The following is a 54,823-nucleotide window of genomic DNA, read 5'->3' on the forward strand; positions in this document are numbered from 1 at the left end:
TTGAGTGACGCCCGGTTGGGAACTTGGTTCCCAACGGGGCTTCTCTGCGTTTACGGGCACCCTTTACACCCCTTACGCCGACGTCCTCAGGTCGCGCTTCTCCACCCGTCCCAGCAGCGGGAGTCCCCGCACCCAGCGTTCGACCTCCTGCACCGCGTAGAGTCCCAGGCGCCGCACCTCGCTGCCCTGGGCGCCGGCGATGTGGGGGGTGACGAGGACGTTGGGGAGCGACAACAGGGGGTGTCCTCGGTGCAGCGGTTCGGGTTCCGTGACGTCCAGTACCGCGCTCAGCCGTCCCGACCGGCATTCCGCCGTCAGCGCCTCCGTGTCGACGAGGGCACCCCGCGCCGTGTTGATGATCGTGCCCCCGTCGGGGATCAGGGCCAGCCGGTGGGCGTCGAGCAGGTGGCGAGTGGCCGGGAGGTCGGGGGCGTGCAGGGTGATGACCGAGCTCCTGCCGCACAGCGTTTCCAGGTCGGTCTTCTCGGCCCCCATGCGACGCGCTTCGTCGGCGCTGACGTACGGGTCGTACAGCAGCAACCGGTAGCCGGCGTCGGCCGCCGACAGCCGGGCCAGGACGCGGTGCCCGATGCGCGAGGCGCCGATGACGCCGACGGTCCGGCCGTCGGCTCCCTGGCGTTCGGAGAAGCCCGGCCATCCGCCGTCACCCCCCCGGGCCGCATAGGCGGCCGCCGTGACGAGTGCCTGTTTCGACGCCAGGACGACGCACGCGTACGCGTAGTCGGCCACCGGTCCCGCATTCGCGTCGGCGGCAGAGGAGACGGCGATGCCACGGTCCCAGGCGTGTTCCGGCACCAGCCATTTCACCGATCCTCCGGCGTGCACGATGGCCCGGAGCCGTGGAGCCCTGGCGAGGGTCCGTTCCGTCAGCGCCGGGCACCCCCACCCCGTGATGAGAATGTCCGCCTCTCCCAGTGCGTCCCAACCGTCGGTCACCGTGACGCTTTCGTCGAGCCGGGTCCGCAACTCCTCGTCCAGTACGGCTCCGGCCTCCTCCTTCCCCATGACAATCACTGCCGTGGGGAAGGCCGTTGTGCCGCTTTCGTCCATGTGTAGTTCGCTCCCCGCCCCGCAGAGCGGAAAAACGCTTTGCCTGCGGTTTCGACGTGTCGAAACGATCGTCCTTGATCTCTTCCGTTCTCCTTCCTCCCTCCTTCCCCCTCCTTCCGCACCCTCCGGAAACTCCGTGACTCTGCCTCCCTCCTTGCCGCGGGACCCCCTGTTCCGCCGTTTCACCACGCGGCTCGCCAAAGCGCCGATGTCGCTCGCCCGGTCGGGTAATTCCTGGGCCGTCGACGCCGTCATCACGGCCGTCGTCCAGCTCGCAGTGACGATTCCGTTCGTCGTGCCGCGCTCGGCCGACGTACCGCCGGCCACCTGGACCTCGTACGGCATGACGACGCTCATCGTGCTGCCGTTGGTGCTGCGCAGCCGGGCGCCGTTGACCGCGCTCCTGCTCGTCACCGCTGCCGGATTCGCCTATCTGTCCCTGGACGGGCCCGGGCAGCCGCTGCCGTACAGTCCGCTGGTCGCCATTTTCACCGTTGCGGCTCTGGGCGGGGTGTGGCAGCGACGGGTGACGATCTGCATCGGGCCGCCGCTCGTGGTGATTTCCTCGGCCTTGCGGACGAATACGGCGCGCGAGTACCTGTTCGCGTTCTTCGTCTTCACCATGGCCTATATGCTCGGTGTGCTCGCCCGCACCCGGCAGGCGTACCTCGAGGCCGTGGAGGCCCGGGCGGCCGAGCTCGAGCGGTCGCGGCAGGTCGAGGCCGAACGGGCGGCCGAGCGTGAACGCGCCCGCATTGCACGGGAGATGCACGACGTGCTCTCCCATGCGGTCAGCCTGATGATTGTTCAGGCCGAAGCCGGGCCGCTCGTCGTACGGTCGGATCCGGCCCGCGCGGAAGCGGCGTTCGATGCGATAGCCGGCGCCGGGCGCGACGCCATGGTGCAGCTCCGTCGAATGCTCGGGCTGCTCAAGGAGGGCCGCGATGCCGACGGCGGGACGGGGTCGGCGCGCAGCCCGCAGCCGACGCTGGACGGGCTGCAGGACCTCGTCGCCGACGTGCGGCGTACGGGGCTGGACGTGACCCTCCTGTCGGAGGGCGAACCGCTGCCGCTGCCGCCGGACGTCCAGGTGACCGTCTACCGCGTCGTCCAGGAGGCGCTGACCAACGTCCTGCGTCATGCCCGCTCGGCCGCCTCGGCCCGCGTCCGCCTCGTGTGGGAGCCCGAGCGGCTCGTGGTCCGCGTCGACAACGACGGTCACGCACCGCGGGACGGCAGCACCCGGGGCAGCGGCCGCGGGCTCATCGGCATCCGCGAGCGGGCGGCGGCCCACGGCGGGGCGGCGTCCTTCGGGCCGGGGCCGGGCGGCACCGGCTATCGCGTTGCTGTCGAACTGCCGCTCGTGTTCTCCTCTGCCGGGGAGGTGGACGGGTGACGATCCGGGTAGTGGTGGCCGACGACCAGGAGTTGGTGCGGGCCGGTTTCGCGCTGATCCTGGGTGCCCAGCCGGACATCGAGGTGGTGGCCGAGGCCGGTGACGGCGTCGAGGCGGTCGAGGCCGTCCGCCGGCACGCGCCGGACGTGGTCCTGCTCGACATCCGCATGCCCCGCATGGACGGCATCGAGGCGGCCCGCACGGTGTGCGCGGAGACCGGCACGAAGGTCGTCATGCTGACCACCTTCGACCAGGACGACTACGTCTACGAGGCGCTGCACGCCGGCGCCAGCGGCTTCCTGCTGAAGGACGTGCGCCGTGACGACCTCGTCCATGCGGTCCGCGTGGTCGTCGCCGGCGACTCCCTGCTCGCTCCGTCGGTGGCCCGCCGGCTGGTGGCCGACTTCACCTCCCGTACGCCGGCCGGCGTACGGGAAGCGACGGGCAGCGGGGCGGTACCGGACGTGCTGGACGTACTGACCGCGCGGGAGCACGAGATCCTCGTCCTGCTCGGCCGGGGCCTGTCGAACGCCGAGATCGCGGCCGAGCTGGTGGTCAGCGAGCACACGGTGAAGACGCACGTGTCGAACGTGCTGGCCAAGCTGGGGCTGCGCGACCGCATCCAGGCGGTCATCTGCGCCTACGAGACGGGTCTCATCGCCCCGGGCGGGTGAGGGGCGGCCCCTGGCATCCCTCGCGCGAGGGATGCCGTCGGCCTTGAGGACCCCTCGCTCCGGCGATCCGCCGAACGCCTTCGCTCACAAGGATGGAGGGCACCAGGACCGCAGGTCTGTGGTCGAAGGACGAGGACCAGGGGGAGACCACCCATGCCGTACCGCCGCCGACGCACCGCCGTCGCGATTGCCACCGCTCTCAGCGCGACCGCCGTCGCCGTGGTGCTCGGTGCCACCACGGCCGTCGCCGTACCCACCGCCACCGCGTACGCCGCCCGGCCGGGGGCGTCGGCCACCCGGCTGCCGCCCGGGGCGGATGCCCTCCGGCAGGCGATAGCCGGCCTGCCCTCCGCCGACGCCACTGCCGCCCAGGTGCGGCTGGGCGGTGCCCAGGGGAGCTGGCAGGGCACGTCCGGGGAGTCCGACGTCCGTACGCACCGGGCGCCCAAGGGGGACGAGCGCTTCCGGGCCGGGAGCATCACCAAGGTGTTCACCGCCTCCCTCGCGCTGCAGCTCGTCCACGAGGGCAAGCTGGATCTGGACGGAACCGTGCAGCAGTACTTGCCGGAGCTTCTTCCTGCGAACTATCCGGACGTGAAGGTCAAGCAGCTGCTCAACTACACGAGCGGCCTGCCGAGCGCGGACGACCCCGGCGACTTCGCCTCGCAGTACGAGCGCCGCTTCACCACCTGGGACCACGTGCAGCTGGTGAAGCGCGGGTTCAACCAGCCGATGGAGTTCGCCCCGGGGACGCAGCAGCACTATTCCAACATTGGCTACAACGTGCTGGGGCTGCTCATCGAGAAGGTCACCGGTCACTCGTACGAGAGCGAACTGCGTGACCGCGTCCTGAAGCCCACCGGGCTGAAGGACACCTACAGCCCCGGCAACGACCCGCGCATCCACGGCCGTCACACCCACGGCTACCAGGCGGTGAAGGCCGCGGACGGCTCCACGCGGCTGATCGACGTCACCGACTGGAACCAGTCCATCACCTGGGCCTCCGGCGACCTCGTCACCACCACCGCCGACCTGGAGCGCTTCATGACCGCGCTGTTCCGCGGCCGGATCGTGCCGGAGCGCGAGCTGGCGCTGATGTTCACGGTGCCGGACGTGCCCGCGTACGGGGGCGGCAAGGCGTCGTACTCGAGCGGGCTGAGCCGCTACGTGTACGACGACGGCAAGAAGAAGACCGAGGTGTGGGGCAAGACCGGCAACCGCTTCGGCTACGTCAACGGTTTCGCCGCCACGAAGAACCTCTCCAGCACGGTCGTCTACGCGGTCAACGGGACGGACGCCAAGGGCAAGGAAATGAACGCCGTCGTGGGCCGCATCATCGGTGCCTTCGGCAAGGCCGCACAGGGCACGCCGGCCGCTTCCGCCGCTCGTACCGGTCGCTAGCCGGCCGGGAGCGGGTGGCGGGGCCAGCGGGCGCGGGCCTGCTCCTCGGAGCGCATCAGCGCGAGCGTGGGCAGGCCCTGGGCGTCGCCCTGCTCCAGCAGCTCGGGGAGCGCCGGCAGCGGGGCGACGGCCGCCACGTCGTCGAGGACGACGGTGAGTGGTGGGTCGAGCCGGCCGGAGGATGACCGTTCGGCCATGCGGCGGCCGTGCTCGACCACGCTCTGGGCGAGTGCGGTGAGCAGGGGCATCGCACCCGGGTCGGTGCGGGGATCCTCAATCGCCTCACCCACCACGTACAGCGTTCCCCCTTCGGCGACAAATGATTCCAGCGCGAGCGTATTTGCTCGATTCGGATTGCATGCGTCGCGAATGTGGACGGAACCGAGGGCGCTGAGCGCACGGGCGGCCAACTCCAGGGCCATGTCGCGGCGCTGGGGGTGGCCGGTGAGCGCCGATTCGAGCTCGCCGGCCGTCCCTCCCACCGCCTTGGGGCTCGTGCGCAGGATGCGGACGGGCTCGTGGGCGGCGGTGCCCTGCGTCCAGCGGTGGACCTGCCGGAACGGCCGGCCCCCCACGGCGGCGGCCTGCAGCCAGCAGCGCAGCAGCGTCTCGGCGGTGTCGGCCGTCGCCGAGTCGAGCGGGCTGTGCGGGCGCACGGGCGCCAGGAGCGCGGCTGCGCGGGCCGTGGCGGTCTCCCGGGACTCGCACCCGGTGGTCGGGTCCCAGCGCAGGCGGTCGGGCGTGTCGAGGCGGTGCACGGGGTCGAAGGCCAGGACCGGCCCGAGCTTGGCGCGGCTCGCCTTGGTCTCGGCCCACAGCAGGGCGTCGCTGGTGACGACGAGCACGGGCCCGGCCGCTTCGAGCACGGCGCGGGCGGCGGGGCCGCGGCGCTCGGTGGTGTAGAGCAACCGCCGGGCGCCCTCCGGCGCATGCGGTTCCGGCGCCAGCTCCGGCACGGGGGCCGCTACCGGGGCCGGTACGGGGATCACGGGCGGCGCGGGGAGCACGGGGGGTACGGGGGCCCGGGCGGGGACGTCCGCGCGTACCTCGGCCGCCGGAGCGGCTGTTGCCGTGGCCGGCGCATCGGCCTGCTGCGGGAGCGCTTCGGCCTTGCGCTCGCGGCCGCGGCGGGCCCGTACGCCGCGCCAGCGGGCGATGGTGCCGAGCGCGAAGGTGGTCAGGACGACGGCCACCAGCAGCTCGCTGACGAGGATCCCCCAGAACAGCCCGTAGCCCGAGAGGGTGTCGGCGGGGGTGGTCGGCCAGGCGGCGGGCAGATCGCGCGGCTGCGCCATCAGGTGGCGCATCGCCTGCGGCGTCCGGGCGATCGTGACGCCGTCGGGCCAGGCGCCGTGGCTGAACAGCGCGGCCAGGCCCGTCGCCGTCCACACCAACACCGTCAGGCCCAGCAGGAAGGCGATGACGCTGACCAGCAGGCCGTCCGGGATCCCGCGCTCCCCACCCGGCTCCCGGCCCGGTACGGACCCCATGTCAGGCCACCGTGGACTCGGAGGATCCGTACGTGCCGTCACCGAGGAACGGGGAGCCCACGGCGCGGGCGGCCGCGGCCGCTGCCGCCTCCTCGGCGGCGACATCGTGGACGCGGCCCTCCTCGGTCATGGCGCGGTCCGTGTAGACCAGCGGGCGCTCGGCGTCGGTGATGATGTGCTTGACCACCTGGACGTTGCCGTTGACGTCCCAGACGGCGATGCCCGGGGTGAGCGTGGGGATGATCTCCACGGCCCAGCGGGGCAGGCCGAGCACGCGGCCGGTGGCCCTCGCCTCGTCCGCCTTCTGGGCATAGATGGTGCGGGTGGAGGCCATCTTGAGGATCGCCGCCGCCTCCTTGGCGGCCGCCCCGTCGACGACGTCCGACAGGTGGTGGACGACCGCGACGAACGACAGGCCGAGCCGCCGGCCGAACTTCAGCAGCCGCTGGAAGAGCTGGGCGACGAACGGCGAGTTGATGATGTGCCAGGCCTCTTCCACCAGGAAGATGCGCTTCTTGCGGTCGGGCCGGATCCAGGTGTGCTCCAGCCACACGCCCACGATCGCCATGAGGATCGGCATGGCGATGGAATTGCGGTCGATGTGCGACAGGTCGAAGACGATGAGCGGGGCGTCCAGGTCGATGCCCACGGTGGTCGGCCCGTCGAACATGCCGCGCAGGTCGCCGTCGACCAGCCGGTCCAGCACCAGGGCCACGTCCAGGCCCCAGGCCCGTACGTCGTCTATGTCGACGTTCATCGACTCCGCGGACTCCGCCTCCGGGTGGCGCAGCTGCTCGACGATGTCGGTGAGGACGGGCTGCCGGTCGAGGATCGTCTCGTTGACGTGGGCGTGGGCGACCTTGAGGGCGAAGCCCGCCCGCTCGTCCAGGCCCCGCCCGGTGGCGACCTCGATGATCGTGCGCAGCAGCGCGAGCTGGCCGGTGGTGGTGATGGCCGGGTCGAGCGGGTTCAGGCGGATGCCGCCGTCGAGGGCGGCCATGGGGTCCAGCCGGATGGGGGTTATGCCCAGCTGCTGCGCGATGAGGTTCCACTCGCCGACGCCGTCCTCGCCCTGGGCGTCGAGGACGACGACCTGGCGGTCGCGGAAGCGCAGCTGCCGCAGGACGTACGTCTTCTCCAGCGCCGACTTGCCGTTGCCGGACTCGCCCAGGACCAGCCAGTGCGGGGCCGGCAGCTGCTGGCCGTACAGCTGGAACGGGTCGTAGATGTAGCCCTTGCCGGAGTAGACCTCGCGGCCGATGATCACGCCGGAGTCGCCGAGCCCCGGGGCCGCCGTCGGCAGGTAGACGGCCTGCGCCTGCCCGGTGGAGGTGCGCACGGGCAGCCGGGTGGTCTCGACCTTCCCGAAGAGGAAACTGGTGAAGGCGTCGGTGGCGTTGGCGAGCAGGTCGAGCACGGCATTGCCCCTATCGTCGGATGCCGGTCGCGAACGGCAGCGTGTTGACGAACGCCCGGTGATGCTCGCGGTCGCACCATTCGAGCTTGAGGTAGCTCTTGCCGGCCGAGGCTCTTATGGTCCGCTTGTCGCGCGCCAGCGCCTCCGGCGAGCGCGAGGAGACGGTGATGTAGCCGACGAGGTTGACGCCGGCCGCGCCGCTGGCCAGGTCCTCGCCGCGCTGGTCGACGCGCGAGTGGTGGGCGACGTCGCGCGGGTCGACGACCCGGTTCATCTTGGCGGCGCGCGAGGCGTCGGCGTCGTCGTTCGTCTTCTCGGTCAGCATGCGCTCGATGGCCACGTCGGTGGGTTCGAGATCCATGCAGACCGCGACCGTACGGATCACATCGGGGGTGTGCACGAGGAGCGGGGCCAGGAAGTTCACCCCGACGGGGGTCATCGGCCATTCCTTGACCCACGCGGTGGAGTGACACCAGGGGGCGCGGGTGGACGACTCACGGGTCTTCGCCTGCAGGAACGTCGCCTCGGTCGCATCCAGTTCGGCCGGCCAGGCGTTGCGCTTCGTCATCGCCTGGATGTGGTCGATGGGGTGGTCCGGGTCGTACATGGAGTGCACGAGCGACGCCAGCCGCGCCTGTCCCAGCGGCTGGCGCACCCGGATGTCGGCCTCGGCCAGGCGGGCGCAGATGTCGGTCAGCTCGCGGGCCATCACCACGGCGAGCCCGCCGTCCCGGTCCAGCCGCCGCCGGCCGCCGTCGTGCCGGGAGGCACGGGAGATGGCCTGGGCCTCGGCGGCCAGCTCGCGGGAGTAGTGCATGCACGCGACCAGGTACGCCCGGTGCTGCTCGGAGGACGTGGAGACCATCGACTGCAGCTGGTCGTAGGAGTCCTTGAGCCACTCCGGGGCGCGCTCGTCACCGCGCCGCTCGACGTCCTTGGCGTGCGCGTCGGGATCGGCCGGCAGCGTACGGGCCAGCATCTGGATGCGGGTGACGTAGCCGTCGCCGTTGGCCACGTGCTTCAGCAGCGTCCCGAAGCGCTCGACCAGCGCCTCCTGGTCCTCCGAGTCGCGCAGCCCCACGCCCGGGCCCTCGATCTCGATGGCCGCGGTGACGGTACGGCGGTCGGCGTGCAGCAGCACCGCGATCTCGTCCGGGCCGAAGGGCGCCGACAGCCAGGTGATCCGCCCGATGCCCGGCGGCGGCCCGACCTCGACCTCCTGCCCGTCCAGCCGCGTACCGGCCTCCATCGCGACGGAACGGTACGTCGCGTCCTTGCGCAGGATCCGCTTGTACGAGCGGTTGATCTCGAACCACTTGTAGAAGGTGCGGCCCTTGTACGGCACGTAGACCGCGGCGAGGGAGAGCGCCGGCAGTCCGCTGAGGGTGATGATCCGCAGGGGGAGGATCGGCACCAGCAGTCCGCACATCATGCCCAGGAACGCGCCCAGGATGATCAGACCGATCTCCCCGCTCTCCCGGTTCTTGCCGATGACGGCATTGGGACGGGCGCGGCCGATCAGGTACGTACGGCGGGCTGCGATCGGCTGGGACTGGGCCGGCACCGTCAACTCCGCTCACCTCCGGATGTATTGCTCTTGCCGTTGTTCTGCGCACGCGGCGCGGGTGCGGGGGACGCCGGCGCGGGCGCCGGGGCCGGCGCCGCGGAGGCGGCGCCGCCGCCGTTGCCACCGGCCGGGCGCGCGCCGTGGGCCGCCACGGCCCCGCCCATGGCCCCCGCGGGCCGGGCCGCGGCGCCGTTCGACGGCGCGGCGCCGTTGCCGCGGGCGCTGTGGGTGGTGATGCCCTGCTTGACCAGGGCGGCGGGCGAGGAGATCACGGCGGCGGCCTGCCGGGAGGCGGCGTCGTTGCTGGCGTTGCGGCTGCTGACGATCTCGTCACCGAAACCGGGGACGAATCGATAGATCATCGCACTGGCGAAGATGGCAAGAATGATGATGGCCAGGCCCGACACGACGGCGGAGAAGGAGTTCGGCCCCTTGCCGGCCGACAGCGCCCCGGCCAGACCGAGCACGATCATGATGATCGGCTTGACCAGGATCACCGCAATCATGATCCCGGCCCACCGGCGCACATGCCGCCACATGTTCTTGTCCACCAGCCCCGCGTACACCGCGGTGCCCAGCAGCGCCCCCACGTACAGCAGCGCCGCCCGGATCACCAGCTCCAGCCACAGCACACCGGCGGCCAGTACGGAGACCAGCGAGACGACGATCAGCATGATCGGCCCGCCGCCGATGCCGTCGCCCTTCTTCAACGCCTCGGAGAACCCGCCGAAGAACTGGTCGTTGTTCGTCGACGAACCGGTGGCGATGACATCGGTGACCCCATCCGTGGCGTTCACCACGGTGTACAGAATCAGCGGCGTGAACGCCGACGCCAGCACGGTCAACCACAGGAACCCCACCGCCTCGGTCACCGCCTCCGTGAACGGCACCCCGCGCACGGCCCGCTTCGCCACGGCCAGCAGCCACAGCACGAGCGTGAGGATGGTGGAGGCGGCGAAGACGACGGCGTACTGGCGCAGGAAGGCCGGATTGGTGAAGTCCACATTCCCGGTGGCCTTCACCGCGGCCGACAACTTCTGCACGATCCACGCCGCCGCGTCCCCACACCCCTTCGCGAGCGAAGCGAGCGGGTCGAGGGCGGTCTGCGGATCGTTGGGGGACGTGCTGGAGCCGGAGCTGCCGCTTCCCTTGCCTTGGCAGTAGTCCTTGGCGGGGCCGACGATCAGGTCGCAGTTGTCCTTGGCCGAGGCACTGGGCGACGGCGTTGCCGTTGGCGATGGCGTGCCTGTCGGCGTGGGCGATCCCGTCGGTGTCGGTGTACCAGGAACGCCCGGTGTCGCGGTCGGTCCGGGCGCGGCAAGGACGCGCCCTGCCAGAACGAAGAGGCTCGTCTGTACGCCTACCAGCGCGGCAGTCAGCGTGAACGTACGGCGGCGCAGCTCAGCGGGCATAAGTGAAGCCTCCGTATTGCTCGACCGCCTTCGCGATCTCGTCAGCAGTGGACGCTCGGCGGTCACTGTTGACCGGCGCGGGACCGTCCTTCTGGGAGAAGCCCTCGGCCTTCCAGTCGTTGTCCACCCAGCGGAGCGTGATGGTCATGGTGAACCAGTCGTTCGCCACCGGGTTGGTGGAGCTGGTACCGGCAGTACCGAAGACGCCGGTGCACCAGACCTCGACGGTGGCAGCGCTGTCGCTGTACTGGGTGGTCTTCGTGCCGATGGGGGCGGTGCGCGATACGTAGGTCAGTCCCTTGGCGGCGTCACCGTTCTCGTTCAGCCCGAGCTTGGCGAGGAAGTCCTTCGAGTAGGCGTTGTCGAGCTTGCTCTGCAGCTCGCCGACCTTGTCGTTGACGAAGATCTGGGGGACGATCTCGTGCCGTTTTGCGGGCTTGAGGATGTCCGCCGAGACGAGCGCCACCGCGAAGTTCGCCGCCGCCGACTGCGCGCCCTGCTCCGAGTGTGCGAAGCCGGACGCGATGCCCCCCGTCCCGCCCTCCACCGGCTTCACGCCGGTCGGGTGGGTCGGTTCGCTGCGGGCTCCCTTGTGGCTCGCACCGTCGCCGCCGTCCGAGTCGCCCCCGCCTCTGTTGGCGAACGCGATGGCCGCGATGAGGAGCACGATCACGCCGACGACGGTCACGAGGCTGCGCCCGGCGGGGCGGCCGCCGCGCGCGCCGCGGCCGGTGCCGCGGCGTGCGGGGGCGTAGGGGTCGACCTCGCCGTCCGGCAGCCGCGTGCGGGTCATGTGCCGGTCGTCGCCGTACCCGTCGTCGCCGAGACTCATCGCTCGCCTGCTCCCTCATGCGTAGTGGCCGGCTTGCCGCCCGTATATGACGGTAGCGGTGTGAACGGAATCCCGGGGGTGGGCGCCGGGGAGTGAGGGGGCATCAGGTGGCTGCCTCGGTGCGGGGGGACGAGGGGACGAGCGGTCTGTGCGGCGAGGACGCGCGGTGGCGCCCGGCGGGTCGGGTGGGGGAAACGGAAGCAAGCGGGGGTCGAAGGGGGCGCGGAAGGGGGCTCAGACCGCCATTCCGTAGACGATGGTGAAGAGCGTGCCGAGCGAGCCGATGATGAACACGCCGGTGAGCCCGGCGACGATCAGGCCCTTGCCCTGTTCCGCGCTGAACGTGTCGCGCAGTGCCGTCGCGCCGATGCGTTGCTTGGCCGCACCCCAGATCGCGATGGCGAGGCACAGCAGGATCGCCACGGCCATGATGACCTCGATCATGACCCGTGCCTCCCGGCCGAGTTGACCGAACGGTCCCCAGTTGGGGGCGATTCCGCCGATAATGGTGTTGATGTCGCCCTTGCCGGCCGCCAAAAACATCTCTGATTCACCGCCCCATGCGGGTAGTTGCCTACCTCTGCCTGTCCGGCAGAGGTCGCTGCCTATCTTCGCTGACATGCCGCCGATCGCATGTCGATTCGGCGACAAATTTTTGTCGGGGAACACGCAACCCGCCGGTGCCGTCGAGATGACCGGGTCCGATCCGGCCCGGCCCGTGGCGGGGCCCCTGTCGGCGGCGTGCCCTTTGGTGACTGTGTGTATCACGAGGGTCGACGCCGGGCAATGTCGATCGTCACCGGGTGGGGGCTGCGACGTTCAAACGCCTGTGCGTGCGATGGGTACTCTTTCCTGCTCGGTCTGTCGATCAATTTCAAAGGTGGTACGGGTGCTGATTGCCGGTCGGTACCGGTTGGGGGAGCCGCTCGGCCGCGGCGGGATGGGCGAAGTCTGGAGCGGCCAGGACGAGGTGCTGGACCGTCAGGTCGCGGTCAAGCTGCTGCTGACGGACGACGGTGACGAGTCCGCGGCGCAGCGGTTCCGCATGGAGGCCCAGACGGCCGCCCGCCTGAACCACCCTCATGTCGTGGCCGTGTACGACTTCGGGGAGTGGGACGGCCGCTTCTACCTGGTCATGGAGCTCGTCCAGGGCCCGAGCCTCGCCGGGGAGCTCTCCGTGCGCAGGACGCTCTCCCCGGAGCGCGTCGCCGGCCTGGCCGCCCAGGCGGCCTCCGGGCTGGCGGCCGCGCACCGGCAGGGAGTGGTCCACCGGGACGTCAAGCCGGGCAACCTGATGGTCGACGCCTCGGCCGGCACCCTGAAGATCGGTGACTTCGGCATCGCCCGCTTCGTCGACGAGACCTCCGCGGGACTGACCCGTGCCGGTCAGATCGTCGGTACGAGTACCTATCTGGCCCCCGAGCGTGCTCTGGGGCGGACGGCCGGACCGGAGTCGGACGTCTACGCGCTCGGGTGCGTGCTGTATCACCTCCTCATGGGCGGGCCGCCCTTCTGGGACGACAACCCGACAACGTTGCTGTACATGCATGTCGACAGCCCGCCCGAGCCGCCGCGCAACCACCGCCCCGAAATACCGCAGGCGTTCGAGGCGTATCTGCTGCGGATGCTGGCCAAGGCTCCGGAGGACCGGCCGACGGCGCAGGAGGTCGCGGACTTCTTCGCCGGTCCCGCCTGGCGCGACCGTCCCCGGACCTTCGCGCCCGCGATGCCGCCGGTGCCGGCGATGCCGCCGCCTTCTGCGTCGCCCGCAGCCGCCCCCGCCCCCGCCGTGGGGGTGCCGGGCATGCCGCCGTCCGTGCCGCCTGCCGTGCGGCGCGAGACGACGACCACGTACGCCCTGCCGTCCGCGCGCCGGCCCGTGGCGGCACCTCCGCGGGCGGGGGTGCTGCTCGGCGCCGTCGCCGGGGTGGTCGTGTTCCTGGTGGCGGCACTGATCGGTGCGGCGTTGTTCTAGGGCCTGTCGGCACCGCGTCTGCGGGTGCGTGGGGCTTGTCGCGCAGTTCCCCGCGCCCTTACGGGGCGCCCCGTAAGGGCGCGGGGCGGTGTCGATCTGCGGCTGCCGCCGCGTGGGCGCGATCGGCCACCGACGGCCCGCAGCCGACGTGCCACCCCGAGGGTTCTGGCCCCGCCGCTCCGGCCGTCCGGTCGCTCGGCAGGGGCCGGCCGGGCCTCAGGCCGTCCCCAGCGTCCCCTCCGGCGCCTGCGGCGGGCCCCCCGCGTCCAGCCCCTCGACGAAGTGGTCGAACTCGCCGGCGCGCACGCCCAGGACGAAGGCGTCCCACTTGGCCTCCGTGGTGACCACCACCGTCTCCGGGTTGATGTTCTCGCGGATGTAGACGTTGCCGTCGCCCCCGAAGGCGATCTCCAGGTACTCGGTCATCGTCTCGTCGTCGGTGGCCGGGATCCAGTTGAGCTCGGGCACGGTATCGCCCCCTCGTGGGATGGGATGGTCCGATGAACGTCGGCGCTCACGATAGAGGAGCCGGTTTCGTGGGCGTCCTCTTCGCGCAGCGCGGTCAGGGCCGCCTCGACGGTGCGGAGCATCAGGCGTGGCCGGAAGAAGACGTCGGCGCTGCTGAAGCGCAGCACCCGCCGGACGCCGCGGCAGGCGGTGAGCTCGTTGAAGCGCTGGATGTCGTTCTGGTGGGCGGCGCGGCTGCCGTGCCAGGTGTGGCCCTCGACCTCCAATGCCAGTCCTTCCTTGCGGAACAGGAAATCGACGCGCAACAGCCGGCCGTTCTCCGTCGGCACCGGCGCCTGCGATTCCGGATACAGCCCCGCGCCGTGCAGGTGCAGCCGCGCCATGCTCTCCGCCGGCGATCCCGCCGCGGGATCGGTCAGCGCCAGCGCCACGCGTGCCGCACGGCAGTTGCGCCGCCCGGCGCCGGCGCCCTCCGGGCCCAGGAACGCGGCAATCTGCTGCCCGGTGGCCAGTCCGCGGGCGAGCACATGATCGGCCGCCACGACCGCCGCGTGGGTGGGCAGCGCCATGAGCAGGTCGCACACGGTGCGCAGGCCCGTGGTGACCCGGACGCCGTCGACCACCGTCACCTCGTGCTCCGCCAAGCGCAACCCGTGGACCACGACGCCCGGTGTTCGCGCCTGCCCCTTGCCCCACGGATCGATCAGCTCGACGACTCCTTCCACCGCTTCCTCCCCCTCCGCTCGTTCCCCTGCCTTCGCTCCGACGGCCGGACCCGGCAGCACCGGGATGCCGTGCGCCGCCGCGGCCGTCCGATGGCTGCCCACCCAGCCCGGGTGCCGCAACTGCACCGCCAGCAGCCGCAGGCGCACGCTGCTCCCCAGCCCCGGCTGGGCCCACGCCCCGCAGCGCAGCCGTGTCCACCCCGCTCTTCGCAACGCCCCCGCGACCCCGGTCGGCCTGAGCCCGCACCCGACGGCCTGGGACGTCAGCAACACTCCACCTTGTGCCGCGGCCAGCGCGTGCAGCCCCGGCTGATCCCCCCGCTTCATGGCCCCAGCACACCCGAAGCCACAGCATTGCGCGAGCCCTGTGGATAACTCTCGGGCCGCCGCCCCGCCACCCGCCCCCACGGCACCGTCCCGTACCGCGTCGTCGCACGTCAGAGCGGGTGACGCGTGCCTGCCCGTAACCCCGCGGCAGTCAGGTGATCCGATTGGCTGAGAAATGGCCCGCGTTGGGCGTAGGCTCCGGGTCCCCGGCTGCCGCACCGTGTGCGCGCCGCGCGGCGTGCGGTGGCGGTCGCCTGCCCGTTCGCCTGCTGGCCCGCGCCGAGACGAGTCGCCATGAGCACGAACACCCACTCCAGCCATCCCTTAGCCCACCGCACCGTGCTGACCGTTCCGCAGTCCGCCACGGTCCTGCAGGACGTCCGGCGGATCAGCGCCGCGTGGCTGATCGAGAAGTACGGCAGCGCACCCCTGGCCTCCGGGCAGCACGACCTCGCCGACAACTGCGTCCTGGCCAGCCAGAGCATCTACCAGGCCGACGGCGCCGAGCACGCGCTGCGCCTGCAACTGCGCGAGGACAAGCCGGAGGCCACCTGGCGCACGACGATCACCGCCGCGCTGTGCGCGGGCGAGTGCGCCGTCGTCTCCGTGGCGCTGGAGGCATTCCCCAACGGCGACCAGCCCCTCTCGCCCGGCCGGCCCCGCCTCGTCCGCGAGCTCGTGCGCGACCTGGCGCCGGTCGACGGCCTGTCCCCGCTGACCCTGGACGCCCGGCCCGTCCACGCCGACCAGGTGGACGCCCTGGTCGACGTCCTGTGCGAGCCACGCCGGCTACCGGTGGTGGTGGCCGCCAGACCCGTACGCCCCGACACCGTCTGGAGCGACCGGATGCGGCAGGTGCTGCCGCAGTGCGCCGGCGCGGCCGCGCTGTACCTGCTGGAGGACCTCGACGCCGTCGACGCCTTCCGCAAGGCGATCGGGGACGACCACAGGGTCGCCCCCGGCGCGGTGCGCACCTTCCTGACCGACGTCGACCCCGCCTGGCCGCAGGACGCGCCCCGCCACCGTTTCCTGACGATGGCCAGACTGAGCGATCAGAGCGACCGGGCCTGGTACGGGATCGCCGGTACGGTGCAACGCCTGTCCACCGAGGCGCCGCTGCCCGACGCACTGCGCGGCCTGTCCTTCCCCGACCTCGGTCAGCTCCACCGGGAGGAACGGCAGGCCGCCCTCGCCGAACCCCGCCACACCGAGGAGCTCGGGGCCATGGCCGCCCAGATCGCCAGGCTCACAGCATCACTGAAGAAGGCCGACCAGGACCTGAAGGAGGCCACCCGCGAAGCCGATCTCTCCGCCCGCACCAAAGCCTCCCTGGAAGAGCAACTCCAGGCCGCCGTGGCCCGCGCGGACGGCGACCTGGAGGAGGCGGTCCGGGCCCTGGACGATCTGGAACGCGCCCGCGCCGAGGTCCGCGTACTGCGCCGCCGGCTGTACGCGGCGGGCCGGCACCGCGAAGCCGTCCTGATCGAGCAACCCCTCGGCGTCCCGGCGTCCTTCGAGGACCTGTGGGAGCGCCTCGATGCGTTCGAGGGCCTGACCGTCTCCGCCGACAAGGGCAAGGCCCTCGAACTCGACGAGGCGGCCCGGGCCCGCGTCTGGGCCGCCAAGGCCTGGAACGCCCTACGCGCCCTGGACGCCTACACCCGCAGCGCCCACGACGGCTTCAACGGCGGCTTCTACGAGTACTGCACCTCGGAGCAACCCGGGGACGTGTGGCCGCGCAAACAGGTGGCCATGGCGGAAACGGGCGCGACGATGAACGCGTGGGGAGACGAACGCGTCTTCCCCGTCCCCCCGGACGTGGCCCCCACCGGCCGCCTCGAAATGCAGGCCCACCTCAAACTCCACTCCAAGGGCAGCACGTCACCGCGGATCTACTTCCACGACGACACCAAGGGCTGCACCGGGCGCGTCATCGTCGGATACATCGGTCATCATCTGAAGAACAAACATACGAACTGACGCCCCAGGGGCAACGCCCGGAGCGGCGGGCAGCCGGGGCATCGCCGCCTACACGGAACAGGAGTTCCTGGGGCAGGCGGCTGGGAGGAGATACGCGACCGGGCCGGTGGCCACTGGTGGTCCACCATGCGCCTCGCCGGCCGCACAGCGCTGCACCGAAGCGCGGTCAACCTGACCCGCGGAACGGACCCGACGATGCGGCAACTGCTGCTCACTCTGCCGATTCCCCGCACCTACCTCCTGCCGGCCGCCGACGGCCCCCTCGCCGGCGCGGACGTGCTGGAGGCGGCAGGGGGCCGCGTGGTGCCGGTGCCGGACTGCGGGCACAACACCATGCTGGACAACCCCGAAGCCTTCGCCCACGCAACGACCAAGGCACTGGCGACGTACTGACGGCTGATCAGGGACATGGCGGGATGTGGCACAGTCTCGTCTCGTGGAAGCGCTACGACCCCAGGACCCCACCAGCATTGGCACGCACACCGTTCTCGCCCGCCTCGGGGCCGGCGGGATGGGGCAGGTGTATGTGGGGCGGTCGCCCGGAGGGCGGCAGGTGGCTCTCAAGGTCATCCGGGAGGACTTCGCGGAGTCGCCGGAGGCCCTGGCGCGCTTCCGGCGCGAGGTCGAGACGGTGCGGGCCGTGCGCAGTGCGTACACCGCCAACATCATCGACGCGTCGCTGGCCGCGCCGCCGTACTGGCTCGCCACCGAGTACGTGCCGGGGCCCACGCTGGCCGATGCCGTGCGGCAGCACGGTGCGCTGCCTGCGGATACCTGCTTCCGGTTGTTCGCCGCGCTCGCCGAGGCCCTGGCCGGTGTGCACGAGTACGGGGTGCTGCACCGCGACCTCAAGCCGCACAACGTCATCCTCTCGGCCGTCGGGCCCAAGCTCATCGACTTCGGGATCGCCCGCGCCGCCGAGCAGACCGCGCTCACCCGCACCGGTACGGCACCCGGCACGCCCGGGTACACGGCGCCCGAGGTCATCACGCGCAACGCGGTCGCCACGGCCTCCGACGTCTTCGCGCTCGGGGCGACGATGGCGGCCGTGGCGACGGGACGACCGCCGTACGGAGCAGGCTCGCTGGAGTCGGTGGCCTACCGCGTCGTGCACGGCGAGGTCGACGTACAGGGCGTCGAACCGAGGCTGGCCGGGCTGATCCGGGACTGCGTGGCCGGGGATCCGGCACGGCGGCCCACGCCGACTCAGGTCATCGAACGCTGCGCGGTGACGTCGGCCCTGGTCGAGGACCCCTTCTACCGGGTTCTGGTGGGCGGCGGCCCCGGGGCGGCCGGAGGGGCGGGGTACGTGCCGACGGTCGTGCCCGAACCGGCGACACCGCAAGCCCGGCAGCCCCGCACGAGGCTGTGGCTCGCCGTGGGGGCGGCATCCGTGGCCGCCGGTGCGGCCGCCGGTCTGCTGATCCAGAGGGCGGGGGATACGAAAGGTGACGGCAGCGAGGGCAAACCCGCTGCCATCGGTGCGACGGCGACCCCCGCTCCCGCTACTTCCGGTGCGGCCAGGCCCGGCGCCGTATCTCCTTCCGGTGATGCCAACGGTGCGGAGCCCGGATACATCGAGGCGACGAACCCCAACCGTGACTACTGGGCACCCAAGGAGGGATCCCCGGGGTCGGGGCAGTGCGGTCTGCCGGCCGAGGAGCGCCCCGGGCAGGCGCAGCTGCAGGCGGCGATCGTCAGCGCCGAGGACCCGTCGGCCCGGGAGATGTCGGGGAAGGTGAAGATCTCGGTGCGCTTCAAGTACGCCGACCCCGCCCTTCCCAGGCCGTACTACGTGTCCGTGTCCGTGAAGCCCCCGCACGAGATCGATTCCGAGACGGGCAGACCGTTCGCGGGGCTGTCCCAGGACAACCTGGCCCTGGGTTACTCCAGCAAGCCCGTGGCCCTCCTGAAGCAGGACAGCAAGGGGTTCGGCGCGCCGTGGGTGGAGCTGACCTACCCGGACGACTTTCGGATGTTCTCCAACGGCAAGCCGTACGCTCCCGCCATTCCGGTGGGCAACGACCCGGGGAACTGGACCGTGCTCTTTCACCACGTCAAGTCGCCGAAGGAGTACGCAAGCATCGACTGCCGGGGCTTCATCGGGAAGCAGTGATGCGGGCAGACTCGCACGGGATTACGGAAACGGCGGCGTAAGTCGCCTGCCTTGGGGGAAGGTTGACGCGTGCGGAAGCTCTGGATGGGCGTGGGTCTGGGCATCGCGATGTGCCTGAGCTTCATCGGGCTGCTCGTGATCGGTGTGTACGTGACCGCCGGAAACATCCTCGGCGGCGGGAGAGGCACGGTCGGGCTCGCGAAGGGTGCCGTTCCCGACCAGTATCAGGCGCTGGTGGCGCAGTGGGGCAACCTGTGCCCGGCGCTGAATCCTGCGGTGCTCGCCGCGCAGCTGTACACGGAGAGCAACTGGGATCCGACGGCCAGGAGCCCCGCCGCGGCCATGGGCATAGCGCAGTTCATCCCGGAGACCTGGGCCACCCAGGGGCTCGACGCCAATCACGACGGCAAGCGCGACGTGTGGGATCCGGCCGATGCGATCCCGTCGGCCGCCGCGTACGACTGCGAGCTGGCGAAGGACGTCAAGGGCGTGGCCGGTGATGTCACGGACAACATGCTCGCGGCCTACAACGCCGGCCCGTATCGCGTCATCAAGGCCGGCGGCGTGCCCGCGATCAGTGAGACCCAGGGGTACGTGAAGTCCATCCGCAGTCTGGAGAAGAGCTTCGCGCGTCCCGTCGGCAGGGTGGCGCCCTCGCAGCAGGCGGCCGGGGCGATCTATTACGCGCAGGAGAAGCTGGGCACGCCGTATCTGTGGGGTGGGGACGGGACGAAGGAGGACGGGGGGCGGTTCGACTGTTCGGGGTTGACCAAGGCCGCCTACGCCTCCGTCGGTATCGAGCTGCCGCGGGTGGCGAACGATCAGTGGAACGCCGGGCCGCATCCGAAGCGGGACGAGCTGCTGCCGGGCGATCTCGTCTTCTTCGCGCACGACCTGAAGGATCCGCGCAGCATCCATCACGTGGGGCTGTACGTGGGAGGCGGGTACATGATTCACGCGCCGCGTACGGGGGCCGTGATCCGGTTCGAGAAGATCGATGCGCAGCCGGACTACATCGGGGCGACGCGGGTCACGGCGGACGGTGCCAAGGCGCTGCCCGTGGGTACGGGGTCGAGGCGGCCCGCATGAGGTGACGGGGTGTGAAGCCCGGGCCTGAGCTGGGGTGATGGGTCACCCTTCGATAACAGCCAGGTGATCATTGGGTGGAGACTGGAACGGTCCGACGGAGCCGGGCGTTCCATGGGAGTGGGTAAGCAGCGCCGCGAGCTGCGGCGCACGGACCACGGGGGTCGGCAGCTGGGCGTAGTGACAGGCGACAGATAGGGGCCGGGGCGATGGCTGGACTCGCGGCGGGAGACTCCATGCCGGTGGCCGGGGGAGAGACCAATCCCGACGTCGGCCTGCTCTACGACGTCAACGGCATGGCGAAGAGTGCCCCGCACTGGGTGGATCGCGTCATGGAGTTCGTCGGCGAGTACGGCATCGTCCTGGGGTTCGCCGTGCTGATGTTGTTCGCCTGGTGGAACGTCCGCCGGAAGGAGGACGCGCCCTGCGGGACGGCGGCCCTGCTGTGGTCCCCGCTGGCGGCCGGTATCGCGCTGCTGATCAACATCCCCATCCGCGGTTTCGTGCGCCGGCCCAGACCCTTCCTGGAGCACCAGGGCCTGGACGTTCTCGTCCAAGGCAAGACGGACTACTCCTTCGTCAGCGATCACGCCACGCTCACCATGGCGCTGGGCGTGGGCCTGTTCGTGGCCAACCGCAAGTACGGGGCCATCGGGATCGGTCTCGCGCTGCTCGAAGGCTTCAGCCGTGTCTACCTGGGCGTGCACTACCCCACTGATGTCATCGGCGGCTTCGCCCTGGGCACCGCGGTCGCCCTGCTGCTCGCCCCGCTGGCCATGATGCTGCTCACCCCCTTGACGCGGAAGATCTCGGGGACGCGCGCCGCCTGGCTCGTACGGTCGTCCGATGCGCCGGAGCCGTCGAAGGCGTCGGGGCCCGTGGCGCCCGCACCGGCGGGGCCGGCGGACGCGGCGCTGTCCGGCCGGCAGCCGCTGCGGCACGACCGGGATCTGGCGGCCTGAGGGCTTTCACCCGGTCGACGAGGTCAGGTGCTTCTCGGCGTCCTCGCGGGCGAGTGAGCGGGCCCTGCGGGCCGGGCCGTACCAGCCGCACGAGCAGCGGGCCGTGCAGAAGGAGCCGCGCTCGGTGGTCGTCGTCTGGTGTGCGCAGGACTGCGTGGCAACGGGATCTGACACGCCACCACGCTACCGGGCCGTGACGGCGGGCCGGGACGCGTCGTTGAGAGTGCGGGTTCCACCAGCGTGCGGCAGGGGGCTTACGGCCATGGCGGTGCAGTGGCACAGACGCAGAGGCGCGACCCTCGCCACCACGGTGGCGGGCGGTCTCGTCCTCGGCATGCTGGCCGTGTCCGGCTGCGGGGAGCAGGAGTCCGAGGCCGAGGGGCAGGACGGCAGGCCCGCCCGGGGCGGTGCGGCCGGCGAGGTGCGCCAGGCCCAGCTGGCCGGTCCCGCGGTGGTCGATCCCGCCCGTGCGCTGGCGGTGGTGCGGCACGTGCCGTGGACGCTGGCCGGTGCGGGCGGGGCGAAGGTGCGGACGTCCATGGAGACGGTCAGTGGCGGCACGCGGCTGACGATCCGGGGCCGGGGTGTCTACGACTTCATCCGGCCGGTGGGCCGGCTGGCGGTGGTGCTGCCCGAGGGGGCGGCCGGGTCGGCCGGGCACCGGCCGATCACGGAGGTCTTCACGCCGGGCGCGCTGTACATGAAGAACCGCGGCGCCGGGGTGCCGGACGGCAAGTGGGTGCGTCTGGAGACGGGCTCCCTGGCCGACGGCGATCTGCTGACGAGCGGGGCGACCGACCCCCTGGCGGCGGCGGAGCTGCTGGGAGGGGCGCGCGAGGTGGCGTACGCGGGGCAGGAGCGGCTCCACGGGGCGCGCGTGGCGCACTACTGGGGCACGGTGGACCTCTCCCGGGCGGCGCGCTCCGCGCCGGCGCGGGACCGGGCGGCGCTGGCGGCCGCGGCGAAAGGGTTCTCCACAGGGACGGTGGCGTTCGACGCCTATCTGGACGACCGGGGGCGGCCGCGGCTGCTGCGCTACCGGTTCGGCGAGCGCTCGGCGGCGGGGCCGGCCGGCGGCGGGGAGCCCATGACGGTGGTGTCCTCGGTGGAGCTGTTCGCCTTCGGCCTCCGGCCGGACATCGACCTTCCCGCGGCCGGGGAAATCTATGCGGGCACCGTCGCTTCGCCGCAGAAATAGCGCACGCGGGCGTAGTTGGCCATGGAAATGGTCCTTCTGTGCCATGCGCGGAGTCTGTACCGATCACTACGCTGGAGCAGTGACCTGAAGGCCGTCGCGAGGAGGTGAATCACGTGGTTCCGCGGCGCGGTTCGTCCGGTGGGCCGGATCCCGTGGCCCTCGTCGAGATCGATCTCTACGGGGATTTGATGATCGCCGCGTCCAGCGCGGCGGAGGAGCGCCTCAGCACCGATCGCATCGACGAGGTGCTGAGGGTGGTGCCGCAGCGTGCGCGGGAGTCGGCGCCCGATGCGGACGGAGGCGAGTGAGGCCCGGCCGGTGACATCCGCCCCGGGTGCCCGGCGCGTGCCCCGCGCTCAGGTCCGCAGCAGGCGGGCGATGGCGGCGGTGGCCTCGGCGACCTTGGCGTCGGCCTCCGCCCCGCCCTCGCGGGCGGCCTGGGCGACGCAGTGACGCAGGTGCTCCTCCAGGAGCTGCAGGGCGAAGGACTGCAGCGCCTTCGTGCCCGCCGACACCTGGGTGAGTATGTCGATGCAGTAGACGTCCTCCTCGACCATGCGCTGCAGGCCGCGGATCTGTCCCTCGATCCTGCGCAGTCGCTTGAGGTGCTGGTCCTTCTGCTTGCTGTAACCGTGCGGCCCGGGCACGGCCGTGCCGGCCTGCGGAAGGTCCTCACCGTGGCAGGAGGCGGCCCCAGTGGCGCTGGTCACTGCGGGGTCCGTGGTCGTCATGGCGTCCTCCGTCGTCCTGCCGGTGCGTCCGTGCTGGTCATCAGCGGCTTTCCGGGGCCGGCCGGACCTGCCGGGGACCCCTCGGCCGCAGCCGTACGGCATACCCCGGCCGGGTATATCTTACCGAAAAAAGCCCTCCGGAGCCCGCACCGCTTTGCCGAGCACTCTGCCCGATGGGCGACACTGAGGGAATGCCAGTTAGCTGTGGCTGGATGATGCGCCTAGCATCAACGAGACCGAATCCGCTGCACCCCGAGGATCCCACGTGCGTTTTCGTCTGACCCCCAGGGAGACGAGCTTCTACGACATGTTCGCCGCCTCTGCGGACAACATCGTCACGGGCTCCAAGCTCCTGATGGAACTGCTCGGAGCGGACAGCTCCGCCCGGGCCGAGATCGCCGAGCGGATGCGGGCAGCGGAGCACGCGGGGGACGACGCGACGCACGCGATCTTCCACCAGCTGAACTCCTCCTTCATCACGCCGTTCGACCGTGAGGACATCTACGCCCTCGCCGGCTCGCTCGACGACATCATGGACTTCATGGAGGAGGCCGTCGACCTGGTCGTCCTCTACCAGATCGAGGAACTGCCCAAGGGCGTCGAGCAGCAGATCGAGGTCCTCGCCCGGGCGGCGGAGCTGACCGCCGAGGCGATGCCGAATCTGCGGACCATGACGAACCTGACCGAGTACTGGATCGAGGTCAACCGCCTCGAGAACCAGGCCGACCAGATTCACCGCAAGCTGCTCGCGCACCTCTTCAACGGCAAGTACGACGCCATCGAGGTGCTCAAGCTCAAGCAGATCGTCGACGTGCTGGAGGAGGCCGCCGACGCGTTCGAGCACGTGGCGAACACGGTCGAGACCATCGCGGTCAAGGAGTCCTGACCCCCGGTGGACACGTTCGCACTCGTCGTGACCATCGGGGTCGCGCTCGGATTCACGTACACGAATGGCTTCCACGACTCCGCGAACGCCATCGCGACCTCGGTCTCGACGCGGGCGCTGACCCCGCGCGCGGCCCTGGCGATGGCGGCGGTGATGAACCTCGCCGGTGCCTTCCTCGGCAGCGGCGTCGCCAAGACCGTCAGTGAAGGGCTGATCGAGACGCCGACGGGCGACAAGGGGATGGGCATCCTCTTCGCCGCACTGGTCGGCGCGATCGCCTGGAACCTGATCACCTGGTACTTCGGCCTGCCCTCGTCCTCCTCGCACGCCCTGTTCGGCGGCATGGTGGGCGCGGCGCTGGCGGGCGGCACGGCCGTCATCTGGTCGGGCGTGATCGAGAAGATCGTCATCCCGATGTTCCTCTCGCCCCTGGTCGGCCTGCTCCTCGGCTATCTGGTGATGGTCGTGATCCTCTGGATGTTCCGGAAGGCCAACCCGCACAAGGCGAAGCGCGGCTTCCGGATCGCCCAGACGGTCTCCGCCGCCGGCATGGCGCTCGGCCACGGTCTGCAGGACGCCCAGAAGACCATGGGCATCGTGGTGATGGCCCTGGTCATCGGCGACGTGCAGAACAAGGGCGACGCCATCCCGATCTGGGTGAAGATCGCCTGCGCGCTCATGCTGTCGCTGGGCACCTACGCCGGTGGCTGGCGCATCATGCGCACCCTCGGCCGCAAGATCATCGAGCTGGACCCGCCGCAGGGCTTCGCGGCGGAGACGACCGGCGCGTCGGTCATGTTCACCACGGCGTTCCTGTTCAAGGCGCCGATCTCCACGACGCACGTGATCACCTCGGCGATCATGGGCGTGGGCGCGACCAAGCGGGTCAACGCCGTGCGCTGGGGCGTCGCCAAGAACATCATCCTCGGCTGGTTCATCACCATGCCGGCGGCGGCCGCCGTGGCCGCGCTGTGCTACTGGCTGGTGCGCCTGGCCTTCGGCTGAGCGGACAGCCGCCCGCTCGGTGACGACAACGGGCCCGGCCCCCTGGTACGAGCAGGGGGCCGGGCCCTTTGCCTTGCGGCGGCACCGCCGAGCAGCGCCGCAAGGCGGTCGGTGTCAGCCGAAGCGGCCGGAGATGTAGTCCTCGGTGGCCTGGACGGAGGGGTTGGAGAAGATCCGGGCCGTGTCGTCGATCTCGACGAGCTTGCCCGGCTGGCCCACGCCCGCCAGGTTGAAGAAGGCGGTGCGGTCGGAGACGCGGGCCGCCTGCTGCATGTTGTGGGTCACGATGACGATCGTGAAGCGCTCCTTCAGCTCCCCGATCAGGTCCTCGATGGCGAGGGTGGAGATCGGGTCGAGGGCCGAGCAGGGCTCGTCCATCAGGAGCACCTGCGGCTCGACGGCGATGGCCCGGGCGATGCACAGCCGCTGCTGCTGGCCGCCGGACAGGCCCGCGCCGGGCTTGTTCAGGCGGTCCTTGACCTCCTTCCAGAGGTTGGCGCCCTGCAGCGACTTCTCGACGACGTCGTCGAGGTCGGCCTTGCGCAGGCGCCCGCCGTTCAGGCGCACGCCGGCGACGACGTTCTCGTAGATGGACATGGTCGGGAACGGGTTGGGCCGCTGGAAGACCATGCCGACCGTGCGGCGGACGGAGACGGGGTCCACGCCGGTGCCGTAGAGGTTCTCGTCGTCCAGCATCACCTTGCCCTCGACGCGGCCGCCCGGGGTGACCTCGTGCATGCGGTTGAGGGTGCGCAGGAAGGTGGACTTGCCGCAGCCGGAGGGGCCGATGAAGGCCGTCACCGAGCGGGGCTCGACGGTCATCGAGATGTCCTCGATGGCCTTGTGGGTGCCGTAGTAGGCGGTCAGGCCGCTGACGTCGATTCGCTTGGCCATGGGGATCACTACTTCTTTCGGGGAATCAACCGCGTCAGCGGCTCTTGGGGGCCTTCCAGCGGGCGATGCCGCGGGCCACCAGGTTGAGGATCATGACGAAGGCGATGAGGACGAGGGCCGCCGCCCACGCGCGGTCGTAGCTGGCCGCGTTGCCCGCCGCCCACTGCTCGTAGATGTAGTACGGCAGGGAGGACTGGGCGCCTTCGAAGGGGTTGTTGTTGATCAGCTGGGAGCCGAAGACCAGCAGGACGATCGGGGCGGACTCGCCGGCGATGCGGGCGACCGCGAGCATCAGGCCGGTGGCGATGCCGCCGATGGCGGTGGGCAGGACGACCTTGAGGATCGTGCGCCACTTCGGCACGCCGAGGGCGAGCGAGGCCTCGCGCAGCTCGTTCGGGACGAGCTTGAGCATCTCCTCGGTGGACCGGACGACCACCGGCATCATCAGGATCGCCAGGGCCATCGCCCCGGCGAAGCCGGAGTAGCCGTTGTCCAGCATCAGGATCCAGAAGCTGAGGACGAACAGGCCGGCGACGATCGAGGGGATGCCGGTCATGACGTCGACGAAGAACGTCACCGCCTTGGCGAGCCGGCCGCGCCCGTACTCCACCAGGTAGACGGCCGTCAGCAGGCCGATGGGGGCCGCGATGGCGGTGGCGATGCCGACCTGCTCCAGGGTGCCGATGATGGCGTGGTAGACGCCGCCGCCGGGCTGGATGGTCAGGACGCCGGCCATGGAGTGGGAGAGGAAGGTGCCGTCGAGGACCTTGGTGCCGCGGCCGACGGTCTCCCAGATCAGCGAGACCAGCGGGACGACGGCGACGACGAAGCAGACCCACACCAGGCTGGTGAAGAGGCGGTCCTTCGCCTGGCGCACGCCCTCGACGGCGGTCGCGAGGACGAACGTGGCGGCTATGTAGAGCAGCGCGGCGATCAGACCCCACTGGATGTGGCTGCCGAGCCCGGCCGCGGCGCCGATGCCGCAGGCGACGGCCAGGGAGGCGGCCGCGAGCCCCGCGGGGGCCCAGCGCGGCAGGCGGGGCTGCTGCAGGCGGTAGGAGGGCAGGACGGGGGAGGCGCTGCCGGGGAGGGCGGGCTGGTCCACGATTACCTCGCTCATGCCGTGTACTCCTTGCGCCGCGCGATGATCATCCGGGCCGCACCGTTGACCAGGAGGGTCAGCACGAACAGGACGAGGCCGGAGGCGATCAGGGCGTCCTTGCCCAGCTCACCGGACTCCTTGAAGCTGCTGGCGATGTTCTGCGCGAACGTTCCGCCGCCCGGGTCCAGCAGGCTCTTGCCGATCTCGAAGCTGGGGGAGAGGACGGTGGCGACGGCCATGGTCTCGCCGAGCGCCCGGCCGAGGCCGAGCATCGAGGCGCTGATGACGCCCGAGCGGCCGAAGGGCAGGACGGACATCCGCACGACCTCCCAGCGCGTCGCGCCGAGGGCGAGTGCGGCCTCCTCGTTCATCCGCGGCGTCTGCCGGAAGACCTCGCGGCTGACGCTGGTGACGATCGGCAGGATCATGATCGCCAGCAGGATGCCGATGGTGAACAGCGAGCGGGCGGCGCCGTCGTGGTAGGCGAAGATGCCGGTCCAGCCCAGGTACGTGTCGAGCCAGCCGTACAGCCCGCTCAGGTGCGGCACCAGGAACAGGGCGCCCCACAGGCCGTAGACGATCGACGGCACGGCGGCGAGCAGGTCGACGACGTACGACAGCGGGGCGGCGAGCCGGCGCGGCGCGTAGTGCGAGATGAACAGCGCGATGCCGATGGCCACGGGCACCGCGATGAGCATCGCGATCAGGGAGCTGACCACCGTGCCGAAGGCGAGGACGGCGATGCCGAAGACCGGCGGGGTGGAGTTGGCGCTCCACTCGAAGGTGGTGAAGAAGTTGCCCTTGTTGTGGGAGAGGGCGTTGGTGGCTCGGACGGTGAGGAAGACCGCGATGGCGGCCATGATCACCAGGAGCAGGATCCCGGAGCCCCGGGAGAGGGCCAGGAAGATCCGGTCACCCGGACGGGTGGCGGCCTTGGCCGCCCGGGCGGGGGCGGGTGGGCTGGTGGCGGTGGCTGGGGATATGTCCATGGGGTTCTCCGGTCTGCGAGCCGGCCGCCGCGGTCCGTCCGGGTGAATGCGGACGGACGAGCGGGCGGCGGCGCGGCTCCTGGCGCGGCGGTGCACCGGATGGCGCGGGCGCCCGGTCCCCGGCCTGCTCCGGGCGGGCCCGGGGCGGCTCGGGGCGCGGACGGCCCGCACCGGGGTCAGGAGAGGGTCGCGATGGTGTCGCGGACCTTCTTGGCGATCTCGGCGGGCAGCGGCGCGTAGCCGAGGCCCTTGAGGACCGACTGGCCGTCCTCGCTGGCGATGTAGGTCAGGAAGGACTTGGTGGCCGGCAGCGTCTCGGCCTTGTTGCCCTTGTCGCCCACGATCTCGTAGGTCACCAGGGTGATCGGGTAGGCGCCCTCGGCCTTGGTGGTGTAGTTCAGCTTCAGGGAGAGGTCGGTGCCCGTGCCGACGATCTTCGCCTCGGCGATGGCCTTGGAGGCGTTGTCGGAGGTGGCCTCGACCGGGGCGGCGGCGCCCGTGTTCAGCTTCACCGTCTTGATGTTGTTGGCGGTGGCGTACGACAGCTCGAAGTACGAGATGGCGCCCTTGGTCTGGGCGACCTGCGAGGAGACGCCGGCGGAGCCGTCCGCGGACTGGCCGCCCTTGGCCTTCCACGCCTTGGCGGGGTCGTACGGCCAGGACTTCTCGGCGGCGGCCTTGAGGTACTTGGTGAAGTTGTCGGTGGTGCCCGACTCGTCCGAGCGGTGGAACGCCTGGATCTTCAGGTCCGGGAGCTTGGCGTCCTTGTTGAGCTTGGCGATCGCCGGGTCGTTCCACTTCTCGATCTTCGAGTCGAAGATCTGGGCGAGGGTGTCGGCGTCCAGGACGAGGTTGTCCACGCCCGGGACGTTGTAGCCGATCGCGATGGGGCCGCCGACCATGGGGAGGTTGACGCCCTGGCCGCCCTTGACGACCTCCTTGGACTTGGCCACCTCCTCCGGCTTCAGGGGCGAGTCGGAGCCGGCGAAGGCGGTCTTGCCCTGCAGGAACTCCTGGACGCCCGCGCCCGAGCCGGTGGGCTTGTAGTTGATCTGCGTGTCCTTGCAGGCCGCCATGTAGTTCTTGACCCACAGGTCCATGGCGTTCTTCTGCGCGGACGAGCCCGAGGCCAGCAGCTGCCCCTTGCCCTCGCACTTGATGGAGCCGGCGGCCTGGGTGGAGCCGGCGCCGCCGCCGTTGCCGCCGCCGCTGTTGTCGTCCGAGCCGCACGCCGTGAGCACCAGGGCGCCGGAGACGGCGATGGCGCCGAGGGCGACGGTGCGAAGCCGGTTCTTGCTCTGAAGCTTCACTTTCGGATGTTCCTTCCGGGAGCCGCCGCTTCACGGCGGCGTGCGAGAGGTGGCAGGCGCGACGGTCTGGGCCGCACCCTCTAATCGGCGAAATTAGGCAGATGAGGTGAAGCGGTCGATGGAGCAGAGTGAACGGAGGGTGAACCTCACCCGTCAGGGTGGTGGATCGGCGGAGGGGCCGCTTCCGGTGGTGTGACGGGAGTGGGCTCCCGTGCAGTGTGACGCAGCCCTCTGTTGATTTCTGGCAGCTCATGACACCATCCGAACCTTGCGTGACGGCATGTCGGGTGCGGGGGCGGAGTCGCGGAGGTGTCGGTGGGGTCTCCTGGCGGGCGCAATGGTGGCGAGGGCCGAGGCGCGGATGATGCGAACGGCGCGCACGGCGCGCGCCGGGGCGCAAGAAGCGCGGGGCAAGGGCGTACGAGGCCGGCCGGCGGGCGTGCCACCGGCCGTACGGATGGGCGTACCGCGGGACGCGTGGGCCGGGTGGCCGTGGCCACCGCGCTCGTCTGCGCCGCGGGGCTGGCGGTACTGGCGGTGCCCGGCGTGACCTACGCGGCACCCGTGCCGACCCCCGGGCCCACGACCACGGCAAGCGCCCCCTCCCGGAGCCTCGAAGAGGTGCACAAGGAGGTCGAGGCCCTCTACCGCAAGGCCGAGACCGCCACCGACGCCTACAACGCGGCGGGCGAGCAGCTGCGGCTGCAGGAGAAGTCGGTCGCCGACCTCACCCGGCGGGTCACCGACGCACAACAGAGGCTGGACCGGCTGCGGGCGCAGACCGGCGCCCTGGCCCGCGCCCAGTACCGCAGCGGCGGGCTCGGCCCCGGCACCCGGCTGATGCTCAGCGGCGAGCCGCACACCTTCCTGAGCGGCGCGGCCCTCGCCCGCAGGGGCGAGCAGGCCACCAAGGGGCTGATCGAGCGGCTGACGGCCACGCGGGCCGAGCTCGACCGCTACGCCAAGGCGGCGGAGGAGCGCCGCAAGGCGCTCGACGGCGAGCGGAAGAAGAAGGAAGCCGCCAAGAAGGAGATCGAGGAGCAGCTGGACGCGGCCAAGAAGCTGGAGTCGCAGCTGCAGGAGAAGGAGCGGGACCGGCTGCGGCAGCTGGAGGAGGAGCGGGCGCGCCAGGCGCAGGCCCAGTGGCTGGCTTCCACCGGTAAAGGTCTGATGAACCTACCGGGAGGCAACGCCGCGACCGGGGACGCCAAACGCGCGCTGGATTTCGCCACGGCGCAGATCGGCAAGAACTACGTCTGGGGCGCCGAGGGGCCCGACACCTACGACTGCTCGGGCCTGACCCTCAAGGCGTGGGCGGCCGGTGGCCGGGCGATCCCGCGCACCTCGCAGGAGCAGTGGCGGCAGCTGCCCAAGGTCGACCTGAAGGACATGCGCCCGGGTGACCTGATCATCTACTTCGGCGACGCCAGCCACGTGGGGATGTACGTGGGCGACGGCACGATCGTCCACGCGCCGCGGCCGGGCCGCCAGGTGACGCTGGCCGGGGCGGGCACCATGCCGATCCTCGGGGTCGTCCGGCCGGGCTGAGGGCGCGGCCGGGAGGCCGACGAGCACGGGAGGGGCGTGACGCCTTCGGGCGTGCGCTCCTCCGTTCGAGTGGAGAAGGGCGCCAACTTCCCCATGGACCAAGGCATATGACAGAGGCGGGTGGCTGCGTACCATTCCGTTCGACCGGGCTCTGGCGCTAGGGTCACGTTCGGTACTCGTCCGTGAGGCCGGCAAGGCGGCGAGGCGCCGCGCTTCGGGGGTGGGGTGCCTCCAGCGACTGCTGGGGGAGGAAGGACCTAGTGATGCCCGTGCCCGAGCCGAGGCCGGCAGGACGGCCACCCGCCGCGCCGACCGGTGAGGCCACCGGTGCCGCCGAGGCTGCCGCCGACGCCCCCGAGGCCGCCGACGCCGACGGCGGGCTCACGCTGCTCGTGATCGAGGGCGAGCCCGGCGGATCCCTCGCCGGGCGGCACATGACGGCCGTGAACGGTGCGTCCGAGGGGCCCGTACGCATCCGTACCGCCCGCAACCTCACCGAGGCGGAACGGTTGCTCACCGATGACGTGCAGTGCATCCTCCTCGACCTCGCGCTGCCGCCCGCCGGCCGCACCCCCGGCCGGCCACCGGACGAACTCGCCACCCTGCGACAGGTCCTGAGGCTCGCCCCCGACCACGCCGTCCTCGCCCTCACCGCCGAGGCCGACGCCGAACGGGCGGCGGAAGCCGTACGCGTCGGCGCCCAGGACTACCTCTTCCGCGACGAACTCGACGGACGGGTGCTCAACCGCGCCATCCGCTACGCCGTCGAACGCAAGCGTGCCGACTTCGCCCAGCGGCAGCTCACCGAGAGCCGGTTGCGCGCCCAGGAGAACGCCCGCCTGGAGCGCGGCCTGCTGCCGCACCCCCTGCTGGCCGGATCCGGACTGCGCTTCGCGGCCCGCTACCGCCCCGGACGCAGCCGCGCCCTGCTCGGCGGCGACTTCTACGACAGCGTCCGCACGCCCGACGGCACCGTCCACGCGATGATCGGCGACGTGTGCGGGCACGGCCCGGACGAGGCGGCGCTGGGCGTGGAACTGCGCATAGCGTGGCGGGCCCTGACCCTCGCCGGAGTGTGCGGCGACGAACTGCTCGCCACGCTGCAACAAGTACTTGAGCACGAGCGGGCGCACGACGAGGTCTTCGCGACGCTGTGCACGGTGGACATGGCCCCCGACGGACGCACCGCCTCCCTGTGCCTGGCCGGACACCCCGCGCCCTTGCTCGTCCGCCCCCGGCGGGCGCCGGTCCTGCTGCCGCAGGACTGCGGCGGCCCGGCGCTGGGCCTGCCGGCATCCGCCCGCTGGCCGCACCGGGAGATCCAACTGGGCCCCGCCTGGAGCCTGATGATGTACACCGACGGCCTGATCGAGGGCCGGGTGGGTACCGGGGCGCGGCGCCTGGGGCAGGAGGGGCTGATCGAGCTGGTGAGGCGTCGGGTGAGAGAGGGGCTGCGGGGAGAGGAGCTTCTGGAAGCGACTCTGGCGGAGGTCCGGGCCCTCAACGGCGGCGACTTGACCGACGACGTGGCCGTGATCCTGCTCGACCGGGGGTGAGGGCCGGCGGCCGGGCGGCTCCCGGCGCCCCGCGCGGCTCCCGGATCAGCGGCCGCCGTTGAACGGCCCGTACGGACCGTCCGAGCTCGAACCGCGCCGCCGCGGGCCGCCGCGGCCGGAGACCTGCCGCAGGGCGGGACGCACGTCGACCATGTAGACGATCGTGGCGATCAGGCCGAGGATCGGCAGGAAGCTCATCACGCCGAAGAAGAAGTTCACGGCGCCGGCCAGGCCGAGGATGATCAGCCAGAAGCCCTTGGACTGCTTGTCGGCCGCGCGGTAGGCGTCCTCGCGGTGCACGGCGGCGTCGATGAAGGCGACGATCGTGAAGGCGAGCAGGCCGATCGAGATCCAGGACAGGACCTCGCCGAAGGCTTCCACCAGCATTTCCGCTCACCTCTTGTCCGTGCCTGCGCAGCGTCCTCTGCCACCGTACCGGCTGAACGATCCGGGCACGGCGTGCGTGCCCGGATCATTCGCGCCGTTGTTACGCCGTGTCTCCTGCGCCTCGCTTCTTACGCCTCGTCGCCGTTCTTGGCGTCGGCCTTCTTGGCCGCGGGCTTGCGGGTCGCGGTGGTGGAGCGGCGGGCGGCCGGCTTGGCCTCGGCCCCGGCCTCCTTGGACTCGGCCCCGGCCTCCTTGGACTCGGCGGTGTCCGCGTCCGCGGCCGGAGCCGGAGCGGCCTCCGCCTGCGCGGTCTTGTCGCCCGTGCCCTGCTCGCTGTCGGGCTCGACGGCGACCGCGATCTCGGCGATCTCCTCGGCGGCCTCGCCGCGCCAGGCCTTCACGGCCGTGCGGCCGCGCTCGGCCATCTTCTCGAACGTCTCCCCGGCCTGCGCGGCCGCGGAGACGGCCTGGCCGACGCCCCGCAGAGCGAGGTCCTGGGCGGTCTGCTTGAGCTTCTTGGCGTCGGTGTCGATCGTCCCGACGAACCCGGCGACCTTGGTGGTCACCTGGGTGCCGACCTGCTTGGCCTGCTGGGTCACGCGCTCGCCCAGCGCCTTCGGGTCGGTGCTGCGCAGCTGCTCGATGCGGGCCGGGGCGTCGGCGACCAGCTGTCCCAGCTTCTCCGCGGCGAGGTCCGCGGTGCCGGCGGCGGCGTACACGGTGTCGGTGGCCGCCTTGCGGATGTCCTGTGTGATGGCCATGGCGTGGGATCTCCCGGATCAGCTCGAAGGTTTGCCGTGGTCGGGTGTGCTGTTGTCGTCCGCCCCGGCCGCCTTGTCGGCGGCGAGCGCGTTCTCCTTGCGGAACGCCTCGTAGATCTGGAGCAGCGCCTGCTTCTGCTGCTCGTTGATCGAGGGATCGGCGAGGATCACGCTGCGGACCTCCGCTTCCTCCCGTTCCCGCTCGTCGAGGATCCCGGCCTGCACGTACAGCGTCTCGGCGGAGATCCGCAGCGCCTTGGCCAGCTGCTGCAGGATCTCCGCACTCGGCCGGCGCAGGCCGCGCTCGATCTGGCTGAGGTACGGGTTGGACACTCCGGCGGCATCCGCGAGCTGTCGCAGGGTGAGCTGCGCGTTGCGCCGCTGCTCACGCAGGAACTCGCCGAGGTTGCCGACGTTGAGTGATGCCATGCGGACGATGCTGTCGCACATTGCTAACTTTTGCAAGCAAGCCGCTTGCAAAAGTGTGCTGATCGAGCCACGGCCCGTCGGTTCCGGTGGCGGTCCGATGGCGGCCCGGTGGGCGTCCGGTGGCGGGCCCCGGCGTGCGGGTCAGTGGCGGACGTCGTCGACGTCCGTCGACCAGGCGATCTCCCGCTGGCTCTCCAGGTCCGCCAGGCGGCGGGCGAGAGCGGTGCGGGTCGTCTCGTAGGCGTCGCTGCCGAGGACCAGGCGGAGAGGGGCCGGATCGAGGTCGGCGCAGTCGAGGACGGCGCGGGCCGACTTGGCCGGATCGCTCAGGGGGCGTACGGCGCCGGAGGTCAGGGTGCGGCGCAGCCCGGCCAGGGGAGTCCGCTCGTACGCGGCCAGGGGCGCGGCCCAGTCGGCGGCCGGGGCGTCGGCCTGTTCGATCAGCGTGATCCGGATGCCGAAGGGCGAGACTTCCCCGGCGAGCGAGGCGAAGAAGCCTTCGACGCCGCGCGCGGCGGCCAGGCGCAGGCTCATCAGCGGCAGCGCGTCGTGGCCGCCCGCGCCGGTCGCCTGCAGGATCCGGCCGCCGCCCTGTTCGCGCAGGTGGGGCAGCGCGGCGCGGGCGATCCGGATCGCGCCGAAGAGGTCGGTGTCGAGCTGGTGGCGCAGCTGCGCGTCCGTGACCTCCTCCACCGCTCCGAGCAGGCCGGGTCCGGAGGTGTTCACGACGACGTCGACGCGGCCGAGCGCGGCGAACGCCGCGTCGACCGTGCGGCGCACGGCGTCGGCGTCGGTGACGTCCAGGGCCTGCACCCACAGGCGGTCGCGGGCGTGGGCGGCCACGAGGTCGTCCAGCCCGGACGCGCGGCGGGCGGTGGCCGCCACCCGGTCGCCGCGGGCGAGCAGCAGCTCGGCGACGTGGCGGCCGAGACCGGAGGAGGCGCCGGTGACGAGCCAGGACCTGGCTGTGGCGGTCACGGTCATCACGGCCTTTCCTGCGATCTTCTCGCGGCCTTCCGCGGGCCTGCCTGCTGGGGGCCCGGGGCCGGCCGCGGGGCCCCTTTTCCCAGGGTGTCGGGGCGGTGGCGGGCGCCGCATCCGCCGTGGGCCGGCGGGGTGACGAAGTCCGGCGCGGGAGCCGGTCACATTCGCCGGCCGCGATCCGTCAATCCAGTGACGGGCGGAAAACAGGAGCGCGAGCGAGGGCGAGGGCGGTGGCGATGACGACGCTGCAGGCACGGATGCAGAACCCGGCGGTGGTCATTCCGGAGGCGATGGCGCCGATTCTCGGGGTGCTGAAGGCGGCGAAGAAAGGGGGTGTCGAGGAGCGGACGCTGGAGCTGGTCCACCTGCGCGTGAGCCAGATCAACGGGTGCGGGTACTGCGTCGACGCCGGAGCCGCGAGCGCGAGGAAGGCGGGCGCGGGCGACGAGCAGCTGTTCGCGGTGGCCGCCTGGCGGGACGCGCCGTACTTCAGCGACGCCGAGCGTGCCGCGCTGGCACTTGCGGAGGCGGCCACGCGGCTGGCGGACCGGCCGGATCCGGTGCCGGACGCGGTGTGGCAGGAGGCCGCCGAGTACTACGACGAGCGGCAGCTCGCCTCCATAACGCTGTGGATAGCCCTCAGCAATTTTTTCAACCGTCTCAACGTCACGACCCGGCAGGTCGCCGGAAGGGCCTGGTAGAAACCGATCATGGACGAACGTGATCTTCTCGCGGAACGGTTCGAGGCGAGCCGGGACCACCTGCGCGCGGTGGCCTACCGGATGCTCGGCTCCCTCAGCGAGGCCGAGGACGCCGTGCAGGAGGCGTGGCTGCGGCTGAGCCGTTCCGACTCGGGTGCGATCGAGAACCTGGGCGGATGGCTGACCACGGTCGTCAGCAGAGTGTGCCTGGACATATTGCGCTCCCGCACGGCCCGGGGCGAGGAGCCCATGGGCGTGCACGTGCCCGACCCGGTCGTCAGCCACGTCGGGCACGAGGGCGGGGACGGCACCGACCCGGAGCAGCAGGCGCTGCTGGCCGACTCCGTCGGCCTGGCGCTGCTCGTCGTCCTCGACACGCTGGCACCGGCCGAGCGGCTCGCGTTCGTCCTGCACGACATGTTCGGCGTCCCCTTCGAGGAGATCGCGCCCGTGGTGGAGCGGACGCCGGCCGCGGCCAGACAGCTCGCCAGCCGGGCCCGGCGGCGGGTGCGGGGCGCCGCACCGACGCCGGACGCCGACCTGGCGCTGCAGCGGGAGGTCGTCGACGCCTTCCTCGCCGCGTCGCGCGACGGCGACTTCGACGCGCTCCTCACGGTGCTCGACCCCGACGTGGTGCTGCGCGCGGACGCCGGTGCCGTGGCGGTGGGCGCCGGGGCGTCCAAGCTGGTGCGGGGCGCGGCCGCGGTGGCGGGGCAGGCGCTCACCTTCCGGAAGTTCTCGCACGCCGCACGGCCCGCGCTGGTCAATGGCGCGGTCGGCGTGGTCACGGAGGTGGAGGGTCGCCTGATGGCGGTCATGGGCTTCACGATCGCGGACGGCCGGATCGTCGAAATCGACATCCTCGCCGACCAGGACCGCCTCTTCGCGTATGCGCCCGGTCACGGCAGGTGAGAAAAGGGGGCGCCGGATGTGAGCCCGGGCATAGGGCCTGCGTCACATACGGCCCGGGGCCGTGCTGGGAAAGGCAGAGAATCCGCGGAAAAATGGGAATCGCTTCACTGAATGGGCCGGGGAGGTACGGCGTCATGTAGTACGTCACATCATTGCGCGGGGTTTTCTCCGCCGCTAACAATTGCGGGGTCGCCACGGCGCCGTCGACCGACAAACGGCGCTTCTCTTATGCGCCGTGCAAGGCCGCAGCGACTTTCGCGATTGGAAGAGGTTCAGCTCAGATATGCGCTCCACCCACTCCGGCTATACCCGTCTCACCAAGGTCCACAAGTTCTCCGCCGCCGGCGTCGCCGTGGCCGGTGCCGCCACCCTCGGGTTCGGCCTCGCCTCGCACGCCGTGGCCGCCGACACCGCCTCGGTCAAGCCGGTCGCCTGGAGCGCCCAGTCCTTCGGCGAGACCCAGCAGGAGGAGCTGACCAAGGCCGCCGACGGTGCGGCCGCCCAGGCGAAGACCGACGCCCGGGCCCGCGTCAAGGCCGAGGCCGACGCCGCCGCCAAGGCCAAGGCCGACCGCGAGCGCGCCGCCAAGGAGGCCGCCAGCCGGGCCGAGGCCCGCAAGGCCCTCAAGGCCGCCCCGGCCAAGCCCGCCGAGAAGCCCGCCGCCAAGCCGGCCGCCCCGGCGCCGAAGGTCTACGCGGACAACCTGGACGGCTGGATCCGCCAGTCCCTGGACATCATGAAGGCCAAGGGCATCCCGGGCTCGTACGAGGGCATCAAGCGCAATGTGATGCGTGAGTCCACGGGTAACCCGCATGCGATCAACGACTGGGACGTCAACGCCGTCAACGGTGTCCCGTCGAAGGGTCTGCTGCAGATCATCGACCCGACGTTCAAGGCGTACCACGTCGACGGCACCTCCTGGAACATCTGGGACCCGGTGGCCAACATCGTCGCGTCCTGCAATTACGCGGCCGACAAGTACGGCTCGATGGACAACGTCAATTCCGCTTACTGATCGGCGGTAGGACAAAAGGCGGCGGCACCCCGTGCGGGGTGCCGCCGCCTTTACGTTGTTTCCGAATGCGGTGTTTCCGGTTATCGGCGTTCGGTCGTGCTGCGGCGGCGCCGGGCCACGACGACCATGCCGGCACCCGCCGCCAGGGCGACCGCGGCGCCGGCGGCGGCCCAGGGAACGCCGGAGCCGGTGCCCGTCTCGGCCATCTGCGTGCCACCGGCCGGCGCCGGGGAGGCGGACGCCGGCGCCGGAGCGGGCTTGTCGGTCGCACCCGCCCCGCCGGCCTTCGTCGCGGACGACGGCGACTGCGACGACTGTGACGGCGGTGACGACTGCGTCGGCGGTGCGGTGGGCTCGGCCGACGTACCGGCCTTGGCTCGCTCGGCGCGCTCCTTGGCCGCCTTCTCGGCGGCCTCGTCCTTGGCCCGGGCCTCGTACTGGCCGGTCTCCAGGAAGCGCCGTGCGTCCTGCGGGGTACCGCGCAGCGCCTTCCGGGCGGCTTCCCTCACGGCCGGGCCGCCGCCGCTCATGATCTGGCTGATCCGCAAGCGGTCGTCGATCACGCGGATCTCGTCGCGCCCGGTCGCCAGGAAGCGGGCGCGGTCCTCGGGGCTGCCGTCGAGTGCCTTGTTCGCGGCCTCGCGCACCGCCGGGCCGGTGTCCTTGTCCGACAGGAGCTTGAGGACGGCGAAGCGGTTGTCCTCGTCGCGGGCCTTGTACTGGCCGGTCTCCAGGAAGGCGCGGACGTCCGCCGGGGAGCCGCTGAGCGCCTTGTTCGCGGCCTCGCGCAGCCCACGGCCGATGTTCCTGTCGTTCAGCATCCTCAGGATCGCGGCGCGGTCGTCGTCCAGCGAGCTGCCGGCCACGGAGGATGCCGACGTGCCGCTGCCGGCGGCCACGGCCGGAGCTGCGAGCAGCACGGCCGGTATCAGTGCACCGGCCGTCACCACGGCGGAGAGTCGGGCCAGCTTCACCTGCGTTGCACCTGCTTTTCCTTACAAGGCGTCAAAAAGGGCGTTCGACAGCGTATGCCATTCTTACCTGCGTGAATCGTGCGGTGGAGGACGCCAATCGCCGGATGCTGCGGGCCCGGGACGCCATGGACCGTGCCTACGCGCAGCCCTTGGACGTGCCCGCCCTGGCCCGTATCGCCCATGTCTCCGAGGCGCACTTCAGCCGCACCTTCCGTGCCACGTTCGGCGAGACGCCGCACCGTTATCTGCAACGGCGGCGTGTGGAGCGGGCGATGTGCCTGCTGCGCGAGACGGAGCGCAGCGTCACGGACATCTGCATGGAGGTCGGGTTCTCCAGCCTCGGCACGTTCAGCCGCACCTTCCGCGACATCGTGGGGCAGTCGCCTCGGGAGTACCGCAAGCGGGCGGTGGCCGTGCAGGAGGTCCCCAGCTGCTTCGCCATGGCCTGGCTGCGACCTGCGGAAGTGCGCCCCGTGGCGAGCAGTGCGTCGAGCAGTGCATCGAGCAGTTCCGGATAAGTTTTCGGCCTGCGCGCCGCATACTGTTGGGCACATGTTCAACGCCATTACGCACTCGCAGATGTACGTCCTCGACCAGGACGAGGCCCTCGACTTCTACGTCGGCAAGCTCGGGCTGGAGGTCGTCGCGGACATCGACCTGGGCTTCATGCGCTGGCTGACCGTCGGCGTGCCCGGCGAGCCGGGCCGGGAGGTCCTGCTGGAGATGCCGGGCGGCCCCCGCATGTCCGAGGAGACCGCGGCGCAGGTCCGCGACCTGATCACCAAGGGTGCGATGGCCGGCTGGCTCATCCTCACGACCGACGACTGCCACAAGACCTACGAGGAACTGCTCGCCAAGGGCGTGGAGTTCACGCAGGAGCCGACCGAGCGGCCGTACGGCATCGACTGCGGGCTGCGCGACCCCTTCGGCAACAACATTCGCTTCACCCAGCCGACGGCCTAGCCGTACTGACCCGCGACGCTGCCCCCCCCCGTTAATCCTTTGCCGCCGTGCGTTGCCGGTGCTGCAGTGGCTCCATGGACATCAGTGAAGCCGCTCTGCTTGCGCTCTTCGACCGCGAGATGCGCCGGGACGCCCGGCCCGAGGCGCCCGGGGACCGGGTGGAGCGGGACGGGCCCGTCGTACGGTACGTCGGCGCCGGCGCGCAGGACTGGAACGGCATCGTCTGGTCGGGCCTGGAGGGGGCCGACGAGGACACCGTCGATGCCGTCATCGCGGCGCAGGTGCGGTATTTCACCGCGCTGGAGCGCGGGTTCGAGTGGAAGCTGTACGGCCACGACGGCCCGCCCGGCCTGGCCGGGCGGCTCCGGGCGGCGGGCTTCGTGCCCGAGGAGGAGGAGACGCTGATGGTCGCCGAGACCCCCGTCCACGGCGATCTGCCGGCGCCTCCCTCCCTGCCGCCCGGCGTCCGGCTGGAGCCGGTGACCGACGCCGCGGGCGTACGGCGCGTGGCGGCCGTGCACGAGCTGGCGTTCGGCCACAGCCGCTCGTCCGTCGTGCAGCAGCTGCTGGACGAGCTGGCGGCCGACCCGGCGGCGGTCCCCGCTCTGGTCGCCATGGCCGGCGACGAACCGGTCGGTGCGGCCCGTCTGCAGTTCCACCCGGGCACGAGCTTCGCGAGCCTGTGGTCCGGCGGTACCGTGCCGGCGTGGCGCGGCCGGGGCGTCTACCGGGCGCTGGTCGCCGCCCGGGCCCGTATGGCGGCCGAGCGCGGCTTCCGCTTCCTGCAGGTGGATGCGTTGCCGACGAGCCGGCCGATCCTGCAGCGGCTCGGTTTCGTACCGCTCACGACGACGACGCCGTACGTGTACGGTCCGGCCGTCGCCTAGTGCCCTGGGCGGCGGATGCCGCCGCGTGGGCGCGCCACGGCACCCCGTCTGCGGGCGCGTCGTGGCTTGTCGCGCAGTTCCCCGCGCCCCTGACGGGGCGCCCCGGACCGTCCCGGGCCGCCCTACTTGCCGTAGGGGCGGGCCGCGCGGGCCTCGCGGAGGGAGACGGCCCACCAGGCGAGCTGGTCGAGCATCACCTTCGCCGCGCCGGCGGCCGCCGTGCCGGCCTCCTCGTCGAGGTGGAGGCCCGTCGTGTCCAGGCGGCCCCAGGGGCTGTGGAAGCTGACGGTCTCGCGGATGGTGACGGCGTGGAGCTCGGCGAAGACCGGGCGCAGGTGCTCGACCGCGCGCAGGCCGCCGGACAGGCCGCCGTAGGAGACGAAGGCGACGGGCTTGGCCTGCCACTGGGTGTAGTGCCAGTCGATGAGGTTCTTCAGCGGGGCCGGGTAGCTGTGGTTGTACTCGGGGGTGACGACGATGAAGGCGTCGGCCGCCGCGAGCCGCGGGGTGACGGCCGCGAGGGCGGCGGCGTCGGTCGCGTCCGGTTCCTTCGACAGGTGGCCGGGCAGCGGGTGGTCGGCCAGGTCGATGACGTCGACCTGGACGTCGTCGCGCCCGGCGAGCTGCCGGCCGAGCCAGGCGGCGACGACGGGCCCGAAGCGGCCCTCGCGTGTCGAGGCGACGACGACGGCGAGCCGGTACGGGGCGTCCGGGCGGGGGGCGGCGGGGGTCTCGGCGGCGGTCTCGGCGACGGTGGCGGACATGGCTGCGGGCCTCTTCTCCAGGGCGGGTTGGGGCAGTGGTCTGCCGCGGCCGGCGTCGTGCCGTCCGCTGGAAGAAGCCTCCGACCTCAACCATGCTTGAGGTCAAGTGATCGCCGGGAAAAGGCCCGTTGCCCCGGAGTCGTGCCAGGACGGATCAGAACGAATCGGGGCACCACGGGCGGCGTGCCGTCCGCAGCATGAGCTCCGCCCGCGCCACCGCGCCCGGTCGCTCCTCGTCGAGCCGGCCCAGCGCCGCCAGCCGCACCGCCGACTCGTCGCCCAGGTACAGCGCGCTCAGGGCGCCGAGGTCCAGCGCGATGTCGGCCGGACGGGTGGTGGGCGCGCAGTGCGCCCCGTCCTCGTCCGCCTCCAGCAGGAACCGCCCCACGGCGAGCCCCGAGGGGTCGCTCACCTCCAGGACGAGCGCTCCCGGCACGGCGTACGCGCGCTCCCGCAGCAGGCCCGGTACGTCGAGCGGGCGCAGCCACAGGTAGTCGGCGTGGGTGGTGACGCGGGCCGCGCGGACGTCGGGCAGCAGTAGCGGCAGCAGGTCGTCCGGGGCGCGGTGGCCGGAGTCGACCGTCCAGGCCCAGTCGATGGACAACAGGAAGTGCCACAGGGCCCGTTCGGCGCGCGAGGAGACGGTGACGAGGTCGAGGACGGTGAGGGTGTTGCGGGGGCGCTTGGCGTCCCAGTCGTCGTCGGACGTGTAGGCCACGAGCCCCTCCGGGGTGCCGTCGGGGGCGCGGTACAGGGCGGTGAACGGCTCCGTCCACGTCGTGCCCGGCCGTGTCAGCACACCGGTGTTCATCTGCCACCAGCGATCCGTGCGGTCGACCACCCCGTGCCGCACGGTGCTCATGCGCGCGTGCAGGGCCGGCCCCAGGGCGCGCACGGTGTCGAGGTCGACCAGGTCGACGCGGCCGCCGTCCGCGGGGCCCGCGTAGCGCCGGTCGAGACCGGCGCGGGCGATCTCGACCTCCCAGCGCGTGGTCCAGGTGCCCGGGCCGAAGCCGTAGCGGCCGTAGATGGGCCACTCGGCGGCGATCAGCGTCGCGACGAGGTCCCCGCGCTCCTTGGCGGCGCGCAGATCGCGCTCGATCATGCGGCCGAGCAGCCCGCGCCGGCGGTGGGTGGGGGAGACGGTGACGCCGGAGACCGCGTCGGCCGCGACGCTGCGGCCGCCGGGGACGCTCAGGCGCTGCGGAAAGCTGCGGTACGTGGCGACGCAGCGGTCGCCGTCGAAGGCGCCCTGGGCGCGGTCGAGGTCCGTGCCCGCGGTGCGCAGCGCGACCTCCTCCTTGCCGCCTCCGGGCGGGCGCAGGAACCCGGTGTTCATCGCCCGGATCCAGCCGGGCAGGTCCGACTCGTCGATGGTGCGCACCTCAACGCTCATGCGGGAACGCTAGGCGGCAACGCGGCGTGCGCGCACCTGAATTCACCCCCGGACGGGCGCCCGTAGGCGGCGCCGGCGGTCACGGGAGCAGGTCGTCCACCTGGGCTTCCCCTTCGCGGTACCGGCGGGCGATCTCGGCGCCGCAGTCGTCGGCCGTGCGCTGCAGCCGCCGGCGCCGCACGGAGACCTGCCGCTCGTACGCCACCAGGCGGCGCATGCCGTCGCGCAGTTCCTGGTCGGTGCGGGCGCCGAGGTCGGACAGTCCGACCTCGGAGAGCATGTCGTCGGCCAGTCGGCGGTACTCCTCGCCATGCGGCGTGCCGAGCGTCAGGTGACGGGCGGAGGAACGGTGGTCGGAGGGGCCGTCGGCGAGGATCTCCGGCAGGCGGTCGACCAGGAGCCGCTCGACGGGCGGCGAGCCCGGGGCGGCCCGCCGGCCCAGCTCGGCCCGCAGGATGTCGATGCGGCCCTGCAGCAGGCGGCGCACGTAGCTGAGGTCGGCCTCCTCCCGCTGGGACTCCCGGCGCAGGGCGCGCAGCTCGGACAGGCGCAGCTCGGACGGCCGACGGCCGGCGACGTCCGCCAGCCGGCCGGAGCGCTGGCTCGGGGGCCTGGCCTGCAAGCTGTCCACTGCCTTGAGGTCCTTGAAGCTTTTGTGGTCCCTGAGGTCTCTGGTATCGAGGTGGCTCCTGTTGTCGTGGGAGTCCTTGAGGTCCCGCAACTCGGCTGCCTCCAGCAGGGGGCCGTCCTCGGTGGGTGTGGTCATGCGGTTCCGTCCCCTCGGGCAGGCGGTGTGCGGCCGGATCGCCTTGCCGTTGCCCGCAAAAGGCACCGCCTGCACGCATCGTGCCATTCCGCGCGCCCCGGGCGCAGGGTCTCTCCGCCCGAACAGCCCTGAATGGGCGCAGGGCATCATGGTCCGTATGCGTGCAGTGGTGCAGAGGGTGAACGGTGCGAGCGTCACCGTGGACGGACAGGTGGTCGGCGAGATCCTCGGCGAGGGCCTGTGCGTGCTGGTCGGCGTGACACACGAGGACACGCGGGAGCAGTGCGCCCGCCTGGCCCGCAAGCTGTGGAGCCTGCGGGTGCTGGCGGACGAGAAGTCGTGCTCCGACGTGGGGGCACCTTTGCTGGTGATCTCCCAGTTCACTCTCTACGGTGACGCCCGGAAGGGGCGGCGGCCGACGTGGAACGCGGCCGCGCCCGGAGACGTCGCCGAGCCGCTCGTCGACGAGGTCGTCGCCCAGCTGCGGGCGCTCGGGGCGCGGGTGGAGACGGGGGTGTTCGGGGCGGACATGAAGGTCTCGCTGACGAACGACGGCCCCTTCACGGTGCTGCTGGAGGTCTAGGGCCGGCCACCGACGGCCGGTAGTCGACGTGCCACCCCGAGGCGGGGGCGAAGCACGGCATCCTGCCTGCGGGTGCGTCGTGGCTTGTCGCGCAGTTCCCCGCGCCCCTGACGGGGCACTGCACCAGCCCCCCGAGCCCCGTCCGTCTACGGCTCGACCACGACCTCCTGGGATGCCGCCGTGCCCTCGCCCACCAGGAGGGGGGCGTCCACGGGGACGTTGCGCTTGACCAGGGCCAGGGCGATCGGGCCCAGCTCGTGGTGGCGGGCCGACGTCGTGACGAAGCCCAGCTGACGGCCCTCGGGGCCGTCGGCGGCGAGGCGGACGGGCGCGCCGTGACCCGGCAGGGTGACCTCGCTGCCGTCCAGGTGCAGGAAGACCAGCCTGCGCGGCGGCTTGCCCAGGTTGTGCACGCGCGCCACGGTCTCCTGGCCGCGGTAGCAGCCCTTCTGCAGGTGCACGGCCACCCCGATCAGCCCCAGCTCGTGGGGGATCGTGCGGTGGTCGGTCTCCCGCCCGACCCGCGGCCGGTGGGCCTCCACGCGCAGCGCCTCGTACGCCAGCACGCCGGCGGCCGGGCCGTGGGCGGCGGCGAAGTCCGCGAGGCGCTCGCGGGGCAGGAACAGGTCGCGACCGTACGACGTCTCGCGCACGACGACGTCCTGAGGGACCTCGGCGATCGAGCCGGCCGGCAGGTGGACCACCGCGACGTCGGCCGTGCGGTCGGCCACCTCGACCTTGTAGAAGAACTTCATGCTCTCCAGGTAGGCGATCAGCGCCTCCTGCGTGCCGGGCTCGACGTGCATCCAGGTCGTCGCGCCGTCGTCCACGAGGTACAGCGCATGCTCGATGTGGCCGTGCGGGGAGAGGATCAGCGCCTGCGTCGCCTGCCCGGGCGGCAGCTCGCTGACGTGCTGGGTGACGAGGAGGTGCAGCCAGCTCAGCCGGTCGGGCCCGGTGACCGCGACGACGCCCCGGTGCGAGAGGTCGACGAATCCCGTTCCGTCCGCGAGCGCGCGCTGTTCGCGGAACGGGTCGCCGTAGTGCGCGGCGACGCCTTCGTCCGGGCTCTCGGCGGCGACGGCGCCGGGCGACGACAGCAGCGGGCTGGGCGTGTGAGACAGCATGCCCCCAGCCTACGGGGCCCCGCCCTGCTCCTTCGAGGCGCAGCCGGAGCACCGGCCGAAGATCGCGAAGTGCTTCATGTCCGTCTCGAAACCGAACTCCTCGCGCAGCTTCGCGGTGAAGCCGGCGGCCACCGACAGGTCGGCCTCGATGACGTCGGTGCAGTCGCGGCAGACGAGGTGTATGTGGTCGTGCCGGTCGGCGAGGTGGTATGTCGGCGCGCCGTGCCCGAGATGGGCGTGGCTGACCAGGCCCAGCTCCTCCAGCAGCTCCAGCGTCCGGTAGACGGTCGAGATGTTCACCCCGCCCGCGGTCCGGCGGACCTCGGTCAGGATGTCGTCCGGCGTCGCGTGTTCGAGCCGGTCGACCGCCTCCAGGACGAGCTGGCGCTGCGGGGTCAGCCGGTAGCCGCGCTTTCGGAGGTCGCTCTGCCAGTCGGTTTCCACCACGCCCCCAGTCTAGGCAGGCTCAGTGCCCGCGTACCCCCTTCAGGTAGCCGGCGAGCGCGGCGACGGCCGCCGGGTTGCGGGGGCTCTCGACGAGGTCGACGTAGTCCAGGACGAAGACGCGGTCGTTCCTGATGGCCGAGACGCCCGCCAGGGGCGGGTAGGACATGAGGAACTTCTTCTTCTGCTCCGCGCCGACGTCGCCGTAGTTGTTGATGACGATGACCTCGGGGTCGCGTTCGACCACGGTCTCCCAGCCGACGGTGACCCAGGTGTCCTTCAGGTCCTTCATCACATGGTCGCCGCCCGCCTTCGTGATGATGTCGTGGGCGCCCGCGAAGGCGCCGGCGGTGACGGGCTTGTCGCGGCCGTCGTCGTAGAGGAAGACCCGCGGCGCCCGGCCGTCCTTCGGCACCTGCGCCCGGGCGTCGGCGACGCGCTTGCGGAAGCCCGCAACGAGGGCGCGGGCGCGGTCCTCCACGTCGAAGATCTTCCCCAGCGTCTCCAGGTCCGTGTACAGGGCCTCCAGCGGCGGCATCACGCCGCGCGAGCCGCCGGTGCCGTTGTGGCAGGACTCGGTGAGCACGTACGAGCCCACGCCGAGCTGCTTCAGCCGCTCGGGGGTCAGGCCGCTGCCCTCGCCGAAGCCGTAGTTCCAGCCCGCGAAGACCAGGTCGGCCCGTGCGTCCAGCACCAGCTCCTTGGTGATCTCCTTGGTGGACAGCCGCTTCACCTTGGCGTAGCCGTCCTTCCACGGGACGTCGGCGTCCGGCCGGCTGGTGGTGTACGCGGGCGCGACGTAGCCCGCCATGCGGTCCTCCAGGCCGAGCGCGAACATGATCTCCGAGATGCCCACGTCATTGGTGACCACGCGCTGCGGTGCCCTGTCGTACGTGGTCTTCACGCCGCAGTTCTCGATGGTGACCGGATAGTGGCCCGAGGAGCGGCCTGCGGCCTGTTTGTCGTCGGAAGCGTCCGAAACCTTCGCCCCGCAACTCGTCAGGGTGATCGCGCAGAGCAGGGCCAGGGCGAGCGGGGCCAGGGACGGGCGGGCAGGGCGCGTACGCATGCGGTCCTAACGGGGGAGACGGTCGAAGAGCAGCTGCGGCACACCGGAGACCGGGTGCGGCACCCGGTGCGCACGGACGCCGAAGACCTCGGCGAGCAGCTCGGCGGTCAGTACGGAGTGCGGCGCTCCGGAGGCCACGATGCGGCCGGCGGCGATGACGTACAGCTCGTCGCAGTGGGTCGCGGCGAGGTTCAGGTCGTGCAGCGCCGCCAGCACGGTCGGGCCCGCGTCGCGCACCAGCGCCAGGACCTCCAGCTGCTGGGAGATGTCCAGGTGGTTCGTCGGCTCGTCCAGCACCAGCACCTTCGGCTCCTGGGCCAGCGCCCGGGCGATGAGCACCCGCTGCTTCTCGCCGCCCGACAGCGACAGGAAGCCGCGCCCGGCCAGGTGGGCGGCGCCCACGCGGGCCAGGGCGGCGGCGCATGCCTCGGCGTCCGCCGCCGTGGCGCGGGCCGCGGCCCGCCGATGCGGCAGGCGGCCCATGGCCACGACCTCGGCGGCGGTGAAGTCGAACTCGCCGCCGCCCGCGTCCTGCGGGAGGGCGGCCAGTCGCTGGGCGGCCTCGCGGGCGGTGAGCTCGTGCACGTCGTCGCCGTCGAGCCGGACGTGGCCCGCGGCGGGGCGCAGGGCGCGGTAGACGCAGCGCAGGAGGGTGGACTTGCCGCTGCCATTGGGCCCTACCAGGCCCACGAACCGGCCGCTGTCCGCCCGTAGGGTGACGTCCTTCAGCAGGCGTACGCCTGCGGCGTCGGCGGTGAGGTTCTCCACGTCGAGTCGCATCAGGGCGTGCCCCCTCGGGTGCGGGTCCGTGGGCGGGCACGACCGGGCATCACGCACCTCCGAAGGCGTAGCCGTGGCGGCGCATCAGGGTCACGAAGCAGGGGACACCTATCAGAGCCGTGATGACGCCCACCGGGAGTTCGATCGGGGCCAGGAGGAGGCGGGAGACCACGTCCACCCAGACCAGCAGGACGGCGCCCAGCAGGGGGGCCACGGTCAGGACGCGGCGGTGGTCGGCGCCCACGAGCATGCGGGCCACGTGCGGGACCATCAGGCCGACGAAGCCGATCGCGCCGCTGACGGCGACGACGGCGCCGGTGACGGCGGCGGTGACCACGAACAGCAGGCGGCGCAGCCGGTCGGGGTCCACGCCCAGGGTGGTGGCGGTCTCGTCGCCCATGGCCAGCGCGTTCAGGCCGGGTCCCCACCACAGCAGGCAGCCGGTGCCGGCGAGCACCGCCGCGGCCGCGATCGGCACGGAGGCCCAGGAGGCGCCGCCGAGGCTGCCCAGCAGCCACATCATGGCCGAGCGGGCCGCCTCGCCGCGTTCGGCACTGAAGACCATGAGGGTGGTGACGGCGGAGAAGCCGTAGTACATGGCGCTGCCGGTCAGGACGAGCCGCAGCGGGGTCAGGCCGTGGCGGGTGCGGGCCACGGTGTACACCAGGGCCATGGAGAGCAGGGCGGCGGTGAAGGCGGCGCCGGAGAGGGCCCAGACGCCGAGCGAGCCGAGGGCGCCGAAGATGAGCACGGCGTTGGCGCCGACGGCGGCGCCGGAGGAGATGCCGAGGACGAACGGGTCGGCGAGGGCGTTGCGGACCATGGCCTGCACGGCCACGCCCACGGCCGACAGCCCGGCGCCGACCACGGCGGCCAGCAGGGCGCGGGGGAAGCGCAGCTCCCAGACGATGTTGTAGGCGGGCAGCTCGTCGGCGGTGATGGTGCCGCCGGTCAGCCCGGCGTGCAGGTAGCGCAGGGTGCGGGCCCAGCCGATGCCGGCGGCGCCGAGGGCCGTGCAGCACAGCAGCGACACGAGGAGGGCGGCGGCGAGCCCGGCGATCAGGGGCGGCAGCGGCAGCCGGCGGGCCGCCGTGCGGATGCGGGCGGCCGGGGCGGTGGCCGGGAAGTCGGTCGACACGGGACGGGCGTACGCCTTCGCCTCGGGCCGTGTGCTGGGCGTCCGCGCGAGCACGCGTATGCACGGGGTCTGACCCTCGCAGTCCACGGCGAGTCGGGCAGGGAGCAGCGCGCGCCGCGGGCGATCGGGCTTGCGGCGAACCCTGTAAAGGGTTCGCCGCCTACCGATGGGGGTCCCCCCAGGCTGTCCAGGCACTGGGGGAGGGCCAGCGCCGGAATTCGACCGGACTTCCCCCGCGGCGTGCTGGGTGACGGGCGTGAGGGTTATTCGCCCTCGGGCTTGTAGGGCGTGCCGTCGGGGTTGAAGAAGGCGACGCCGTCGGGCATGTCGTCGGGCAGGTTGCGCGCCCACGCCTGCAGGTCGTCGGCCTGCGGGACCTTCTTCAGCTGGGCCGACATGTACGGGCGCAGCGGCACCTCGGGGGTGGCCTTCTCGCCGACCCACATCAGGTCGCCCTTGACGTAGCCGTACAGGCGCTTGCCGCCCGAGTAGGGCCCAGAGGCGGCGGTGCGGGCGACGGCGTCCGTGGCGATGTCGATCTGCGGCTTCTGGTCGGCGAGCTCGCCGTACCAGACCTCGACGATGCCGGAGTCGCGGATCATGACGATCTCGACCTTGCGGTCCTTGTCGATGCGCCAGTAGCCGCTCTCGGTCTCCAGCGGCTTGACGGGCTTGCCGTCGGCGTCGAGCACCCAGGAGTGCGAGACGTACTCGAGGAAGTCACGCCCGTCGTGGCTGAAGACGACCTCCTGCCCGAAGTTGCACTGCTCGGCACCGGGGAAGTCGGCGACGCCCGCGCCTTCCCACTTGCCGAGGAGGAAGACCAGGGGGACGAGGCTGGGGTGGAGGTCGGACGGAATCTCGATCATGAGCTCAGGCGATCTGTCGTGGGTGCGGACAAAGGGGTCAGCGCTGGCCCTGGTACAGCTTCTTCCAGGTCAGGCCCATAAAGGCGAGTACGCCGACGGCGACCAGTACCAGCAGGGTGGTGAAGAAGCCTTCAAGCACGAGCGCGCTCCTCGGTCGGAGTGGGTGGTACGTGTACGTGTGCGTAGCGGGGACGAGTCTAGTCCGCCGGGTGCGGCGGGGCGCTGTGAGGTTGATCGTGGGGTCCGCGCGCCCCGCGCCCTACAGTGGCCGCATGCCGAAGAAGCTGGTGATCAAGGTGACGGCGGGCGCTGACGCGCCCGAGCGGTGCTCGCAGGCGTTCACGGTGGCGGCGGTGGCCGTGGCCAGTGGTGTCGAGGTGTCGCTGTGGCTGACGGGCGAGTCGTCGTGGTTCGCGCTGCCGGGGCGGGCGGCGGAATTCGAGCTGCCGCACGCGGCGCCGCTGCCGGAGCTGATCGAGGGGATCAAGGCCGGCGGGGGGATGATCACGCTGTGCACGCAGTGCGCGGCACGGCGGGGCATCGAGGAGAAGGACCTCATCGAGGGCGCGCGCATCGCCGGCGCGCAGGTCTTCGTGAGCGAGGCGATGGCGGACGACGTCCAGGCGCTCGTGTACTGAGGACCGCTGCTGAGGGCCGCTGCTGAGGGCTGCCGAGGGCCGCGGCCCTACCGTTTGCCGTCCAGTTCGTCCCACCACTTGTCGGACTCGGGGTCGCCCGACGGGTCGTCCCACCAGCGGTCGTCGGGTCCCCGGCGGTTGGCGACGATGGCGGCCACCGGCGGGATGACCATGGCGAACAGGCACAGCCCCACGGCCGCCGGCACCGACCACAGGCGCACCACGGACCACGCCAGGACGAACAGAAAAATGCAGGTGCCCATCATGGCGAAGTAGACGTGCCTGCGCCGCGCGTACACACTCTCACCGTACGACCGGAAGCCGTGCAGCGCGAAGGGCCGCACCCCCGTCGTGGCGTCCAACCCCTGGGGTGCGGCCCTTCGCCGTTCCCGGCGCCGCCTCGTGCCGCATCAGACGGCGATGGCGACCTCCGCCAGCGCGCCCTTCTCGCTCACCACGACCGTCCGGTCGGCGGTCGCGCCGGGCACCAGCGCGCGTACGGTCCAGGTGCCCTCGGCCGCGTAGAAGCGGAACTGCCCGGTCGCCGAGGTGGGCACCTCGGCGGTGAACTCGCCGGTGGCGTCCAGCAGGCGCACGTAACCGGCCACGGGCTCGCCGTCGCGGGTCACCGAGCCCTGGATCGTGGTCTCACCGGGCTTGACCGCCGAGGCGTCGGGGCCGCCGGCCTTCGCTCCGCACATATGCGTTTCTCCGTTCCGTTCCAGTTGGAGCTTCAGTTGGAGCCGAGCTCGATCGGCACGCCGACGAGGGAGCCGTACTCCGTCCAGGAGCCGTCGTAGTTGCGGACGTTGGGCTGGCCGAGCAGCTCGTGCAGCACGAACCAGGTGTGCGCCGAGCGCTCGCCGATGCGGCAGTAGGCGATGGTGTCCTTGGAGAGGTCGACGCCCTCGGCCTCGTAGAGCGCCTTCAGTTCCTCGTCGGACTTGAAGGTGCCGTCGTCGTTGGCCGCCTTGGACCAGGGGATGTTGCGCGCGGTCGGCACGTGGCCGGGGCGCTGCGACTGCTCCTGCGGCAGGTGCGCGGGGGCGAGCAGCTTGCCGCTGAACTCGTCGGGGGAGCGCACGTCGACGAGGTTGAGCGTGCCGATGGCGGCCACGACGTCGTCGCGGAAGGCGCGGATGGAGCCGTCCTGGGGCTTGGCCTTGTACTCGGTGCGGGGCCGCTGCGGCACCTCGGCGACCAGGTCGCGGGAGTCGAGCTCCCACTTCTTGCGGCCGCCGTCGAGGAGGCGGACGTCCTGGTGGCCGTAGAGCTTGAAGTACCAGTAGGCGTAGGAGGCGAACCAGTTGTTGTTGCCGCCGTAGAGGACGACGGTGTCGTCGTTGGCGATGCCCTTCTCGGACAGCAGCTTCTCGAAGCCGGCCTGGTCGACGAAGTCGCGGCGGACGGGGTCCTGCAGATCGCTCTTCCAGTCGATCCGGATGGCGGTCTTGATGTGGTTCTTGTCGTAGGCGGACGTGTCCTCGTCGACCTCGACGATGACGGTCTTGGGGTCGCCTGCGTCGATGCGGGCCTGTACCCAGTCGGCGTCCACCAGGACGTCACTGCGGCTCATGCTGTTCTCCTCCGGGGCGATGGGGGTACCCCCGGGCCGGTGCGGGGCCATGGGGGAGGAGCGCGGCGCCAGGGCGCGGCGCCGCGCGAAGGGTGGAGCGGAGTGCTCGCGTTGATGCGGGGAGAGGGCGGCCGGAGTGTCCGGCCGTTAAGGGAGCCGGCGAGCGGTTCCCGTCAGACATAGCGACAGAGCATGGCGGCAACGCGGCACAGGTCCACTGCCCGCCGCTTCGTGAGATCTGCCTGTCGCCTCATGGGGACGATCGTAGGGAGGCGCCGGGAGCCCTGTCACCGGGCAGTCGAATACTGAGACGCAGAATTCCGGATAGTGGGACGAGGGGTCGTCGCGGCCGCTCGTGGAGCCCCTCCCGGCCCTTGTGTGCCAGTCGGTGGGCCGCACGGCCTGAGCGGCGGAATCCGCCGTCTCGCCAGGCGGAACGGCGGGCGGCGCGGACGGCCGCGACGGCCCGGGACGGCGCGAACGGGAGGCGCTCAGCCCGCCAGGTTGACGTCGGTGCCGGTGAGGGTGATGTCGACGCCGGTGGGCGTGGTGACGACCTTGTCGAGCTTGATGCCGCGGGGCAGGCCGGTGATCTTCCGGTCGAAGTCCGTCTTCTCGCGGATCTTCTGCTCCATGCCGGGGATGCGGGTGCCCTCGGCGGGGACCTCGTTCGCATGCACCCGGATCGTGTCGCCGCCGGTGACGGTGACCGTGGAGGTCACGCTGCGCTCCACGGGCTGGCCGGCGACGGTCGCCTTGCCGGTCACCTTGACCTGGTTGCCGCCGGCCCCGCCCTGCCCGCCGTAGGCGACGGTGACGTCGGGGTCGTTGGCGGCCTTGGTCAGCTCCTCGTACGTCAGGTGGGCCGTGCCGGTGGCGCGGCCGGCGACGGCGGAGGAGAAGCTGCTGTCGATGCGGACGTCGTGCAGCTGGGCGTCGAAGCCGCTGACCTTGACCGACTGGGTGCCGGAGCCGGCCGTGACGCCGTCGAGCCTGACGTCGACCTCGTCGAGCCGCGAGTTCGCGACCTGGGTGAGGAAGGGGAAGCCCTTGATGGAGACCTCGGGCGTGCCGGAGAGGTTCTGGCTGCTGCGTATCTTGTCGGCGACCTGGCCCTCGGCGAACCACACGGCCGCCCGGTCGCCCGCCACGAAGAGCGCGCCGAGGACGACGGCGACGATCAGAAGTGTCCGTATGGCACGCATCGGCTGCGGATCCCCCACGTTCGGTCGGTCGGGCTCGGCCCGGCCAGGCCCCCTGGCCTGCCGGTCGAGCCTAACCGGACCGAACGTACGAATGCCCCGCACCGACGTAACCGGTCTGTAACCGCTGCCGGTGACGGCCGGTGCCGGTCTCAGCCCAGGACGCGGCCCAGGACGTAGACCACCGGTGCCGCCACCGTCAGGGGCAGCGCCACGCCGGCGGTCATGTGGACGAACCGCGAGGGGTAGTCGTAGCTGGCCACCCGCAGGCCGACCAGGGCGCACACGCCCGCCCCCGCACCCAGCAGGGCGGCGGAGGCCCCCATGCCGGTCAGCTGGCCGGCGGCCACGCCCGCGCCCGCCGCGGCGGCGAGGGCGACGACGGGGGAGAGCAGCGAGGGCAGCGGCAGGGCCCGGGCCAGGGCCGCCCCGGCCACGCCGAGCGCGCCCGCGACCACGGCGTCGGGCTCGGCCGCCAGCAGGCCGCCCGCGACGACCGCGAGGGCCGCGGAGGCGGTGGCCGCCGTCAGGCCGTACAGCCGCTCGTCGGGCGAGGCGTGGCTGCGCAGCTGCAGGACGACGACCAGCAGGATCCACACGCCGAGCGTGCCCAGCAGCACCGTCGGGGCGTGGTGTTCGCCCGCCACCAGCAGCCCGGCGTCGGCGACGACGCCGCCGAGGAAGGCGAGCGCGATGCCCTGCCGGGCGGGCCACATGCCGTTCAGCCGGAACCAGCCCGCCGCGGTCACCGCCTGCAGCAGCACCACCGGCACCGCCAGCACGGGCCGGGCCAGCGGGGCGGCCAGCGCCAGCAGCACGGCCAGGACGGAGGTCAGCAGCGCGGGCTGCAGGCCGGGCGGCAGGATCTGCGGCCGGCCCTCGGCCCGGGCCTTCTCCGCCGCGGTCGGCTGCCGCTCGGGTGCGGGCTCGGGCTCGGCGACCGCGACGGCTGCCGCGGGCGCGGCGTACGCCTCGGGCCCGCCGTAGGACTGCGGCCCGCCGTACGGCTCCTGGAACGGCGGCGGCGCCGGGGCGGCGGCCTGCTCGGAGGCGGCCTCCTGCCGGGCCCACTCGGCGGCGCCCTGTGCACCGCCGGCCGGCCAGGGGGAGTCGAAGGCGGAGTCGTACGAGGCGGCCGGCGGCGCGTAGGGAGCGCTCTCCTGCGCCGGGGGCTCCTGCTGCCAGGCGCGGGCGTCCCAGGTCTGGGTCTGCCAGGTCTGGGTCACCGGCTCGTCGTGCGGGTCGTGCTCCTCGGGCCGGGGCTGCGGCCACTGGGCGGCCGGCTGCCGGCCGTACGCCGGCTGCTGCCCGTAGCCGTAGTCGTCCTGCCCGCCGTACGAGGGCGGGTGCGCGTCGGCACCCGTGTCGTACGGCGGATAGGGCCCGGTTCCGTACGGCGGGTACGGCTCGGCGGGCCGCTGCGGGTCGTAGGGGTGGTGGTGTTGTTCGCTCATGCTGTCGGGGTCACCCTCCTGCGAAGGGCGGGAGCACCTCGACCGTGCCGCCCTCGGTCAGTTGCACCGTCGCGTGGTCGCGCGTGCCGACGGGGTTGCCGTCCACGAGGAACGAGCAGCGCGCGAGCACGCGCGCGAACTCGGGCCGCCCCGTGTGCCGGTGCCTGGCCGCGTCCAGGACCTGCGCCAGCGTGTGGCCGGTGCAGGGTTCCTCGGCGGTGCCGGCGGCGGCCTTGGCCGCGGCCCAGTACCGGATCGTGCCGGACGGCGCGTCCGGCGGCCCCGGCTGGGCCGGCAGCGCCTTCGGCGGCGCCGGTCGTGCCGTGTGTGTCGTCGCCACGGCGACCCCTTTCCTTTTCTGCCGCCTCCATGATGACGGGTGCCGGGGCACCGGCCGTCCCCAGCCGGTAAAGGGCAGGCCGTTCGGAGTGGCGCTCGCATAGGCTGCTTGTGTGTTGGTGCGACTTCTTCGGTCCTATTTGCGGCCTTATTCCAGAGCGATAGCGCTGATCGTGCTGCTTCAGCTCGTCCAGACCCTCGCCACGCTTTATCTCCCCAATCTCAACGCGGACATCATCGACAAAGGCGTCGTGAAGGGCGACACCGGTTACATCCTGACCACCGGTGGCCTCATGCTCGCCGTGACCCTGGCGCAGATCGTCTGCGCGATCGGCGCCGTCTACTACGGCGCCCGCACGTCCATGGCGCTCGGCCGTGACCTGCGCGCGGCGGTCTTCGACCGGGTGCAGTCGTTCTCGGCGCGCGAAATGGGGCAGTTCGGGGCCCCGTCACTGATCACCCGGACCACCAATGACGTCCAGCAGGTGCAGATGCTGACCCTGATGGCGTTCACCCTCATGGTCTCGGCACCGATCATGTGCGTCGG

Annotated in this window: 59 protein-coding genes and 1 pseudogene (1 of these 60 cut by a window edge); 24 read left to right on the plus strand and 36 right to left on the minus strand. The window is 71.8% G+C overall.

Features of this window, described 5'->3' with window-relative positions; all coding sequences use genetic code 11:
- Positions 1-72 precede the first annotated feature (72 nt).
- Positions 73-1,026: a hydroxyacid dehydrogenase gene (locus AC27L3_RS19655; RefSeq protein ID WP_487235353.1), complete on the minus strand. Its 954-nt coding sequence runs from the start codon at positions 1,024-1,026 to the stop codon at positions 73-75.
- Positions 1,027-1,225: 199 nt separating this feature from the next.
- Here AC27L3_RS19655 and AC27L3_RS19660 point away from each other — a divergent pair, with 199 nt between their 5' ends.
- From AC27L3_RS19660 to AC27L3_RS19670, 3 genes are all read left to right on the plus strand, one after another.
- Positions 1,226-2,467: a sensor histidine kinase gene (locus AC27L3_RS19660; protein WP_487235354.1), complete on the plus strand. Its 1,242-nt coding sequence runs from the start codon at positions 1,226-1,228 to the stop codon at positions 2,465-2,467.
- Positions 2,464-3,141, plus strand: a complete 678-nt coding sequence (locus AC27L3_RS19665) for a response regulator (protein ID WP_487235355.1) — start codon at positions 2,464-2,466, stop codon at positions 3,139-3,141. Before AC27L3_RS19660 ends, AC27L3_RS19665 begins: the two co-directional genes overlap by 4 nt.
- Positions 3,142-3,294: 153 nt before the next feature.
- Complete coding sequence (locus AC27L3_RS19670; protein WP_487235356.1) at positions 3,295-4,542, plus strand: serine hydrolase domain-containing protein; 1,248 nt, start codon at positions 3,295-3,297, stop codon at positions 4,540-4,542.
- On the opposite strand, the gene AC27L3_RS19675 is transcribed toward AC27L3_RS19670, so the two are convergent.
- The 6 genes from AC27L3_RS19675 to AC27L3_RS19700 form a co-directional block, all read right to left on the minus strand.
- Positions 4,539-6,032 (minus strand): type VI secretion protein, encoded by a 1,494-nt coding sequence (locus AC27L3_RS19675; RefSeq protein WP_487235357.1) that lies wholly within the window; start codon positions 6,030-6,032, stop codon positions 4,539-4,541. The genes AC27L3_RS19670 and AC27L3_RS19675 overlap by 4 nt on opposite strands.
- A gap of 1 nt (position 6,033) precedes the next feature.
- On the minus strand, positions 6,034-7,449 hold the full coding sequence (locus AC27L3_RS19680; protein WP_487235358.1) for an ATP-binding protein: 1,416 nt from the start codon (positions 7,447-7,449) through the stop codon (positions 6,034-6,036).
- 10 nt (positions 7,450-7,459) lie between these two features.
- Positions 7,460-9,013, minus strand: a complete 1,554-nt coding sequence (locus AC27L3_RS19685) for an SCO6880 family protein (RefSeq protein ID WP_487235500.1) — start codon at positions 9,011-9,013, stop codon at positions 7,460-7,462.
- Between the two features lie 2 nt (positions 9,014-9,015).
- Entirely contained in the window at positions 9,016-10,428 is a 1,413-nt protein-coding gene (locus tag AC27L3_RS19690) for a hypothetical protein (RefSeq protein ID WP_487235359.1), read from the minus strand.
- Positions 10,418-11,260: a DUF8175 domain-containg protein gene (locus tag AC27L3_RS19695; RefSeq protein ID WP_487235360.1), complete on the minus strand. Its 843-nt coding sequence runs from the start codon at positions 11,258-11,260 to the stop codon at positions 10,418-10,420. Before AC27L3_RS19695 ends, AC27L3_RS19690 begins: the two co-directional genes overlap by 11 nt.
- Positions 11,261-11,494: 234 nt before the next feature.
- Complete coding sequence (locus AC27L3_RS19700) at positions 11,495-11,803, minus strand: hypothetical protein (protein ID WP_099199098.1); 309 nt, start codon at positions 11,801-11,803, stop codon at positions 11,495-11,497.
- A gap of 346 nt (positions 11,804-12,149) precedes the next feature.
- Between AC27L3_RS19700 and AC27L3_RS19705 the strand changes: the two genes are divergently transcribed.
- Entirely contained in the window at positions 12,150-13,235 is a 1,086-nt protein-coding gene (locus AC27L3_RS19705; RefSeq protein WP_487235361.1) for a serine/threonine-protein kinase, read from the plus strand.
- Between the two features lie 216 nt (positions 13,236-13,451).
- Here AC27L3_RS19705 and AC27L3_RS19710 read toward each other — a convergent pair whose 3' ends face one another.
- Both AC27L3_RS19710 and AC27L3_RS19715 read right to left on the minus strand, forming a co-directional pair.
- Positions 13,452-13,703, minus strand: coding sequence for a DUF397 domain-containing protein (locus AC27L3_RS19710; protein ID WP_487235362.1), 252 nt, complete (start codon positions 13,701-13,703; stop codon positions 13,452-13,454).
- Complete coding sequence (locus AC27L3_RS19715) at positions 13,658-14,575, minus strand: endonuclease domain-containing protein (protein WP_487235363.1); 918 nt, start codon at positions 14,573-14,575, stop codon at positions 13,658-13,660. The genes AC27L3_RS19710 and AC27L3_RS19715 overlap by 46 nt, the downstream gene beginning before the upstream one ends.
- Positions 14,576-15,049: 474 nt before the next feature.
- Between AC27L3_RS19715 and AC27L3_RS19720 the strand changes: the two genes are divergently transcribed.
- The 5 genes and pseudogenes from AC27L3_RS19720 to AC27L3_RS19740 all read left to right on the plus strand — a co-directional run bounded on the left by AC27L3_RS19720 (position 15,050) and on the right by AC27L3_RS19740 (position 20,899).
- Entirely contained in the window at positions 15,050-16,735 is a 1,686-nt protein-coding gene (locus tag AC27L3_RS19720) for a hypothetical protein (protein WP_487235364.1), read from the plus strand.
- 16 nt (positions 16,736-16,751) lie between these two features.
- A pseudogene (locus AC27L3_RS19725) lies at positions 16,752-17,128 on the plus strand (alpha/beta fold hydrolase); the annotation flags it as partial.
- Positions 17,129-17,171: 43 nt separating this feature from the next.
- Complete coding sequence (locus AC27L3_RS19730; RefSeq protein ID WP_487235365.1) at positions 17,172-18,851, plus strand: serine/threonine-protein kinase; 1,680 nt, start codon at positions 17,172-17,174, stop codon at positions 18,849-18,851.
- A gap of 69 nt (positions 18,852-18,920) precedes the next feature.
- Positions 18,921-19,940, plus strand: coding sequence for a C40 family peptidase (locus AC27L3_RS19735; RefSeq protein ID WP_487235366.1), 1,020 nt, complete (start codon positions 18,921-18,923; stop codon positions 19,938-19,940).
- Between the two features lie 206 nt (positions 19,941-20,146).
- A complete protein-coding gene (locus tag AC27L3_RS19740) occupies positions 20,147-20,899 on the plus strand; it encodes a phosphatase PAP2 family protein (RefSeq protein ID WP_487235367.1) in 753 nt (250 codons plus the stop codon).
- A 6-nt stretch (positions 20,900-20,905) separates the two neighbouring features.
- On the opposite strand, the gene AC27L3_RS19745 is transcribed toward AC27L3_RS19740, so the two are convergent.
- Entirely contained in the window at positions 20,906-21,073 is a 168-nt protein-coding gene (locus AC27L3_RS19745; protein WP_487235368.1) for a hypothetical protein, read from the minus strand.
- A gap of 88 nt (positions 21,074-21,161) precedes the next feature.
- On the opposite strand from AC27L3_RS19745, the gene AC27L3_RS19750 reads away from it, so the two are divergent.
- Together AC27L3_RS19750 and AC27L3_RS19755 are read left to right on the plus strand one after the other, a co-directional pair.
- Positions 21,162-22,097, plus strand: coding sequence for an SCO4651 family lipoprotein (locus AC27L3_RS19750; protein WP_487235369.1), 936 nt, complete (start codon positions 21,162-21,164; stop codon positions 22,095-22,097).
- A 113-nt stretch (positions 22,098-22,210) separates the two neighbouring features.
- Positions 22,211-22,405 carry a hypothetical protein gene (locus tag AC27L3_RS19755; RefSeq protein WP_365967297.1) on the plus strand — a complete coding sequence of 65 codons (195 nt, stop codon included), beginning with the start codon at positions 22,211-22,213 and terminating at the stop codon, positions 22,403-22,405.
- Between the two features lie 48 nt (positions 22,406-22,453).
- Here the strand turns inward: AC27L3_RS19755 and AC27L3_RS19760 are convergent, their stop codons facing one another.
- Positions 22,454-22,828 (minus strand): metal-sensitive transcriptional regulator, encoded by a 375-nt coding sequence (locus AC27L3_RS19760; protein WP_487235370.1) that lies wholly within the window; start codon positions 22,826-22,828, stop codon positions 22,454-22,456.
- A 265-nt stretch (positions 22,829-23,093) separates the two neighbouring features.
- Between AC27L3_RS19760 and AC27L3_RS19765 the strand changes: the two genes are divergently transcribed.
- Both AC27L3_RS19765 and AC27L3_RS19770 read left to right on the plus strand, forming a co-directional pair.
- Entirely contained in the window at positions 23,094-23,714 is a 621-nt protein-coding gene (locus AC27L3_RS19765) for a DUF47 domain-containing protein (RefSeq protein ID WP_344432471.1), read from the plus strand.
- 6 nt (positions 23,715-23,720) lie between these two features.
- The gene (locus tag AC27L3_RS19770) at positions 23,721-24,719 is read left to right on the plus strand and encodes an inorganic phosphate transporter (protein WP_487235371.1); all 999 of its coding nucleotides are present in this window, start codon (positions 23,721-23,723) and stop codon (positions 24,717-24,719) included.
- 114 nt (positions 24,720-24,833) lie between these two features.
- Here the strand turns inward: AC27L3_RS19770 and pstB are convergent, their stop codons facing one another.
- From pstB to pstS, 4 genes are all read right to left on the minus strand, one after another.
- On the minus strand, positions 24,834-25,613 hold the full coding sequence (gene pstB, locus AC27L3_RS19775) for a phosphate ABC transporter ATP-binding protein PstB (RefSeq protein ID WP_487235372.1): 780 nt from the start codon (positions 25,611-25,613) through the stop codon (positions 24,834-24,836).
- Positions 25,614-25,647: 34 nt separating this feature from the next.
- Entirely contained in the window at positions 25,648-26,733 is a 1,086-nt protein-coding gene (gene pstA / locus AC27L3_RS19780; protein WP_487235373.1) for a phosphate ABC transporter permease PstA, read from the minus strand.
- The gene (gene pstC, locus AC27L3_RS19785; protein WP_487235374.1) at positions 26,730-27,704 is read right to left on the minus strand and encodes a phosphate ABC transporter permease subunit PstC; all 975 of its coding nucleotides are present in this window, start codon (positions 27,702-27,704) and stop codon (positions 26,730-26,732) included. The genes pstA and pstC overlap by 4 nt, the downstream gene beginning before the upstream one ends.
- Positions 27,705-27,880: 176 nt before the next feature.
- On the minus strand, positions 27,881-29,014 hold the full coding sequence (gene pstS / locus AC27L3_RS19790; protein ID WP_487235375.1) for a phosphate ABC transporter substrate-binding protein PstS: 1,134 nt from the start codon (positions 29,012-29,014) through the stop codon (positions 27,881-27,883).
- A gap of 477 nt (positions 29,015-29,491) precedes the next feature.
- Between pstS and AC27L3_RS19795 the strand changes: the two genes are divergently transcribed.
- Complete coding sequence (locus AC27L3_RS19795) at positions 29,492-30,562, plus strand: C40 family peptidase (protein ID WP_487235376.1); 1,071 nt, start codon at positions 29,492-29,494, stop codon at positions 30,560-30,562.
- A 263-nt stretch (positions 30,563-30,825) separates the two neighbouring features.
- On the plus strand, positions 30,826-32,118 hold the full coding sequence (locus tag AC27L3_RS19800; RefSeq protein WP_487235377.1) for a PP2C family protein-serine/threonine phosphatase: 1,293 nt from the start codon (positions 30,826-30,828) through the stop codon (positions 32,116-32,118).
- Between the two features lie 45 nt (positions 32,119-32,163).
- On the opposite strand, the gene AC27L3_RS19805 is transcribed toward AC27L3_RS19800, so the two are convergent.
- The 4 genes from AC27L3_RS19805 to AC27L3_RS19820 all read right to left on the minus strand — a co-directional run bounded on the left by AC27L3_RS19805 (position 32,164) and on the right by AC27L3_RS19820 (position 34,679).
- Positions 32,164-32,505, minus strand: coding sequence for a DUF2516 family protein (locus AC27L3_RS19805; protein WP_487235378.1), 342 nt, complete (start codon positions 32,503-32,505; stop codon positions 32,164-32,166).
- Positions 32,506-32,633: 128 nt separating this feature from the next.
- Positions 32,634-33,266: a hypothetical protein gene (locus AC27L3_RS19810; protein ID WP_487235379.1), complete on the minus strand. Its 633-nt coding sequence runs from the start codon at positions 33,264-33,266 to the stop codon at positions 32,634-32,636.
- A gap of 18 nt (positions 33,267-33,284) precedes the next feature.
- A complete protein-coding gene (locus tag AC27L3_RS19815) occupies positions 33,285-33,695 on the minus strand; it encodes a helix-turn-helix domain-containing protein (protein ID WP_344432484.1) in 411 nt (136 codons plus the stop codon).
- A gap of 141 nt (positions 33,696-33,836) precedes the next feature.
- Entirely contained in the window at positions 33,837-34,679 is an 843-nt protein-coding gene (locus AC27L3_RS19820; protein WP_487235380.1) for an SDR family oxidoreductase, read from the minus strand.
- A 245-nt stretch (positions 34,680-34,924) separates the two neighbouring features.
- On the opposite strand from AC27L3_RS19820, the gene AC27L3_RS19825 reads away from it, so the two are divergent.
- The 3 genes from AC27L3_RS19825 to AC27L3_RS19835 all read left to right on the plus strand — a co-directional run bounded on the left by AC27L3_RS19825 (position 34,925) and on the right by AC27L3_RS19835 (position 37,307).
- Positions 34,925-35,380: a carboxymuconolactone decarboxylase family protein gene (locus AC27L3_RS19825; protein ID WP_487235501.1), complete on the plus strand. Its 456-nt coding sequence runs from the start codon at positions 34,925-34,927 to the stop codon at positions 35,378-35,380.
- A gap of 9 nt (positions 35,381-35,389) precedes the next feature.
- Entirely contained in the window at positions 35,390-36,292 is a 903-nt protein-coding gene (sigJ, locus tag AC27L3_RS19830) for an RNA polymerase sigma factor SigJ (RefSeq protein ID WP_487235381.1), read from the plus strand.
- Between the two features lie 283 nt (positions 36,293-36,575).
- A complete protein-coding gene (locus AC27L3_RS19835; protein WP_487235382.1) occupies positions 36,576-37,307 on the plus strand; it encodes a transglycosylase SLT domain-containing protein in 732 nt (243 codons plus the stop codon).
- 80 nt (positions 37,308-37,387) lie between these two features.
- Here AC27L3_RS19835 and AC27L3_RS19840 read toward each other — a convergent pair whose 3' ends face one another.
- Positions 37,388-38,281: an ALF repeat-containing protein gene (locus tag AC27L3_RS19840; RefSeq protein WP_487235383.1), complete on the minus strand. Its 894-nt coding sequence runs from the start codon at positions 38,279-38,281 to the stop codon at positions 37,388-37,390.
- A 104-nt stretch (positions 38,282-38,385) separates the two neighbouring features.
- Between AC27L3_RS19840 and AC27L3_RS19845 the strand changes: the two genes are divergently transcribed.
- The 3 genes from AC27L3_RS19845 (at position 38,386) to AC27L3_RS19855 (ending at position 40,131) form a co-directional block, all read left to right on the plus strand.
- Positions 38,386-38,799 (plus strand): helix-turn-helix domain-containing protein, encoded by a 414-nt coding sequence (locus AC27L3_RS19845; RefSeq protein ID WP_487235502.1) that lies wholly within the window; start codon positions 38,386-38,388, stop codon positions 38,797-38,799.
- A 34-nt stretch (positions 38,800-38,833) separates the two neighbouring features.
- On the plus strand, positions 38,834-39,244 hold the full coding sequence (locus AC27L3_RS19850) for a VOC family protein (RefSeq protein ID WP_487235384.1): 411 nt from the start codon (positions 38,834-38,836) through the stop codon (positions 39,242-39,244).
- Positions 39,245-39,324: 80 nt separating this feature from the next.
- Entirely contained in the window at positions 39,325-40,131 is an 807-nt protein-coding gene (locus tag AC27L3_RS19855; RefSeq protein WP_487235503.1) for a GNAT family N-acetyltransferase, read from the plus strand.
- A 122-nt stretch (positions 40,132-40,253) separates the two neighbouring features.
- On the opposite strand, the gene AC27L3_RS19860 is transcribed toward AC27L3_RS19855, so the two are convergent.
- The 3 genes from AC27L3_RS19860 to AC27L3_RS19870 form a co-directional block, all read right to left on the minus strand.
- Positions 40,254-40,895, minus strand: coding sequence for an NADPH-dependent FMN reductase (locus AC27L3_RS19860; protein WP_487235385.1), 642 nt, complete (start codon positions 40,893-40,895; stop codon positions 40,254-40,256).
- A 154-nt stretch (positions 40,896-41,049) separates the two neighbouring features.
- Positions 41,050-42,291 carry a GNAT family N-acetyltransferase gene (locus tag AC27L3_RS19865; protein ID WP_487235386.1) on the minus strand — a complete coding sequence of 414 codons (1,242 nt, stop codon included), beginning with the start codon at positions 42,289-42,291 and terminating at the stop codon, positions 41,050-41,052.
- A 79-nt stretch (positions 42,292-42,370) separates the two neighbouring features.
- A complete protein-coding gene (locus AC27L3_RS19870) occupies positions 42,371-43,057 on the minus strand; it encodes an RsiG family protein (RefSeq protein ID WP_487235387.1) in 687 nt (228 codons plus the stop codon).
- Between the two features lie 157 nt (positions 43,058-43,214).
- Between AC27L3_RS19870 and dtd the strand changes: the two genes are divergently transcribed.
- Entirely contained in the window at positions 43,215-43,640 is a 426-nt protein-coding gene (dtd, locus tag AC27L3_RS19875; RefSeq protein ID WP_487235388.1) for a D-aminoacyl-tRNA deacylase, read from the plus strand.
- A gap of 146 nt (positions 43,641-43,786) precedes the next feature.
- Here dtd and ygfZ read toward each other — a convergent pair whose 3' ends face one another.
- The 6 genes from ygfZ to AC27L3_RS19905 form a co-directional block, all read right to left on the minus strand.
- The gene (gene ygfZ, locus AC27L3_RS19880; protein WP_487235389.1) at positions 43,787-44,767 is read right to left on the minus strand and encodes a CAF17-like 4Fe-4S cluster assembly/insertion protein YgfZ; all 981 of its coding nucleotides are present in this window, start codon (positions 44,765-44,767) and stop codon (positions 43,787-43,789) included.
- Positions 44,768-44,776: 9 nt separating this feature from the next.
- Positions 44,777-45,214 carry a Fur family transcriptional regulator gene (locus AC27L3_RS19885; RefSeq protein ID WP_487235390.1) on the minus strand — a complete coding sequence of 146 codons (438 nt, stop codon included), beginning with the start codon at positions 45,212-45,214 and terminating at the stop codon, positions 44,777-44,779.
- A gap of 19 nt (positions 45,215-45,233) precedes the next feature.
- Positions 45,234-46,280, minus strand: a complete 1,047-nt coding sequence (locus tag AC27L3_RS19890; RefSeq protein WP_487235391.1) for an ABC transporter substrate-binding protein — start codon at positions 46,278-46,280, stop codon at positions 45,234-45,236.
- A 6-nt stretch (positions 46,281-46,286) separates the two neighbouring features.
- A complete protein-coding gene (locus tag AC27L3_RS19895; protein WP_487235392.1) occupies positions 46,287-47,060 on the minus strand; it encodes an ABC transporter ATP-binding protein in 774 nt (257 codons plus the stop codon).
- A gap of 49 nt (positions 47,061-47,109) precedes the next feature.
- Positions 47,110-48,198, minus strand: coding sequence for a FecCD family ABC transporter permease (locus AC27L3_RS19900; RefSeq protein ID WP_487235393.1), 1,089 nt, complete (start codon positions 48,196-48,198; stop codon positions 47,110-47,112).
- A 263-nt stretch (positions 48,199-48,461) separates the two neighbouring features.
- The gene (locus AC27L3_RS19905; RefSeq protein WP_344432501.1) at positions 48,462-49,067 is read right to left on the minus strand and encodes a heme-binding beta-barrel domain-containing protein; all 606 of its coding nucleotides are present in this window, start codon (positions 49,065-49,067) and stop codon (positions 48,462-48,464) included.
- 272 nt (positions 49,068-49,339) lie between these two features.
- Here AC27L3_RS19905 and AC27L3_RS19910 point away from each other — a divergent pair, with 272 nt between their 5' ends.
- Entirely contained in the window at positions 49,340-49,705 is a 366-nt protein-coding gene (locus AC27L3_RS19910; RefSeq protein ID WP_487235394.1) for a DsrE family protein, read from the plus strand.
- Between the two features lie 47 nt (positions 49,706-49,752).
- Here the strand turns inward: AC27L3_RS19910 and AC27L3_RS19915 are convergent, their stop codons facing one another.
- From AC27L3_RS19915 to AC27L3_RS19945, 7 genes are all read right to left on the minus strand, one after another.
- Positions 49,753-50,004, minus strand: coding sequence for a DUF3099 domain-containing protein (locus AC27L3_RS19915; RefSeq protein ID WP_487235504.1), 252 nt, complete (start codon positions 50,002-50,004; stop codon positions 49,753-49,755).
- 111 nt (positions 50,005-50,115) lie between these two features.
- Positions 50,116-50,406 (minus strand): DUF1416 domain-containing protein, encoded by a 291-nt coding sequence (locus tag AC27L3_RS19920; RefSeq protein WP_487235395.1) that lies wholly within the window; start codon positions 50,404-50,406, stop codon positions 50,116-50,118.
- A gap of 32 nt (positions 50,407-50,438) precedes the next feature.
- Positions 50,439-51,281 (minus strand): sulfurtransferase, encoded by an 843-nt coding sequence (locus AC27L3_RS19925; protein WP_487235396.1) that lies wholly within the window; start codon positions 51,279-51,281, stop codon positions 50,439-50,441.
- Positions 51,282-51,454: 173 nt separating this feature from the next.
- Positions 51,455-51,535 (minus strand): putative leader peptide, encoded by an 81-nt coding sequence (locus tag AC27L3_RS19930; RefSeq protein WP_487235505.1) that lies wholly within the window; start codon positions 51,533-51,535, stop codon positions 51,455-51,457.
- Between the two features lie 237 nt (positions 51,536-51,772).
- The gene (locus tag AC27L3_RS19935) at positions 51,773-52,486 is read right to left on the minus strand and encodes an LmeA family phospholipid-binding protein (protein ID WP_487235397.1); all 714 of its coding nucleotides are present in this window, start codon (positions 52,484-52,486) and stop codon (positions 51,773-51,775) included.
- A 149-nt stretch (positions 52,487-52,635) separates the two neighbouring features.
- The gene (locus AC27L3_RS19940) at positions 52,636-53,937 is read right to left on the minus strand and encodes a hypothetical protein (RefSeq protein WP_487235398.1); all 1,302 of its coding nucleotides are present in this window, start codon (positions 53,935-53,937) and stop codon (positions 52,636-52,638) included.
- Positions 53,938-53,947: 10 nt separating this feature from the next.
- The gene (locus tag AC27L3_RS19945; protein WP_487235506.1) at positions 53,948-54,235 is read right to left on the minus strand and encodes a MoaD/ThiS family protein; all 288 of its coding nucleotides are present in this window, start codon (positions 54,233-54,235) and stop codon (positions 53,948-53,950) included.
- A 154-nt stretch (positions 54,236-54,389) separates the two neighbouring features.
- Between AC27L3_RS19945 and AC27L3_RS19950 the strand changes: the two genes are divergently transcribed.
- Positions 54,390-54,823 carry the 5' end (the start) of an ABC transporter ATP-binding protein gene (locus AC27L3_RS19950; RefSeq protein ID WP_487235399.1) on the plus strand. Its footprint extends 1,300 nt past the window's final position, so the window shows 434 of its 1,734 coding nt (coding positions 1-434); its start codon is at positions 54,390-54,392; its stop codon lies off the right edge, out of view.

The sequence above is a fragment of the Streptomyces sp. PKA51 genome, assembly GCF_057552455.1.

Coding starts and splice junctions, on each gene's coding strand:
- AC27L3_RS19670 (WP_487235356.1), top strand. CDS start 3,295: ATGCCGTACCGCCGCCGACGCACCGCCGTCGCGATTGCCACCGCTCTC.
- pstC (WP_487235374.1), bottom strand. CDS start 27,704: ATGGACATATCCCCAGCCACCGCCACCAGCCCACCCGCCCCCGCCCGG.
- pstB (WP_487235372.1), bottom strand. CDS start 25,613: ATGGCCAAGCGAATCGACGTCAGCGGCCTGACCGCCTACTACGGCACC.
- AC27L3_RS19895 (WP_487235392.1), bottom strand. CDS start 47,060: ATGCGACTCGACGTGGAGAACCTCACCGCCGACGCCGCAGGCGTACGC.
- AC27L3_RS19865 (WP_487235386.1), bottom strand. CDS start 42,291: ATGAGCGTTGAGGTGCGCACCATCGACGAGTCGGACCTGCCCGGCTGG.
- AC27L3_RS19935 (WP_487235397.1), bottom strand. CDS start 52,486: ATGCGTGCCATACGGACACTTCTGATCGTCGCCGTCGTCCTCGGCGCG.
- AC27L3_RS19910 (WP_487235394.1), top strand. CDS start 49,340: ATGCCGAAGAAGCTGGTGATCAAGGTGACGGCGGGCGCTGACGCGCCC.
- AC27L3_RS19690 (WP_487235359.1), bottom strand. CDS start 10,428: ATGCCCGCTGAGCTGCGCCGCCGTACGTTCACGCTGACTGCCGCGCTG.
- AC27L3_RS19925 (WP_487235396.1), bottom strand. CDS start 51,281: ATGAGCCGCAGTGACGTCCTGGTGGACGCCGACTGGGTACAGGCCCGC.
- AC27L3_RS19750 (WP_487235369.1), top strand. CDS start 21,162: ATGGCGGTGCAGTGGCACAGACGCAGAGGCGCGACCCTCGCCACCACG.
- AC27L3_RS19860 (WP_487235385.1), bottom strand. CDS start 40,895: ATGTCCGCCACCGTCGCCGAGACCGCCGCCGAGACCCCCGCCGCCCCC.
- AC27L3_RS19815 (WP_344432484.1), bottom strand. CDS start 33,695: ATGGCATCACTCAACGTCGGCAACCTCGGCGAGTTCCTGCGTGAGCAG.
- AC27L3_RS19920 (WP_487235395.1), bottom strand. CDS start 50,406: ATGTGCGGAGCGAAGGCCGGCGGCCCCGACGCCTCGGCGGTCAAGCCC.
- AC27L3_RS19835 (WP_487235382.1), top strand. CDS start 36,576: ATGCGCTCCACCCACTCCGGCTATACCCGTCTCACCAAGGTCCACAAG.
- AC27L3_RS19940 (WP_487235398.1), bottom strand. CDS start 53,937: ATGAGCGAACAACACCACCACCCCTACGACCCGCAGCGGCCCGCCGAG.
- AC27L3_RS19905 (WP_344432501.1), bottom strand. CDS start 49,067: ATGATCGAGATTCCGTCCGACCTCCACCCCAGCCTCGTCCCCCTGGTC.
- AC27L3_RS19720 (WP_487235364.1), top strand. CDS start 15,050: ATGAGCACGAACACCCACTCCAGCCATCCCTTAGCCCACCGCACCGTG.
- AC27L3_RS19850 (WP_487235384.1), top strand. CDS start 38,834: ATGTTCAACGCCATTACGCACTCGCAGATGTACGTCCTCGACCAGGAC.
- sigJ (WP_487235381.1), top strand. CDS start 35,390: ATGGACGAACGTGATCTTCTCGCGGAACGGTTCGAGGCGAGCCGGGAC.
- AC27L3_RS19890 (WP_487235391.1), bottom strand. CDS start 46,280: ATGCGTACGCGCCCTGCCCGCCCGTCCCTGGCCCCGCTCGCCCTGGCC.
- dtd (WP_487235388.1), top strand. CDS start 43,215: ATGCGTGCAGTGGTGCAGAGGGTGAACGGTGCGAGCGTCACCGTGGAC.
- AC27L3_RS19800 (WP_487235377.1), top strand. CDS start 30,826: ATGCCCGTGCCCGAGCCGAGGCCGGCAGGACGGCCACCCGCCGCGCCG.
- AC27L3_RS19805 (WP_487235378.1), bottom strand. CDS start 32,505: ATGCTGGTGGAAGCCTTCGGCGAGGTCCTGTCCTGGATCTCGATCGGC.
- AC27L3_RS19675 (WP_487235357.1), bottom strand. CDS start 6,032: ATGGGGTCCGTACCGGGCCGGGAGCCGGGTGGGGAGCGCGGGATCCCG.
- pstA (WP_487235373.1), bottom strand. CDS start 26,733: ATGAGCGAGGTAATCGTGGACCAGCCCGCCCTCCCCGGCAGCGCCTCC.
- AC27L3_RS19845 (WP_487235502.1), top strand. CDS start 38,386: ATGCTGCGGGCCCGGGACGCCATGGACCGTGCCTACGCGCAGCCCTTG.
- AC27L3_RS19740 (WP_487235367.1), top strand. CDS start 20,147: ATGGCTGGACTCGCGGCGGGAGACTCCATGCCGGTGGCCGGGGGAGAG.
- AC27L3_RS19700 (WP_099199098.1), bottom strand. CDS start 11,803: ATGTTTTTGGCGGCCGGCAAGGGCGACATCAACACCATTATCGGCGGA.
- AC27L3_RS19810 (WP_487235379.1), bottom strand. CDS start 33,266: ATGGCCATCACACAGGACATCCGCAAGGCGGCCACCGACACCGTGTAC.
- AC27L3_RS19870 (WP_487235387.1), bottom strand. CDS start 43,057: ATGACCACACCCACCGAGGACGGCCCCCTGCTGGAGGCAGCCGAGTTG.
- AC27L3_RS19760 (WP_487235370.1), bottom strand. CDS start 22,828: ATGACGACCACGGACCCCGCAGTGACCAGCGCCACTGGGGCCGCCTCC.
- AC27L3_RS19930 (WP_487235505.1), bottom strand. CDS start 51,535: ATGAGGCGACAGGCAGATCTCACGAAGCGGCGGGCAGTGGACCTGTGC.
- AC27L3_RS19820 (WP_487235380.1), bottom strand. CDS start 34,679: ATGACCGTGACCGCCACAGCCAGGTCCTGGCTCGTCACCGGCGCCTCC.
- AC27L3_RS19695 (WP_487235360.1), bottom strand. CDS start 11,260: ATGAGTCTCGGCGACGACGGGTACGGCGACGACCGGCACATGACCCGC.
- AC27L3_RS19655 (WP_487235353.1), bottom strand. CDS start 1,026: ATGGGGAAGGAGGAGGCCGGAGCCGTACTGGACGAGGAGTTGCGGACC.
- ygfZ (WP_487235389.1), bottom strand. CDS start 44,767: ATGCTGTCTCACACGCCCAGCCCGCTGCTGTCGTCGCCCGGCGCCGTC.